The 57,367-nt window shown below is 41.3% G+C and carries 59 protein-coding genes (1 of these 59 cut by a window edge); 44 read left to right on the forward strand and 15 right to left on the reverse strand.

The genetic code is table 11. The features are described 5' to 3' along the window. The first annotated feature begins 501 nt into the window (after positions 1-501). The 6 genes from CSUNSWCD_RS08130 to CSUNSWCD_RS08155 are packed head-to-tail and all read left to right on the forward strand — an operon-like array spanning position 502 to position 2,641. The gene (locus tag CSUNSWCD_RS08130; protein WP_034964683.1) at positions 502-744 is read left to right on the forward strand and encodes a hypothetical protein; all 243 of its coding nucleotides are present in this window, start codon (positions 502-504) and stop codon (positions 742-744) included. 13 nt (positions 745-757) lie between these two features. Beyond that, complete coding sequence (locus tag CSUNSWCD_RS08135; RefSeq protein ID WP_002952508.1) at positions 758-1,000, forward strand: hypothetical protein; 243 nt, start codon at positions 758-760, stop codon at positions 998-1,000. 31 nt (positions 1,001-1,031) lie between these two features. Beyond that, on the forward strand, positions 1,032-1,271 hold the full coding sequence (locus tag CSUNSWCD_RS08140; RefSeq protein WP_009495744.1) for a hypothetical protein: 240 nt from the start codon (positions 1,032-1,034) through the stop codon (positions 1,269-1,271). Positions 1,272-1,312: 41 nt separating this feature from the next. Next, positions 1,313-1,732, forward strand: a complete 420-nt coding sequence (locus tag CSUNSWCD_RS08145) for a hypothetical protein (protein WP_009495746.1) — start codon at positions 1,313-1,315, stop codon at positions 1,730-1,732. A 17-nt stretch (positions 1,733-1,749) separates the two neighbouring features. Next, positions 1,750-2,085: a nucleotidyltransferase family protein gene (locus CSUNSWCD_RS08150; RefSeq protein WP_002952513.1), complete on the forward strand. Its 336-nt coding sequence runs from the start codon at positions 1,750-1,752 to the stop codon at positions 2,083-2,085. Further along, positions 2,078-2,641 carry a HepT-like ribonuclease domain-containing protein gene (locus tag CSUNSWCD_RS08155; RefSeq protein WP_002952515.1) on the forward strand — a complete coding sequence of 188 codons (564 nt, stop codon included), beginning with the start codon at positions 2,078-2,080 and terminating at the stop codon, positions 2,639-2,641. Before CSUNSWCD_RS08150 ends, CSUNSWCD_RS08155 begins: the two co-directional genes overlap by 8 nt. Positions 2,642-2,813: 172 nt before the next feature. Here the strand turns inward: CSUNSWCD_RS08155 and CSUNSWCD_RS08160 are convergent, their stop codons facing one another. Beyond that, on the reverse strand, positions 2,814-4,451 hold the full coding sequence (locus tag CSUNSWCD_RS08160) for a relaxase/mobilization nuclease domain-containing protein (RefSeq protein ID WP_009495749.1): 1,638 nt from the start codon (positions 4,449-4,451) through the stop codon (positions 2,814-2,816). Between the two features lie 715 nt (positions 4,452-5,166). On the opposite strand from CSUNSWCD_RS08160, the gene CSUNSWCD_RS08170 reads away from it, so the two are divergent. The 22 genes from CSUNSWCD_RS08170 to CSUNSWCD_RS08270 all read left to right on the forward strand — a co-directional run bounded on the left by CSUNSWCD_RS08170 (position 5,167) and on the right by CSUNSWCD_RS08270 (position 23,436). Next, a complete protein-coding gene (locus CSUNSWCD_RS08170; protein ID WP_002952520.1) occupies positions 5,167-5,481 on the forward strand; it encodes a hypothetical protein in 315 nt (104 codons plus the stop codon). 13 nt (positions 5,482-5,494) lie between these two features. Beyond that, positions 5,495-5,737, forward strand: a complete 243-nt coding sequence (locus CSUNSWCD_RS08175; protein ID WP_002952523.1) for a hypothetical protein — start codon at positions 5,495-5,497, stop codon at positions 5,735-5,737. An 8-nt stretch (positions 5,738-5,745) separates the two neighbouring features. Further along, entirely contained in the window at positions 5,746-8,250 is a 2,505-nt protein-coding gene (locus tag CSUNSWCD_RS08180) for a VirB4 family type IV secretion/conjugal transfer ATPase (RefSeq protein WP_009495752.1), read from the forward strand. A gap of 2 nt (positions 8,251-8,252) precedes the next feature. Beyond that, complete coding sequence (locus CSUNSWCD_RS11910) at positions 8,253-8,381, forward strand: hypothetical protein (RefSeq protein ID WP_009495754.1); 129 nt, start codon at positions 8,253-8,255, stop codon at positions 8,379-8,381. After that, positions 8,382-9,032 carry a VirB8 family type IV secretion system protein gene (locus CSUNSWCD_RS08185; protein ID WP_009495756.1) on the forward strand — a complete coding sequence of 217 codons (651 nt, stop codon included), beginning with the start codon at positions 8,382-8,384 and terminating at the stop codon, positions 9,030-9,032. Continuing rightward, positions 9,029-10,300 carry a TrbG/VirB9 family P-type conjugative transfer protein gene (locus tag CSUNSWCD_RS08190; protein ID WP_009495758.1) on the forward strand — a complete coding sequence of 424 codons (1,272 nt, stop codon included), beginning with the start codon at positions 9,029-9,031 and terminating at the stop codon, positions 10,298-10,300. Before CSUNSWCD_RS08185 ends, CSUNSWCD_RS08190 begins: the two co-directional genes overlap by 4 nt. Position 10,301: 1 nt before the next feature. Beyond that, the gene (locus tag CSUNSWCD_RS08195; protein WP_009495760.1) at positions 10,302-11,498 is read left to right on the forward strand and encodes a DNA type IV secretion system protein ComB10; all 1,197 of its coding nucleotides are present in this window, start codon (positions 10,302-10,304) and stop codon (positions 11,496-11,498) included. A gap of 11 nt (positions 11,499-11,509) precedes the next feature. After that, on the forward strand, positions 11,510-11,722 hold the full coding sequence (locus CSUNSWCD_RS08200; RefSeq protein WP_002952528.1) for a hypothetical protein: 213 nt from the start codon (positions 11,510-11,512) through the stop codon (positions 11,720-11,722). Between the two features lies 1 nt (position 11,723). Beyond that, complete coding sequence (locus tag CSUNSWCD_RS08205) at positions 11,724-12,671, forward strand: ATPase, T2SS/T4P/T4SS family (protein WP_009495762.1); 948 nt, start codon at positions 11,724-11,726, stop codon at positions 12,669-12,671. Next, positions 12,668-13,078, forward strand: a complete 411-nt coding sequence (locus CSUNSWCD_RS08210) for a plasmid mobilization relaxosome protein MobC (RefSeq protein ID WP_002952533.1) — start codon at positions 12,668-12,670, stop codon at positions 13,076-13,078. The genes CSUNSWCD_RS08205 and CSUNSWCD_RS08210 overlap by 4 nt, the downstream gene beginning before the upstream one ends. Further along, complete coding sequence (locus CSUNSWCD_RS08215) at positions 13,071-14,993, forward strand: type IV secretory system conjugative DNA transfer family protein (RefSeq protein ID WP_002952534.1); 1,923 nt, start codon at positions 13,071-13,073, stop codon at positions 14,991-14,993. The genes CSUNSWCD_RS08210 and CSUNSWCD_RS08215 overlap by 8 nt, the downstream gene beginning before the upstream one ends. Positions 14,994-15,183: 190 nt before the next feature. Beyond that, positions 15,184-15,378 (forward strand): hypothetical protein, encoded by a 195-nt coding sequence (locus CSUNSWCD_RS08220; RefSeq protein WP_002952535.1) that lies wholly within the window; start codon positions 15,184-15,186, stop codon positions 15,376-15,378. A gap of 40 nt (positions 15,379-15,418) precedes the next feature. After that, positions 15,419-16,270 carry an ArdC-like ssDNA-binding domain-containing protein gene (locus tag CSUNSWCD_RS08225; RefSeq protein WP_009495766.1) on the forward strand — a complete coding sequence of 284 codons (852 nt, stop codon included), beginning with the start codon at positions 15,419-15,421 and terminating at the stop codon, positions 16,268-16,270. A gap of 55 nt (positions 16,271-16,325) precedes the next feature. Beyond that, complete coding sequence (locus CSUNSWCD_RS08230; RefSeq protein WP_009495768.1) at positions 16,326-16,601, forward strand: hypothetical protein; 276 nt, start codon at positions 16,326-16,328, stop codon at positions 16,599-16,601. A gap of 1 nt (position 16,602) precedes the next feature. Then, on the forward strand, positions 16,603-17,814 hold the full coding sequence (locus CSUNSWCD_RS08235; protein ID WP_009495770.1) for a type IV secretion system protein: 1,212 nt from the start codon (positions 16,603-16,605) through the stop codon (positions 17,812-17,814). A gap of 37 nt (positions 17,815-17,851) precedes the next feature. Continuing rightward, entirely contained in the window at positions 17,852-18,274 is a 423-nt protein-coding gene (gene ssb, locus CSUNSWCD_RS08240) for a single-stranded DNA-binding protein (RefSeq protein WP_009495772.1), read from the forward strand. A 20-nt stretch (positions 18,275-18,294) separates the two neighbouring features. After that, positions 18,295-20,247 carry a type IA DNA topoisomerase gene (locus tag CSUNSWCD_RS08245; protein ID WP_009495774.1) on the forward strand — a complete coding sequence of 651 codons (1,953 nt, stop codon included), beginning with the start codon at positions 18,295-18,297 and terminating at the stop codon, positions 20,245-20,247. 1 nt (position 20,248) lies between these two features. Further along, positions 20,249-20,623, forward strand: a complete 375-nt coding sequence (locus tag CSUNSWCD_RS08250) for a hypothetical protein (protein WP_009495776.1) — start codon at positions 20,249-20,251, stop codon at positions 20,621-20,623. Continuing rightward, positions 20,620-21,624 carry an adenine-specific methyltransferase EcoRI family protein gene (locus tag CSUNSWCD_RS08255; protein WP_009495778.1) on the forward strand — a complete coding sequence of 335 codons (1,005 nt, stop codon included), beginning with the start codon at positions 20,620-20,622 and terminating at the stop codon, positions 21,622-21,624. Before CSUNSWCD_RS08250 ends, CSUNSWCD_RS08255 begins: the two co-directional genes overlap by 4 nt. Positions 21,625-21,695: 71 nt before the next feature. Continuing rightward, the gene (locus CSUNSWCD_RS08260; RefSeq protein ID WP_009495780.1) at positions 21,696-21,899 is read left to right on the forward strand and encodes a hypothetical protein; all 204 of its coding nucleotides are present in this window, start codon (positions 21,696-21,698) and stop codon (positions 21,897-21,899) included. A gap of 162 nt (positions 21,900-22,061) precedes the next feature. Beyond that, positions 22,062-22,715: an AAA family ATPase gene (locus tag CSUNSWCD_RS08265; RefSeq protein ID WP_009495782.1), complete on the forward strand. Its 654-nt coding sequence runs from the start codon at positions 22,062-22,064 to the stop codon at positions 22,713-22,715. Between the two features lie 154 nt (positions 22,716-22,869). Continuing rightward, entirely contained in the window at positions 22,870-23,436 is a 567-nt protein-coding gene (locus tag CSUNSWCD_RS08270; protein WP_009495784.1) for a hypothetical protein, read from the forward strand. Between the two features lie 133 nt (positions 23,437-23,569). Here the strand turns inward: CSUNSWCD_RS08270 and CSUNSWCD_RS08275 are convergent, their stop codons facing one another. Beyond that, positions 23,570-24,388, reverse strand: a complete 819-nt coding sequence (locus tag CSUNSWCD_RS08275; protein WP_009495786.1) for a replication initiation protein — start codon at positions 24,386-24,388, stop codon at positions 23,570-23,572. A gap of 151 nt (positions 24,389-24,539) precedes the next feature. On the opposite strand from CSUNSWCD_RS08275, the gene CSUNSWCD_RS08280 reads away from it, so the two are divergent. The 8 genes from CSUNSWCD_RS08280 (at position 24,540) to CSUNSWCD_RS08315 (ending at position 34,299) form a co-directional block, all read left to right on the forward strand. After that, positions 24,540-24,872: a cupin domain-containing protein gene (locus tag CSUNSWCD_RS08280; protein WP_009495788.1), complete on the forward strand. Its 333-nt coding sequence runs from the start codon at positions 24,540-24,542 to the stop codon at positions 24,870-24,872. A gap of 864 nt (positions 24,873-25,736) precedes the next feature. Next, positions 25,737-27,137, forward strand: a complete 1,401-nt coding sequence (locus CSUNSWCD_RS08285; protein ID WP_009495793.1) for an aspartate ammonia-lyase — start codon at positions 25,737-25,739, stop codon at positions 27,135-27,137. A gap of 87 nt (positions 27,138-27,224) precedes the next feature. Continuing rightward, on the forward strand, positions 27,225-28,568 hold the full coding sequence (locus tag CSUNSWCD_RS08290) for an anaerobic C4-dicarboxylate transporter (protein WP_009495795.1): 1,344 nt from the start codon (positions 27,225-27,227) through the stop codon (positions 28,566-28,568). A 64-nt stretch (positions 28,569-28,632) separates the two neighbouring features. Beyond that, entirely contained in the window at positions 28,633-29,316 is a 684-nt protein-coding gene (gene cuyB / locus CSUNSWCD_RS08295) for a cysteate racemase (protein ID WP_009495797.1), read from the forward strand. 84 nt (positions 29,317-29,400) lie between these two features. After that, a complete protein-coding gene (locus tag CSUNSWCD_RS08300) occupies positions 29,401-30,159 on the forward strand; it encodes a hypothetical protein (protein ID WP_009495799.1) in 759 nt (252 codons plus the stop codon). Positions 30,160-30,471: 312 nt separating this feature from the next. Then, positions 30,472-32,844 carry a tetratricopeptide repeat protein gene (locus tag CSUNSWCD_RS08305; RefSeq protein ID WP_009495801.1) on the forward strand — a complete coding sequence of 791 codons (2,373 nt, stop codon included), beginning with the start codon at positions 30,472-30,474 and terminating at the stop codon, positions 32,842-32,844. Positions 32,845-33,202: 358 nt separating this feature from the next. Continuing rightward, positions 33,203-33,961, forward strand: coding sequence for a hypothetical protein (locus CSUNSWCD_RS08310; RefSeq protein ID WP_009495805.1), 759 nt, complete (start codon positions 33,203-33,205; stop codon positions 33,959-33,961). Further along, entirely contained in the window at positions 33,910-34,299 is a 390-nt protein-coding gene (locus tag CSUNSWCD_RS08315) for a hypothetical protein (protein ID WP_157788747.1), read from the forward strand. The genes CSUNSWCD_RS08310 and CSUNSWCD_RS08315 overlap by 52 nt, the downstream gene beginning before the upstream one ends. Before the next feature lie 412 nt (positions 34,300-34,711). On the opposite strand, the gene CSUNSWCD_RS08320 is transcribed toward CSUNSWCD_RS08315, so the two are convergent. The 4 genes from CSUNSWCD_RS08320 to alaS all read right to left on the reverse strand — a co-directional run bounded on the left by CSUNSWCD_RS08320 (position 34,712) and on the right by alaS (position 40,486). Beyond that, positions 34,712-36,637, reverse strand: a complete 1,926-nt coding sequence (locus tag CSUNSWCD_RS08320; RefSeq protein WP_009495811.1) for a transglycosylase domain-containing protein — start codon at positions 36,635-36,637, stop codon at positions 34,712-34,714. Then, positions 36,634-37,179, reverse strand: coding sequence for a septum formation inhibitor Maf (gene maf / locus CSUNSWCD_RS08325; protein WP_009495813.1), 546 nt, complete (start codon positions 37,177-37,179; stop codon positions 36,634-36,636). Before maf ends, CSUNSWCD_RS08320 begins: the two co-directional genes overlap by 4 nt. Further along, on the reverse strand, positions 37,179-37,673 hold the full coding sequence (locus CSUNSWCD_RS08330) for a hypothetical protein (RefSeq protein WP_009495815.1): 495 nt from the start codon (positions 37,671-37,673) through the stop codon (positions 37,179-37,181). Before CSUNSWCD_RS08330 ends, maf begins: the two co-directional genes overlap by 1 nt. A gap of 263 nt (positions 37,674-37,936) precedes the next feature. Further along, positions 37,937-40,486 (reverse strand): alanine--tRNA ligase, encoded by a 2,550-nt coding sequence (gene alaS / locus CSUNSWCD_RS08335; protein WP_009495817.1) that lies wholly within the window; start codon positions 40,484-40,486, stop codon positions 37,937-37,939. A 179-nt stretch (positions 40,487-40,665) separates the two neighbouring features. Between alaS and CSUNSWCD_RS08340 the strand changes: the two genes are divergently transcribed. From CSUNSWCD_RS08340 to CSUNSWCD_RS08350, 3 genes are read left to right on the forward strand one after another with little or no spacing between them, the layout of a single operon-like run. Then, the gene (locus tag CSUNSWCD_RS08340) at positions 40,666-41,526 is read left to right on the forward strand and encodes a Gfo/Idh/MocA family protein (protein ID WP_009495819.1); all 861 of its coding nucleotides are present in this window, start codon (positions 40,666-40,668) and stop codon (positions 41,524-41,526) included. Continuing rightward, the gene (gene hemH, locus CSUNSWCD_RS08345; RefSeq protein ID WP_034964693.1) at positions 41,523-42,455 is read left to right on the forward strand and encodes a ferrochelatase; all 933 of its coding nucleotides are present in this window, start codon (positions 41,523-41,525) and stop codon (positions 42,453-42,455) included. The genes CSUNSWCD_RS08340 and hemH overlap by 4 nt, the downstream gene beginning before the upstream one ends. A 40-nt stretch (positions 42,456-42,495) precedes the next feature. Further along, positions 42,496-42,951 (forward strand): hypothetical protein, encoded by a 456-nt coding sequence (locus CSUNSWCD_RS08350; RefSeq protein WP_009495823.1) that lies wholly within the window; start codon positions 42,496-42,498, stop codon positions 42,949-42,951. Between the two features lie 358 nt (positions 42,952-43,309). Here CSUNSWCD_RS08350 and hpf read toward each other — a convergent pair whose 3' ends face one another. From hpf to fliW, 6 genes are read right to left on the reverse strand one after another with little or no spacing between them, the layout of a single operon-like run. Continuing rightward, positions 43,310-43,843, reverse strand: coding sequence for a ribosome hibernation-promoting factor, HPF/YfiA family (gene hpf, locus CSUNSWCD_RS08355; RefSeq protein WP_009495827.1), 534 nt, complete (start codon positions 43,841-43,843; stop codon positions 43,310-43,312). A 51-nt stretch (positions 43,844-43,894) separates the two neighbouring features. Next, positions 43,895-44,323, reverse strand: coding sequence for a hypothetical protein (locus CSUNSWCD_RS08360; RefSeq protein ID WP_244263920.1), 429 nt, complete (start codon positions 44,321-44,323; stop codon positions 43,895-43,897). 47 nt (positions 44,324-44,370) lie between these two features. Further along, positions 44,371-45,330 (reverse strand): prepilin-type N-terminal cleavage/methylation domain-containing protein, encoded by a 960-nt coding sequence (locus tag CSUNSWCD_RS08365; RefSeq protein WP_009495829.1) that lies wholly within the window; start codon positions 45,328-45,330, stop codon positions 44,371-44,373. 1 nt (position 45,331) lies between these two features. Continuing rightward, the gene (locus CSUNSWCD_RS08370; protein ID WP_034964726.1) at positions 45,332-45,934 is read right to left on the reverse strand and encodes a type II secretion system protein; all 603 of its coding nucleotides are present in this window, start codon (positions 45,932-45,934) and stop codon (positions 45,332-45,334) included. A gap of 2 nt (positions 45,935-45,936) precedes the next feature. Then, complete coding sequence (locus CSUNSWCD_RS08375; RefSeq protein WP_157788748.1) at positions 45,937-49,800, reverse strand: hypothetical protein; 3,864 nt, start codon at positions 49,798-49,800, stop codon at positions 45,937-45,939. Positions 49,801-49,817: 17 nt separating this feature from the next. Continuing rightward, positions 49,818-50,201: a flagellar assembly protein FliW gene (fliW, locus tag CSUNSWCD_RS08380; protein WP_009495835.1), complete on the reverse strand. Its 384-nt coding sequence runs from the start codon at positions 50,199-50,201 to the stop codon at positions 49,818-49,820. A gap of 151 nt (positions 50,202-50,352) precedes the next feature. Here fliW and CSUNSWCD_RS08385 point away from each other — a divergent pair, with 151 nt between their 5' ends. The 5 genes from CSUNSWCD_RS08385 (at position 50,353) to CSUNSWCD_RS08405 (ending at position 56,050) form a co-directional block, all read left to right on the forward strand. Further along, positions 50,353-51,000, forward strand: coding sequence for an outer membrane protein assembly factor BamD (locus tag CSUNSWCD_RS08385; RefSeq protein WP_002946404.1), 648 nt, complete (start codon positions 50,353-50,355; stop codon positions 50,998-51,000). Positions 51,001-51,009: 9 nt separating this feature from the next. Next, complete coding sequence (gene lon, locus CSUNSWCD_RS08390; RefSeq protein WP_009495838.1) at positions 51,010-53,436, forward strand: endopeptidase La; 2,427 nt, start codon at positions 51,010-51,012, stop codon at positions 53,434-53,436. 682 nt (positions 53,437-54,118) lie between these two features. Further along, positions 54,119-54,784: a hypothetical protein gene (locus CSUNSWCD_RS08395; protein WP_157788749.1), complete on the forward strand. Its 666-nt coding sequence runs from the start codon at positions 54,119-54,121 to the stop codon at positions 54,782-54,784. 332 nt (positions 54,785-55,116) lie between these two features. Continuing rightward, a complete protein-coding gene (locus tag CSUNSWCD_RS08400; RefSeq protein WP_009495842.1) occupies positions 55,117-55,734 on the forward strand; it encodes a hypothetical protein in 618 nt (205 codons plus the stop codon). Then, entirely contained in the window at positions 55,724-56,050 is a 327-nt protein-coding gene (locus tag CSUNSWCD_RS08405) for a hypothetical protein (protein ID WP_034964701.1), read from the forward strand. The genes CSUNSWCD_RS08400 and CSUNSWCD_RS08405 overlap by 11 nt, the downstream gene beginning before the upstream one ends. Positions 56,051-56,177: 127 nt before the next feature. Here the strand turns inward: CSUNSWCD_RS08405 and rpsR are convergent, their stop codons facing one another. The 3 genes in view from rpsR to rpsF are tightly spaced (at most 14 nt apart) and all read right to left on the reverse strand, a layout consistent with a single transcriptional unit that may run on beyond the window. Next, positions 56,178-56,438 (reverse strand): 30S ribosomal protein S18, encoded by a 261-nt coding sequence (gene rpsR / locus CSUNSWCD_RS08410; RefSeq protein WP_004319507.1) that lies wholly within the window; start codon positions 56,436-56,438, stop codon positions 56,178-56,180. Between the two features lie 14 nt (positions 56,439-56,452). Then, the gene (locus CSUNSWCD_RS08415; protein WP_009495845.1) at positions 56,453-57,034 is read right to left on the reverse strand and encodes a single-stranded DNA-binding protein; all 582 of its coding nucleotides are present in this window, start codon (positions 57,032-57,034) and stop codon (positions 56,453-56,455) included. Positions 57,035-57,043: 9 nt separating this feature from the next. Further along, positions 57,044-57,367, reverse strand: partial view of a 30S ribosomal protein S6 gene (rpsF, locus tag CSUNSWCD_RS08420; protein ID WP_009495847.1) — the 3' portion only. It continues 63 nt past the right edge of the window; 324 of the gene's 387 nt are visible here — the last part of the coding sequence; its start codon lies off the right edge, out of view; the stop codon is at positions 57,044-57,046.

A 57,367-nucleotide genomic window follows, 5' to 3' on the forward strand; every position in this document is an offset into this window, starting at 1 on the left:
AGGCTGTCCGGATTGGAATTGGTAGCACGGCCAGAGCGGTGAAAATTTGGCTTGCTTTTTAAAGTTTAAGGTTTGAATAAGATTTTAAAAATTACATTTTAATTCCTATTCTTGGGGGTTTGCTCGGATTTGGGATGAGTAAAATTTTTACAAAATGCCGTTCTTGTTGGCGGTCTGCACTAAGGTGCTGCCGCGCCGAAGCCGAGCCTAAGGTCTCGGCTTCTATGGGTTTAAGCGGGGGCACCCCGCAACGCCCCTCCTAAATACAGAAGCTGCCGCCAATGACGGCAGCGGGAATTAAAAAAGGGGAAAGAAAATCAAATTTAGGCTTAAATAATGCTTAGGTTTCTAATTTATTTTTAGGTTATTTTTGCTTTTTTGCTATTTTATATTTTTATATATTTTAATTATTTGATATTTTATTATTTATTATTTTATTATTTTTTAAGTTAAAAAGTGGTATAATCGTTTTATAAATTAAGAAGAAAGGAACTTAAAAAGATGAAATTAACGAATGCGATTAAACTACTTAGCCAATACGGCGAAGTTAAACAAGATGAAACCGGAGCAAGAATTGAAATAGACGGCTGGACTTACGGCGCTAGCACGAATTGGAACGAGCAAGAGGTTCTATTTTTATATTGTGAATGCGGTACAAACACGCAGGATAGGCACTTTTATTCATATAACACGCTAAAAGGACTTAAAGATTGCATGGATAGATACATCCGGGCAACGGCATAGCAAGAGGATTACAATGAAAATTTATTTAACGGAAATAGACTACGCCCGTTTAAATTCTTCGATGGATGAGGGGCGATACTCCTTAAAAAGGGATGGTGAATACACGGAGGCGATAAAGCTTAAATTTATAGGCAACGCGACGAACGTTGAAAGCTATGGCGTATTTTTTAGCCACGATCCGTTTAAAGTTTTTATTTTAGATAAGCTGGCGCAAACGTTTAGACAGACCGATGGTTGGGCGCCGCGAAACCTTTAGGGGTCAAATAGACGAAGGGCAGCATGAGTCAATGAACAAGAACTATAATAAATTTGAAAGGGCACACGATATAATGGCGGAGCTAATCAAAGCCCCACTCCCTCTTGAGCCGGTGGAGCTTGGCAACATTAGCGACAGGGAGCTTGGCTTTTTGAAGAGTAGCGTAGAGATGATGGCGGACTACTTGGACTCGCTGGGCTTTGATTTCAGAGGCCACAAAGAGGAAGTCCTGATGCCGATTTACGAGGAGTTCGAGAGGCGGCAAAAGTAAATAGCAAAATATGCTATAATTTGTAAAAATAAGGATGAAAAATGAAGAAAATTAAACTGCTGACGGCGGCTGTTATAGCCGGGCTTATGTTGGCAGGATGCGGTGAAGATGATGGGCTTGTAAAGCTAGAGAATGCAAATCCGGCAATAAAACAAGCAAATTACGATGCAATGGTCAATAAGCTAAAAGAGAGAGTTAAAAATGTAGATTTTGAATTTTATCATGCACAGACCTTATTTAATGGCGAAAATTGGAAAAATTATACATCAGAGCAGGGCTTTGCCAAATTTACAAGATGGAAAGCTCAAAACGACCTCATAAACAATGAGAAACTCGTAGTAGTAGTCGTAGATAAAAATAATAAAAAAGTAGGGTCGGCATACGAGGTCGAATGTACAAAATGGGGCAAATTTGAGTGCGATCCAGAATATATAACGGTTCTTGAAAACGGAAAAAGATAGAAAAAGGAGAATCCCCAATGAAGACGACGTTACCCGATTTAACCAAAGAATCGATACTCGCATATCTATCCGAGCTCAAGCCGGGTCTTGAAAAAGACGGCATCCAAAAGATAGGACTTTTCGGAAGCTATGCCAAAGGTTATGCGGGTGAAGACTCGGATATAGATATAGTCGTTTTGGCCGACAAAAAGGACTTTTTGGATAGACTGCACGCGTTTAAAGCGCTTGCGTATTTAAATGATTTAAAAGAGCAGATCGCGGGCAAATTTCATAAATCGGTAGATATTTGCGATTTCTATTCTGAACAAAAAATGCAAGACGACAAGATAGTGAGGGGAGCGATTTATGTCTGATAAAAAAATTATATATCGATTAGAACTGGCGGTAGAAAAAATAGATCAAGTATTTGAAATTTGTAAGCCCAAAGGCGTTACAGCAGCACTAGAAGACGAGCTGCTTGCAAAGCCAGCGATAATGAAACATATCGACGTCGTATACCAGCAATTTAAGAAGCTTGAAGAAGCGCAGGAATACCATATATTAGATAAATTTAAAAAAGAAGATATAAAAGGGATAAGAGATATCAGAAATTGGTCTTCTCACAATTATGACAATATACAAAACGAGATCATAGAAGACGTTATACGCACAGATCTTCCTAATCTCAAAGAAAATCTTCAGAAAGTCATAAAAGAAACGAAGCAAGAGCTGTGCGAAGATTTACAAAAAAAGATCGATCGCTTCGTTAAGAAGCAGAATATTTTAACCCCGCAAGCCAAGAGCGATCTTGGGGCAGATATTCAAAAAGGCTACAACGACTTACGAAAAAATGGACTTGAGCTTGATAAATCATATGCAGACAAGCTCAAGGGCATCATCAAAAGCAACTCGAACGAAAACGTAAAATAATTTTGCGTTTGAATTTTTAAAAAGGGGAAAATAAGCTTCCTTCCCTTTCTAAATTTTAATTTTTTTATACTTCTTTTTACATAAATTTAAAAAATATGATATTTCTAATTTTACTATATTTTAATGAAATATAATTTTATTTTTAAATATTTTATTATTTCTTAAATATAATCTACTCTCGACCGCCAAGTTCATTATTAAATTTATTTTGATCCGCCGGGCGAGAACCCTGAGTTTTAGTCTTACCGGATCGTTCAGCCAAGACGTCTTTATAAAGCCTCTTTTCGTTTTTGATTTTTACTAGACGATCGTCAGGCTTAACGCCCAGCACCGATACGCCTTTAAAATATTCTTTGAACAAAAAACCGTCCTTATCGATTTTATCGCTATTTAAAAGCTTTTTGCCGACGTAGTCGAAGCGTTTTTGACAAATATCCGCGATAAATTCCTTATTGCTTTTTAGCCTTTTTTCAAAAGCGGTAGCCTCTTCGCCGATTATGCCCGAGTGCTGCAAGACGTAAAGGTTTTTATCTAAAATTTCAAGCTTTGCGGTTAATTTAAAAAGACTTTCGTTACGCCCGAGCATGCGAGTAACTAGCAGGCTATCCTCGAAATACTTCCTAGCCGCATCGTCCTCGCGGCCGCGATGAATAGCGATAGCGCGTCGCACTTTTTTATAATTTTCGACATCGGCCTTGCTCGCGCCCCTATTTTTCGGATAAATTTTATTGTAGTTGTAGCTAAAATTTTCAAGTAAATTTAGCCCTGCGGAGTGGTCTTTATAGTGAGCCAATCGCATCTCGTTAAGCTGCGTAGCTTGACTGGAAATTTTATTTATTTTGTCGATTTCAGATAGCACGGCCTTGCTCTTTTCTTTGATGACTCGGTTACTTTCTTTTAACTCACGAGCGAGCTTATATACCCGTTTATTTCGCTTTTTAGTATAAAGCATAAAGAGCCGTAAGAGCTCTTCGTTATCTTTTTTAAGCGCGGCAAGCTCGTTATTCATAGCTTCAATTCGCCCTGCCGTAGCGTCATAGCTTTGCTTATTTTTATCCTGCATTTTTGAATAATAGTCGTTTATTTTATCTTTTGCCGTATAGTCGTCCGCTTCCAGCTTCACGGCGGATTTTACTTTGTTAAATTCGAGCCTTAAATCCTTTTGCAAGAAATTTTTATTCTCGTATTTTAGCCCACGAGCTCCGAGAGAGTAAGCGAAATTCGTCCGCACGTCGTCAAAAAACTCTCTGATTTCGCTTCTGCTATCAAAGTGGATTTTTTTATTGGTAAAGCTATTTCGTTTATTTAAAACCACGTGCACGTGCGGATTATTCTGATGGGTGTGTAGCACGAAAGCATACTTGTGTCCGCTAAAATTTAGACCTAATACGTTATGTACGCTCTCGCTCAAAGCTCTTAATTTTTGCTGATCGTCGCAAGGCTCGTTGATAGAAAAAATTAGATGCCACGCGTCCTTCGAGTTTGGATTATCGCCGAAATCCTTGCCCCAATCTTTTAAAACTTCATCGCTGCCTACTCTCTCCCCTTTTTCATTGATAGCTGCGCCGTCGAGAGAGTTTTTAAGAGCGTAGTCGATGCAACGCTTGATGGAAGTTTTAGGTAAATTTGAAATCATCTTTACGACTGATTGCTTGGCAAAGTTATTTTTAGGAAAAGGAATATGCGAGCGAGAAAATCCTGCGCCGCTTCCAAAAGAAACGTATTTATGCTCCGATTTTGCCGTGCGAGTATAGCCGGCTCTGATAGCTTTTAGTTCTTCGAAAAACGCATCCCAATCGCGTCTTGCCAAATTCTCTCCCTTTTAAATTCTTAAAAAGTATTCATAGCTTTTAAAGATATTTGCAAAAGATGTTAGTGTAAGTAGCTTTAAGAAAAGATAATGCCAGAAGTAAGGCAGGATAACCCCTTTTATATATCACTTTTTTAAGTTTAGCCCATTTTACGGCGATAAAACGCCTAAAAATGGGGAAACTAAACTTAAAAAAGCTGTGATTTTCGGTAATTTTGCAATTACCGAAAATAAAATAAAACGCAGAGCATTTTATTTTTGAGAAAAAGCAAGTAGGTTTTAAAAGGGAAAGCGTAAAAAAGCACAAAAATATTTGAAAAGTTAGAACTATATTCACGATGCGTAAAAATAAAACAAGAAAATTTTATTCGGATAAGCTTATGGACAAAATATAAGAAAAAATTAAAAATATCTAGCAAAAGTATTCAGAGATAAGCAAAACGAAACGGAAGAGAAAATTTTTAAAAGAATTTGTAAAATTTTTGAAAAGCGTAATTTTGTAAAAAGACTTTTTTAAAAAAATAATCGCAAAAAGCCTATAAAATAATCAATGTGAAAAAGTAAAAAAGTAAATAAATACTTATAAAATCTTTAAAAGAATTGCTTGTATATCCTTTAAATCGCTATTCACAAAATCACTTTTACAAAATCTCGCTTTTTGAAAAATAGTATAGTGCTAGAAATCGAAAATATTCTAATCAAAAAGGAGCAAACAATGAGAGAAGTCTCAAAAAAGGCGAAAAGTATTTTTTACTTTTTAATGTTCTTGCCGTTTCATTTATTCGGAGCGGGCGGCCAAAACGTTTTAAAAACTTTGGAAACAAAGGCAAACGAACAAATCACTGAAGCCGGAAGTAGTGCCGCAAGCGTTATCAATACGGTAATCACCGTATTTGGTATTATTTGGGTCGTAGTATTCTTAACGATAATGTTCGTAAATATCGAGGCTTTAAAAAATAATATAAAATTGCTACTTGGTATCGCGATTATTCTTGGTATTGCATACGGCTTATCTGCCGCAGCAATGTAAAAGGTAAAAGCGAATGATAGTGACCGACTGCTATATGGACTTAACCAAAAGAACGAAAATCATAGGTCTAACAACCACGAGTCTATTCACGATTATAATCGCTGGATTTATCTCGTGGTTTATCTTGATTTTATATTCGCTAGCAGTCGTTGCTATTTTATACTGCTTCTTCTTTATTTTAGAATTTTTTGATGAAGACATATACGACATCATCGGTTCTAAAATGAAAATATCGCAAAACAAATTTTATGCATAGGTTAGAAAATGGCTCGCGGAATAATAGGCGTAATCAAAGAGTGGAATCAAAACAAAAAGAAAGAAAAACTAAAAAGAGAGCTTGGCATTGACGTAAGCCAAGAAAAACCAAGTATTAAAAATAAAACGGAAAACGACGTTTTATCAAAAATCAATAAGATCAATAAAAAAGCGGATGAAATTTTAATGATAGCAGAACCGCAAATTTATACACTGGCAAAAGAAAACAACATCGCCTGCAAATACGGCGAGAATATAATAATCACCAAAGACGGCAACGCAAGTATAGCAGTAGAGCTAAAAGGGGTAAGCTACGCCGGAATTAGCTTAGACGACGAGACGGACTACCTTTTAAACCGCGTTATGTTTTTTACGACTTTGAAAGATGACGTAGAAATAAATTTAATCATCAAAAAAACAAAGCAAGACTACAAAGAATATACAGACAAAAATATAAATCCGTATGCGAACGAGATCATAAAAAAATGGGAAACCAATCAAGATATATACGCTATAAGATACTTTTTAATAATTTCTACGATGACGAAAAATATCACAGGACTACTGGAAAGCTTTAAAACCAAAATGACTAGCGAAGAGGGCGACGAAAGCAACGAAAGCGCAAAATTAAAGCAAAAAATCGAGCTTTTAAGCGATACGTTCTCAAACATCAAAAACTACTTTTCGATTTATCAGCCAAGACAGCTAAGCGGCGATGAGATCATAAATTTTTATGCCACGTATTCAAACGCGAAAGAGACGAACCTTGCATATACGAATGAGCTGATCACAGATAGTTACATAAGCTCATACGTCGAATTTAAAAAAGACTACATAGAGTTTTACCGCAACGACGGCACGACCAAATACGCTAGATTTATCAGCGTAAAAGCCTACGAAACTGAGCAAATCAAGTCGATCATCACCTCAAATTTAATCAAAAGCAATAACGAATTTATGGCTATGATTTATCTAAAAGCCTACGAAAAGCGCAAGGCGATCAAGAAGATAAAGGACACCAAAGCGTTTGCGGTAGAGCTAGTCCGCCAAGAGCTAGATCAGTTAATGGAGCTAATCCAAGCCGACAGAGAAAATTTAGTAGAAACGAGCTTTTCGGTATATTGCCTAGCCGATAGCCTCAAAGAGCTGGAAAACCGCTCGAACGAGCTAAAAAATATCCTAGAAAATCAAGGATTAAATGTTGTCCGAGAAACGCTAAATCAAAAAGCTCTTTATTTTAGTTTCTTTCCTAGTCGCGGAAATTTAAACGCTAGAAAGAAAACGCTAAATATCAGCAACTTAGCCACGATCGCAAATTTTGAAAACGAAGTAACCGGATTTAACCAAAACGACTGGGGCGGCGAAGCGATAACGACATTTAAGCACCTAAACGGCACGCCGTATTTATTCAATTTTCACTGGCAGCCAGACGGCGATCGCCCAGCCGGGCATACGATGATAGTGGGCGGAACCGGAAGCGGAAAGACGACGCTGGCGCAATTTTTAATGACAAATTTATTTAAATACCCGATAGATATATTTGCAATGGATAAGCTACGCGGTATGTATAACTTCACGAACTACGTAGACGGCGAATATCACGATAGTGAGAGCGATGGCTTTAAATTAAATCCGTTCAGTCTAGCTGACACGAACGAAAATAGAGACTTTTTAAAGTCATGGCTACGCTTTATGGCCGAAGTTAAAAACGACGAGCATGAAGCCATAAACGATATTAACAACACGATAGACCGTATATACGACATGAAGCAAGATGGTCAAACGCTAACGCTAAGCGATTTTATTATATCGCTTCCAAGCGACAATAACGAGAAATCAAGACTAAAAATCAGATTTGACAATTATAAGGGTTCGATATTCGACAACAAAGAAGACGCCCTAAATTTTACCAAGCAGCTATCAGTGTTAAATATGGATGGCATACTGCAAAACAAAAAAACCGCCGGACTTACGGCTATATATATTTTTCATAAACTAAAAAATAAAGCCAAAAATAGCGCGGATAAGCGCGGCTTCTTTTGCTTTATAGACGAGTTAAAGGATTATTTGCAGGATGAGACGATGCAAGAAAAAATCCTAGAAGCAATCCTAGAAGTTAGAAAAATCGGCGGAGTAATGTGTATGGGCTTTCAAAATATGAGCTTATTTAACAACATTGAGCGCGGCTCGTCTTTTTTGGACAATATCGCAAATTTTGTCATATTTCCGACCAATAGCGAAGAGACGCTGGCGGAGTTAAACGCGATGATAGGATTAACGCCGACGGAAGCCAAATTTTTAAAAGAGACAAACTCGAATGCGAGGCAAATATTGCTAAATATGAAATTAAGAAACGAGAGCGCAAAGCTGGATATAGATTTATCGAGGCTCGGAAGCTACTTGCGAGTATTCTCGTCAAGCTCGGACAACGTAATGCTTTTAAAGCAGCTTAAAAACGATAGCCCGGTTCACTGGCGAAAACATTACATAGAATTTAAGGGGAAGAGGAGTTAAAGATGAAAAAGATTGCAATCATCATGGCGGCGTCGATACTAGCGGCGCTTTTAAGCGGATGCGCGGATAAACCTAGCAAAATAGAAAGAATAAGCCCCTGCGCTTGTTACGATTTTATAAAGGTGGGTTAAATGGCGTTTGAAGAGAGAAAGATCGACCCAAATTTTATTTTTAGAGCCGAAAGAAACATTAAAGCGTATATGTTTTATACGATCATAGCCCTCGCGGTCGTAAGCGTAAGTCTGGCGGTAGCAATAGCGCTTTTAACGCCGTTAAAGGAAACAAAGCCGGTTTTACTTAAATTTTCAGATGGCGACTCCCGCTTCGTGACTATAGACGATACGAGCCTAAATGTCCGCAGCAACGAAGAGCTGCTAAAAAGCATTTTAGCTGGATACGTTAAAAACAGAGAGATGATAAATCGCATAGATGATGTCGAGCGCTACAATGAGATACGCACGCAAAGCAGCAGGCAGGTATGGGAAGCGTTTCAAAGTTTAGTAAGCGATCCCAACTCGATTTATACGACTAAAAATTACTTCCGCAACATTCAAATTTTAAACGTAGCCGTTTTAAGTCAAAACGTAGCGACGGTCGACTTCCAGGCCGAGATCACAAATCCTACGCGCACCGAAGTAAGCTATAAAAAATACAGAAGCGCGATAGAGTACGACTTTCGCAACCAAAGCGGCACATACGCCGATACGATGAAAAATCCTACCGGTTTTATCGTAAGTAAATATCAAATAACGCAAATTTTGGACGAAAAGGGCTCAAAATGAGAAATTTAATAAAACTTTCGATCGTCTCGGCACTTGCTTTAAATTTAAGCGCGGCCGAGCCTCAAGAGGGACTAAGCGAAGAACAGATGAATCAAATCCGCGCCATTATGCGCCAAACGCAAGAGCTGGTAAACGAGCAGCAGCAAAACGGCTCTATGGGTGAAGATATATTTAACGATAAAAACAAAGACGTAAACAACAATATACAATCGAATTTTAAAATAAATCCGCTCGGACTATACAAACAAAGGCAGCAGCCGCAAGGGGCAAAATTTAACGACCCTAACGGCGGGCAAATTCCCGAACAAGACGTAATAGACTTCGGCGGTGCGCCCGATGGTTCGGATAGGCAGATAGGCAAAGACGAGCTGGAGCTTATGAAAAACGCCATCCGCAATCAAGATTTAAAGGCATTGCAGCAAAAATTTCACTCAAAGAAATACAGTGGATACGAAAATACGCAAGTAGTCAAATATCAGCCCGATAAAACCATCAAAATTCGCACGCGCCATGCAATGGCCACTACGCTGATATTTGATAGCGAGATAGATAATTTCGTGCTAGGTGACCAGACTGGCTTTAAAATAGAGCAAATCCCAAGCCAGCCTAATGCTATCGCAATAATCCCGCAACTAATCGGCATCGATACTAGCCTAACGATTTTTACAGGTGATGGAAAAATCCATACCTTTTATATTTTTTCAACGGATTATAAAAATTCAAGCGACCCAAGCTTCATAGTTCGTATAAAAGACGGCGAAACGCAAAAAGCTAAGCTTGCCAAGCTTGAAGAGGACGGCAAGGAGTATTTAACAATAAAAGACGGCATAGCCGAGCTGAAAGTCAAAAAGAGCGATATTTACAGCGGATATACGCAAAAAGCCAAAAAAGAAAATGAGTGGCTGCTATCGGCTGAAATTTTTAGCGATAAGAAATTTACGTATTTTAAGTATTCCAAAGACGAAATGCCGCAAATCCCTACTATTTACGCAGTCATTGATAAACAAGATAGCCCGGTAGAAACGAGGGTAATAGGCGATTACATAATCGCAGAGACTATAAATCCGAAATTTACGATTAAAAGCGGCGATAGCTACGTATGCGTAGAACGCAAAGAAACGCAGGCTGAAAAACTAAGAAAAGAGATAAGAAAAAATTTAAACACCGATGAAGAAGCCGTAAAACAAAGACAAAAAGAGAATAGCAAAACAATAACGAAAAACCAAGAAAAATATAACGAATCCACAAAGAAAGCAAGAGGATTTTAGAATGAAAAAGGGGAAGAAAACGCTGCTTTTAAGCCTTGCGACGCTTAGTATAATTTCCTCTCCCCTTTTGGCGGAGGAAATTTTTAACGAGGCGGCCGGGCAAGAGCAGCAAGACGAGCAAATAAGAAATTTACAAAACCAAAAGAATCTGAATCATCTTTTTGAAAATTCAAAATTTCCGGTCGACGATTACATTTATAAAGCCGGAAAGAAAATGCCGAGCGAGGACGGGCAAAATTTAGGCGAAATTTTAAAGAAATTAGAAGAACTCGAAGCTAATAAAAAGCAATCCGGGCAGATCACGCCAGGAGCGCCGGCCGCTACGCCCGAAGATATGACAAAAGAGCAAGAGCAAATGGCGCAGCGCGCTAGAGATAAACAAGAAGAGCTAAAAGCCAAGCAAGAGAGTCTAAAACAAGAAATAAGAAGAGACAACCAGGCCGCCTACGAAAACAAAATGCGCGAGCTAATAAGAGCTCAAATTTTAGCTAATCGCAACAACGAGATAAAAAACGTAAATCAAAACTCATTAAAATACGGCGCCGATGGCTTCTCAAATCAAAAAAGCCTAGATGTCAGCACGAATGAACACAGACTATACCGCACTATTAGAGCCGGGCGGCTGATCCCGGCAATTCTAACAAGCGCGATAAGTTCGGATTTGAGCGGAATAGTAACGGCTCAAATAGAGCAAGACATATATGCTGCTATGGGGCGAGCGGTGCTGATCCCTCGCGGAAGTAAAGTGATAGGCTTTTACACCAACGACACCAAAATCGGGCATGAAAGGCTGGAAATCAGGTGGCGCGAGATAATCACGCCGCAAGGCATTAATATAATGCTAACAGATGCAATGGCCGCCGATAATATGGGAATGAATGGAGTCGTAGGAGCGATAAATAATAAATATTGGGAACGCTACGGCATAGCCTACTCAATTTCAACGATTACGAACGCTTTGCTTTTAGGTATAGCCTCAAAAATGGGAAATTCAAACAACTCTTACGCCACCGAAATTTACTCAAATGCTAGAAGCGACGTAAGCAGCGTAGTGCAAGACATAATCCAGCAGCAAAGCCAAATCAAGCCAACCATAGAAATCAAAAGCGGAAGCCGTATATTTTTAGTGCCTACAAATCATATGTGGTTTGCAAAACCAAAAAACGGCGAAGTGATGATGCAATATTTTAACGATTAAAGGGAAAGCCGATGCAATACGAGCAAATCAAAAGCCAAGTTAAGACTGAGCTACAAAATAAAAAAGCAAACGATAGACTACTAAAACGCATAGCAAATCAGCTAAAAATTACCGAAAAGGCTGAGGCAAACGCTGCAAAAGAAAGGCAGAAGCTAGAAAAGCTAGTGCAAGAAAAAAACGATTTGGTAAGCACGAGCACAACAGAAGCAAGCCAAGAAGAGTAAAATGAGCGAAAGCATAATTTTAAATAATATTTTAGGCGTTTTAAAGCCGTATTTGACCCTGCGGGCAAACGAACTAATATTTAATCGGCCGTGCGAAATAAACATAGACTACGGCGACCACTGGGAAATGGTGCAAGACCCAAAGCTAGATATAAAATTTCTAAATAATTTTTTGATCGAGCTGGCCACTAGAAGAAATCAGCGCTTCGACGAAACGCATTGCCACCTCTCATGCGAACTGCCCGATCCGTTTTTGCGTTACCGCGTCCAAGCGCAGCATAAATCAAGTCTGTTTAATAGCGATATCGCAATTTGTATAAGGATACCCAGCAAAGAGGCCTTTAAACTAGAAAGCTTTACATTAAGTCAAAACGTGATAAACGAGGGCTGGACTTATGAAAAAATCAAAGAGCTGATTCGGGATAAGAAAAACGTACTTTTAAGCGGCGGAACGGGAAGCGGGAAGACCAGTTTTTTAAACTCGTTAATGGGAGAAATAGACCCGGGCGAGCGAGTAGTCACCATAGAGGACAGCCAAGAGCTGAGGGTAGAAAACGTAAATAAAACGCAGCTGGCCGTACCCAAAATCGCCACCGAAATTTACAGCTATCAGGTAGCGATCGATAATGCGATGCGCTTGCGACCCGATAGGCTATTTTTAGGCGAGATAGACATCCGCAATACCTTTTCGTTTTTAAGGGTAAACAACACCGGGCATGCCGGAAATTTAAGTACCTTGCACGCAAATAATCCCAAAGACGCCATAAAAGCCATTAAAACCAATATTATTTTAGGAGGCGGCCTATCAAGCGTGGACGATCGCATGCTAGATAGCCTTATCGTTACGGCGATCGATTACATTATCCAAATAGCCAGGGTTAAAAATCAAAGAGTCGTGACGGATATCTTAAATTTAAAAGAACTGGACATTGCAAAGATCGTAGCATGAGAAAAGTAGCCGCGCATTTTATATATTTTACCGAAGCCGACGCAAGGGTACTAAAACGCATATCTCAAAGACGCAATGAAAGTAAATCGGCAGTAGTTCGAAAGCTGGTACATGTAGAAAAATACGCTGACGTGCTAGAACAGATAGAAACGAATAACGAAATAATAAGCGAATTCTTACGAGAATTCGGTCGCTTGGGAGTAAATTTAAATCAGATTGCCTATCATCTAAATGCAAACATTACCGGCCCCGAAGAAGCCAAGAATGACCTAGAAAAAAATATGCGGAGCTTCGCAGTAGCCATAAAAGAATTAAGCGCAAAAATGGAAGATTTAAAAATAAAAATAGATGTCAAACATACTAAAACGCCGAGCAATGAGGGAACAAAAGGGGAGGAAAATGGATAGTTCAAAAGAATTTACCGCTAAAAGATGGGCTTGGGCTTTCTTCGTTTCGCTCATAATGGGCGTAGTGCTATATTTGGCGGTAGTCAAGGTTATTTTTAATCCGGATTTGATAAAAGTACCCGCAGTGGCGTATAAAATTTTAATAAATATAGGCGCGCCGACGCTAAAATTAAAGGCTTACGTTGCATTATTTACACTGATCGCCCCGTTTTTGGTAGTCTTTACGTGGTGGCTATTGCCGTATTTTAGAGACGGCGAAGATTATGGCTCAGCAAGGTTCGCGACGCCCGAAGACTTCCCTAAAATGAATATAAACTATAAAAACGGCTTGGTGCTAGGATGTCACAATATAGATAGCGATAATCCGCAGTTCTTAAGGGCTACGCAGCCGCTCTCAACGCTAGTGGTAGCACCTCCTGGAAGCGGTAAAACGGCGGGTATGATCATTCCGAATTTACTAAGCGTACCGGCTTCTTGCGTAACGTTAGATATCAAAGGCGAACTATATAAAAAGACAGCCGGGTATAGGCAAAAATATTTTAACAACGAAATTCAGCTATTCTCCCCTTTTAGCTGGGATAATACGCTATTTTTTAACCCGTTCGATCGCTCAATCGTTAAAGACATGGAGTATATACATATCAAAAAATTGGCCGAGCAGATAGCTTCTACCATTTTCGTAGGCGAAAAAGGCAGCGAAAACGATCACTGGATAAAATCGGCAAGAACGATGTTTGTATTTTTCGCCGAATACTTTATGCAAAAAGACAAACACGCTACGCTAGCCCAACTTGCACAAGCTCCAAAAGCCGATTATTTCGAGTATTTGGACGAAAAATTCGGCGAAGAGGCAATGAAAGAGATAGACGAGGACGACCCGGACAAAGAAAGAGAGAGAGACTATGACGTAGATACTTTTAAAATTTGGCTAAAACAGACAAGCTTTGACGAAAGTATCGACGAAAGCACGAGAAATCAGGCTAGAGCGTATGCAAGAGCCGCAGATAATGAATTTGCAAGCATAAAATCGACATACGATACATTTATGACAGTTTTTAGCAATCCGCAAGTAGCCAACGCAACCAGCAAGATGAGCTTTACGTTCGAGGATTTAAGAGCGAAAAGAATATCGATGTACGTAGTCGTTCAAACCGAAGATATCGAAATTTTAGCTCCTTTAATTCGTATTTTCATAGAAACATTATTTAAGAAATTAATGAGCGGAGAAGAGTGCAGCGATCCCGAGAGATTTATATACTTTTTTGGGGATGAGTTCGTGCGCTTCGGCAAGATGCCATTTTTATTAGAAGCCCCCGCACTTTGCAGAAGCTATGGGCTTTTACCGGTTTTTGTTACGCAAAGCTACGAGCAGATCAAAAAATACTACGGTGAAGACGATATGAATATCGTAAAAAATAACAGCGGATATCACGTAATTTTTAACATGAATAGCGACAAAGACGCAGAGGATACGAGTAAGTTAATCGGCGACTACACAAATATCAAAATCAGCAAATCGCAAGGCAATATGGAGCTGTTTAAAAGCAATATCTCAAAGAGCAAAGAAGCCAAAAAGCTAGTAACTGCCCAAGATTTGAAAAACCAAGATAGTAGCGATATTTTAATTCTTGTTAAAGGCTTTTACAAGATGCCCATCAAGGCAAAAGTGCCTTATTGGTTCAAGATGGCACAGTGGAAAGGGGCAGATAAGCTAGAAGTTGAGGCAAAGGACGACCAAGGCGAAGCTGCCGTCAAGCAAGACGCCTATACGGCCAAAAAAGGGAGCGAAAAAGAGGCAAAAGGCGAAGTAAATACGGCACAAAACGGCTCAAGCGAGATCAAGCCTGCGGATGATAAAAGACAACAAAGAGACGAGCTGCTAAAAGCTCTAAAAATTAAAGTGGATAGGGAGTAAAATTTTATAAATTTTTATAATAAATTTAGCAAAAAATTTAAAAATATAATATTTTTATTTTTGTTAAATTTAAATTATATGTAATTTTATTTTTAGATGTTTTATTATTTTTTAAGAGCTCTAATCTAAATTTTTATAGAAGATTTAAATTAGAGCTCAAAGCTCTAAAATCTACCCTAAGGAGTAAGCAATGACCTATGCAGAAAAGCAAGAGCAAGAAAAGGCATACAAAGAGTATGAGAAAAATCTTGCCGAGCGATTTGCGACAAGCGAAGACGGTGAGTTTGAAATCAGCGACGGCGAGAGCAAGGAATGGGAATATTTAAATAAGTCCCACCAAAGCATGGAAGTCGCCGATCAAGACGAGCCCAATACCGACTCATAGCCCAAAAGCTATGAGTAAACGACAGACGTAAGGATAAAAAATGGCAACGGAACAAGAGAAAAAGAGTTGGGAGCAGATGAGTAATGCCGAGAAAAAAGAGAGCTTCGATAAATATATGAAGTATAAACTTTTTGAAGCTCATAAGACCGCAAAAGCGGATTGGCAAAGGGATATGAGCAAGGAAGAGGTGGATAACACCATGCCTTACAACGCCTTAACCGGCAAAACGTATTCAAGAGAGACCAGCATGCTTTTAAGGGCGGAGATGGCCATAAAAGGCTACGACAAGGCTCAATTCGTAACGATGGAGCAAGGCAACGCGATGGGCGGGGTGCTAAAGCTCAAACACGACGAGCAAACCGGCGAAATTTTAAAAACCAAAAACGGCCTACAAGCGAGAGTGGACGGCGTTAAAATGCTTTATATCGCAGATCACGAGCTAAGGCCGAAACTGGACAAAGACGGCAAAGAGGTTATAGCAGCAGTCAAAGACAAAGACGGCAACGTTAGACTCGATGAAAATACCGGCAAGGCGATCACGTACGTAGTCAAGGAAAAAATCCCGATAAAGCCGCGATTGGAGACGAAAACGCTCTATCACGTAAGTCAATTCGACGGGCTAAACGAAGAAAAAATCAAGGAGCGGGATCTAACTGCCATCCAAAACTACCGAGAGGCGGCCAAAAACCAAGCATACGAAGTCAGAATAGACTACAGCAAGACATTGGGGATAGGCGGAAATTTAGCGAAGCAGCTAGACAACCTAACTATGGCTCAAATCAAAGGCGTAGACTACTATAACCCGGCGCAAAGGCTTGATATGTCCAAAGAAGCCGAGAAAGCTAAAAAGCAGACTAGGCAAAAAGATAAGGGCATGGAGCAAGGCAGGTAAGCTAAACCAAACTTAGGGTAGACGGGGCGAAAGCCCCGAATTTAAAGGAATTAAAATGTTATTTGAATTTTTGAATTTTTTAGGAGTCGGCGACGGAATGACCGCCAAAAAGCAACCGATAAGCGCGGATGATGTAAGCATAAAAGAGGGAGCTGAAGAGTTTATCATCGAGATGCAAAGCCCGTATTTTCAAGAGGAGATTACGACAGAGACGATAATGAAAGACGGCAAAAAAATAGAAATCAAAAAGATAAAAATCTCAGAGCCGCTAGATAACAATAAAGCACTAATATCGATAAAAACCTATAAAAAAGATATAACGAGAGCATAAAATGGCACAGCAGCAAGTAGCAAAAACGCTTTTAACGGATAGCAACTGGATAAACAAGACTCAAGCAGTTATGCAAGAAAACGTGATGAGTTTATTTGAAAAATTTTATCAAGGAGCTCACGATTTAGTTTATTCGACCGCCACGACGACGATCGTAATCTTAATAGTCGTATTTTGGCTGTTGGATAAGCTAAAAAACGGCTATCCGACGCGAGAGGAGACATTTAACGCTATAAAATATATAATCAAGCTTTGCTTTATTTTTGCCGTTCTTAGCTCATTTGGCGCATATACCGGCGCCCTATACGTCCTAACCATACCTGAAAATATGATAACCGCGACTGTAAGCTCGATTTTTCAGAGTCAAGATTTCGGAACGATTGTAACGGAATCGGCCAATAGGGTGGATAATTTAAGAGCTTTAATGTGGGACTATGGAACAAAAACTTATTTAAAATCACAAGAATGGTCATTTTTGGGATTAAGCTTTAATGGTCCGAGTGATTATATAATGGCAGGGGTTGTAACGGCATTTTTAATGATCCCGTTTTGGATATTTTACTTAGTATTTTTCATTCTATTAATCGGCATCACGATCGTTATATTTTTTAGCAAATTCGTGGCATTTTTGATATTAAGCACGCTGCCGCTAGTGCTGCCATTTTTGATAACGCCGCGCTTTTTGCCGTATTTATGGAGCTGGTACAAGCTATACCTATCATACGCCATCATCGCTCCTTTGGCATTTATAGCCCTAAATTTAGCAATGAATCCGATCATAGAGCTTGAGAAATATCAAAACGTCATAGGCGAATTATTTATAAAGCAGTTTGAATATTTGATTACTGGAGCAATTACTTGCATAACTGCGCTTTTCATAATCAGAAAAATACCAAATTGGATAAATGCGGTACTAGGAACACAGATGGAAAGCGGAGCAGGCGGAGTAGTGGCAGGCGCAGTAGCAGGCGGCATAGCCGGAAAGACTTTGCTGGGTGGACTAGCTAGAAAAGCGACAGGCGGCAGCTTTATCGGCGGAGCGTTGCAAAGCTTCGGCAAGGCTACCGGCGGAAATGCGGTAGGACAAATCACGAAAGCCGGAATAGACGCGAGCGTAAATCTTGGAAAAGATATAGGCAAAGGCACGAAAATGCTAGGAAAAGGCGTATATGATGCTTATAAAGTATTTCGCGGCGGATACGCGGTGCCGTAAGGCTAAAATTTAGAAAATTCTTTTAAAAGGGGTAAAAATGTTCGCACAAGCTACAATCATAGGAAATTTAACCAAAGATATAGAGCTCAGATACACGGCAAGTGGTATGGCCATAGGCAATACCGCAATAGCCTCGACACACAAATTTAATGCGGCAAACGGCGAGAAGCGGGAAGAGACGTGCTTTATAGACGTAACTTTTATGGGTAAAAGTGCGGAAATAGCCAATCAGTACCTGGCTAAGGGTTCAAGGATATTTATCGAGGGACGGTTGAAATTTGACCGATGGACGGATAATAACGGACAAAACAGAAGCAAGCATAGCGTAGTCGTCGATAAGATGATAATGCTCGATACCAAAGATAGGCAAGAAATCGGGCAAAACGAGCAAACCCATTCTGCGTCGCAGATAGACAATGAATATATCGATAACGCGCAAGATGCGCCGTTTGAGCAATAAATTTAACTAAGGAGCGAAAAATGAGCAATGCCGTAATCATCATCGAAAGCCCAAACAAGTGCGATAAGATAGAGCATATAACCGGCGCAAAGGTTTATGCTACCAAAGGACATTTTAAAGAGCTTACAAAGGAGATAGTGGCCGATTATACCGGCTATGAGCCGATATTTGAGATGAAAGAGCAAAGCAAGCATAGAATGAACGAAATTTTTAACGATTGCAAAGGCAAGGACGTCATTATCGCTACCGACCCGGACAGAGAGGGATACGGCATCGGCTACATGGTTTACGAGACGATTAAAAATATCGCCAAAAGCGTAAAGCGCGCCGAGTTTCACGAAATAACCGAAAGCGGCATCAAAAAAGGGCTAGATAAAGCCGTGCCGTTTGCAAGCTCAAATTTAAAGGAATTCGATAGCTTTAAAGCACGAGCGGTAGGCGATAAGCTGGTGGGCTTTATTATGTCGCCTGCTTACATCAACAAGCTCAACGATAAAAATTTATCCGTCGGCAGGGTTCAAACGCCTGCGCTCGCCCTGATCGTAAAAAGAGAGCTTGAAATAAAAGAGTTTTTAGCGAGCCCGGCATCAAAACAGATCGACTACAAAATCAAAGCAAAGCTAAAAACGAGGAGCGGCGTAGAATTTACGGCCGTAAACGATAATATTTTTAGCTCAAAGGACGAAGCGAACGCAAAAATCGCCGAACTTGGCGGTAGCAGGGCGAAAGTATATCAAATAGATACGAAACAAAGCCAAATAAAGCCGCAAGCTCCGTTTAGAACCAGCCAAATGCAAGAGGCGGCGAATAAGAGGCTGGGGTTTAGCTCGGATAAAACCATGAGCCTAGCTCAAAAGCTATTCGAAAAAGGTCTTATAACGTATCATAGAACCGACAGCAACACTATATCGGACGAGTTTATAAACGAAGTAGAGGCTAAATTTAAAGGGGAGGAGTGGTACGAGAAAAAAATATATAAAGCCGGCAGCCAAAGTCAAGCCGAAGCCCACGAAGCGATCCGCATAAGCCACGTGCATGGTTACGGCGAGATAGATGAGATCGCCGGGCGCGAAAGCCTAAGCGATGACGAAAAATCGCTTTATGAGCTCATTTTTCTAAATTCAGTCCTAAGCCAAGCCAAAAATACCGTAAACGAGAACAAAACATACGACATAGACGTCAAGGCTCTAAGCTTTAAGGCCAAGACCGGCAAATGCATTTATAAAGGCTTTAAGGGGGCTTTGAAAGAGCAAGCGGACGATGAAGACGAGCAAGATAAAGACGTAGCCCAAATAGAGCTAAATTTAAATCAAGGCGACGAAGTCGAGGTGCTAGGCTTCGAGCTACAAGAAGTTAAAAAGCAAGCTCCGCAGCACTACAAGGAAAGCAATTTTATCTCCCTTTTAGAAAAAGAGGGCATCGGTAGGCCAAGCACGTATGCTACGTTTCTGCCTACGCTTTTAAAGCGGGAATTCGTAGTTATCGAAACCAAAGGCAAAAATCAAAACATAGTGGCCACCGGCAAAGGGATAAGTTTCATCGAAAGTGTTAAGGCGAATGACGAGTGGATCACGCAAAGCGAATTTACAAAGCAAATGGAAGGCGTGCTAGACGAAATAAGCGACGGCAAAGTAAATTATCTCGATTTTATAAAGCCGCTGCACGAGAAAATGGGCTTTAAAGAGCTAAATAGCGGCGAGACCAAACCTCCGAGCGAGGCTCAGCTAAATTTTGCGAAAAGCATAGCTTCGGATTTAAAAATAGCATTACCGGACGGCATAGAAGCAGACTGGAAAATTTGCTCAGATTTTATAAATAAAAATAAAGATAAAGCCATCCGCCCGCCGAGCGACAAACAAATCAAACTAGCGCAAGATCTAGCAAAAGATAAAAAGCTGGAGCTACCCAAAGGTTACGATACTGATCTGAAAATTTGTAAGGCGTTTATAGAAAAGGCATTGAAGAGGAAATAACATGGTTGTGGACAACACCGAAATCTTTTTTCGTGTTTGCCGTAAAACGACAATCGATAAAGAGCAAGATATAGCCGGGATTTATTTCGGTAAAAAATATAAGGATACGTTAAACCCTGTATTTTTTGACATTTTTAAAAAATACAAGAAAAACTTAGAAAGTCGTTATGAGTGTATTATCGGCAAAGATGATTTTATATGCTTTGCAACGCAAAATAAGAAAAAATTTATTAAAGAGTTTGGCAGCGTACGTTCAGAACTCACTTCATTTTTAGAGCATTATTTAAATGATCCAGAAGCTGATTATTTTGAAATTTGCTTTTTAAAATCGTATTTCGATACAAAAAGCAAAACGGGACAAAAAGGGAAAGAATGAGCCAAATTTCAACCCAAAACGAGCTGGTCGAGCAAGGCTGGATGGCAGATAAAGAAAAGAGAGCCAATGTATATTTTATGAAAGCCAAATACGAGATCGACGACGAGTTTTATACTAGCTTTGACGAGATCAGAGAAGAGCTACGAGACTACAAAGCGCACTTTAAAGGCAAAATCGTAGTCTGCCCGTGCAATGACGGCAAAAATAGCAACTTTTATAGGTATTTCGCCTTAAATTTTAAAACTTTGGAGCTAAAAAAGCTGATCACGACGACGTTTAACATCAACGAGCTAAACTCGAAAGGCACGAAAATAGAGATCACGAGTGACGGCATGAGCGAAACGCAGTTGCGCGGTCGGGGCGACTTTCGCAGCGACGAAGTAAAGGAGATAATCGCGCAGGCCGACATCGTCGTAACTAATCCACCCTTCTCCCTTTTTAGAGAGCTTATAGATATAGCCCAAAGCGGTCAAAAGAAATTTTTAATCGTAGGCGGAACGTATTCGATTACCTATAAAAAGATATTTGAGCTATACAAAAATAACCAAATTTGGCTAGGAAATCACCAAGTAAATATTTTTACTCGCCCGGACGGCAGCAAAAAGCGATTTAGCAACGTATCGTGGTTTACGAATTTAAAAAGCACAAAGCATCAAACCGGCGTAAGACTGATGAAAAAATACAAAGGCAATGAGCACGAATACCCGGAATACGATAACTACAAAATCATAGAAGTGACCAATTATAAAAACATACCGATCGACTATGATGGCGTAATCGGCGTACCCCTTACGTTCTTTTTACGGCACAACCCTGCGCAGTTTCATATATTGGGCTGCGATTTTGAGATCAAGGAAAAATACCCCGAGCTAGTAAAACAAGACTATGCACAAAGCAACACGAAATCGGCCGTCCTAAACGGACAAGAACTATTTACCAGGATAATAATTCAGCGAATCAACGGCCTTAAACCGAGAACTAGGCTAATAAATCAAATTTAGGGAGAAATTTATTTAAAATCATGAAGAAGTCAAAGAAAACAGAACTATTTAACAGCCCCGCCAAGCGATTTATGTGGGTATTTTTGGCCATAAATTTACTAGGCTTTGGCACAAATGCAGTTTTATATTTTTTCAAACTACCTAATAAGGTGGAAACGATCCTAAACGCGGACGCGTTCTTTATAACGCTGGCCGCGATCTGCTATATCGTATTTAACGCAATGCTTTATTTTATTATAAAAATGCACTTCTTACTATCGACTAGAAAAGAGTAGAAATTTATAAAATATTATTGCTATTTTTATGTAATTTTATTTAAAATATACCTTTTATCTTTGATTTTATTTTATAAGATAGTATTTTAACAATATATATTTTATTATTTATTAAGTTTAAGGCGATATAATCATTTTAAATTTTTACGCAAAGGAGAGATGATGATAGTATCGATCTGCAACGAAAAAGGCGGCAGCGGAAAAAGTACGCTTGCCACAAACATAGCCATAAATCAAGGCATGGTAAAAGGCGAGTCACTTTTGCTGCTGGATACCGATCCGCAAAAGTCGATCGCCACGTTTTTAAATATACGAAACGAAGAGGGGCATCCAAAGGCATTTGATTTTGCTTACAAATACGGCGAAAATTTAAAAGAATTTCTGCAAAACGTAGATCGCAGCAAAGACATAGTCGTAGACACGGGCGGCCGAGATAGCAGAGAGATGCGAATAGCCATCGCTCTAAGCGACATCGTGATAATCCCGACCATTCCAAGCCAGTTTGACGTAAGCGTCCTAGACAAAATGGTCAATATCGTAAAAATGGCCAAAGAGCAAAACGAAAAGCTGCAAGCCTATATCGTAATAAACCGAGCCTCGACCAACCCGTTTTTATACAAGAAAATAGACAGCCTGAAAGCATTTATCGAGGAGCTTCAAGAGGATTACATAAGGCTAGCGGGCACGATCATATTTGAGCGCGAGCGCTACAAAATAGCCACACAACTAGGCTACGGCGTAGTCGAGATGAATGACGGCAACAAGGCGGAGCAAGAAATCAAAAACTTATGCGAAGAGATATTTTTAAAAGGGTGAAAAATGAGCATTTTATCGTTTTTTTAGTATAAATTTAGGAAATTTATTATTTTTAGTTTTGCGAAAAATTAAAAATAATGCTATCTTAATTTTTAATATTTCATTTTTTATTAAGATTAAGAGATTAGAATTTTAAAAAATAAAAGGGAAGAAAATGGACTTTAAAAGAGCAAGCAACTCTACGGACAAGCTAGAGGAATTTATAACTGGGGCGGACACGCAAAAAGAAGCGCCGGCAAAAAAGAGCAAAGTGGCGATAGGGACGAAATTCTCAAAGGAACTGGCCGTAAAAATACGAAAAAAATATCCGACGTATACGCTGGCCAAATTTATAGAGCTCGCCCTAACGACGCCGATACCGCATATAAAAGACGATGTGCTGATAACAATTTATGATCAGGCCAAATGGTTCAACACCAGCATGAGCGAGTTTGTGCGGTTTAAAATGGGGCTTATCGAGGCGCCGCAGCCAAACGATCCAAAGGACGTGCAGCATATAAAAAATTATATCGTATTCGTAAGTGATTCCAAGAAAGAGAAAATAAGGCAGATCGCAGAGAGCCTAGAAGTAAGCATCCTGACGTATTCAGACGTTAAAATTTTAGCCACATACGAGCTCAAAGATATTTTTACCTTTGACGAACTGATGCAGTTTAAAGCCGAAGCGAACAACTACGACCTAGATACGGACGAATACATCGCTATGAGAATAAGAGGATAGCGCAGAACCCGGCAATTTATTTGTACCGGGAATGCGTTGTTTTAAGATAATTTTAAGTCCCTAGAAGCCCTGTAAGCGACGATAAGGATCAAAGCGATAGGGTTATGCACCTAAAGCGACAAGAGGCGCAGTTTTAAGCCCCTATTCTTTCCGTTTTTTCATTCAAAATAAATTTGAACGAGTAGCCGACCACTGCTTTTTTATTGCCGTCAGCTATTCTTTTCTCAAAAAGAAGTTTTTTGAAATAGCTTTCATTTAATTCGTTTATAGACGGATTAATTACAAAGCGATCCAAATCGGAAGCGTTATATTTAGCCGGCGCACTCATAAATCTTTCAAAGTCGTCTCTATTAAAATTTACACACTTAAAGCCGTCTTTATCGGCTTTTACGTTTTCGTATTGATGCAGGAGTCGATATAAAGTCTTGGCAAATTTGCCCTTAATCGCAACAAAGTCGTTTAAATCTATTTTCATAAATTTAAGGGTACTGAATAAAATCTCAAGAGCAACCGGGTTTAATCTAAAACTTAATGATTGCTTATTTCTAAAAATCCGAATATCCGTAAAAAATACGCCTACGGTAGTTATTTCATCATCTTCGGTAATTTCGACACTCCTATAGATGGCAGCGCCGTCTTGCCCTAGAACTTTGGCTCTAAAATTCTTTACTTCATCGTTAAATCTGGTTTTATTCAGGCCGGACGGCATAAATCTACAAATTTCAGAGTAAGGCATTTCAATAAATTTGGCATTTTCAACATAGCCCATCTGCTTTGCATACCAGCAGATCGTAAAGAAAATATCATAATCCCTAGCCGTGAAATTAACCGGGAATAACACAGAGTTCATTTTGTTTCGAAAGACAAGCGTGCCGCTCTTTTCGGCTTTAACAACTCTACTGGCTTTTAACACGAAATCACCTTCCTCAAAATAGAAAGAAATTTCACTCATGTCTATACCTCGCAGTTTAAAGATTTAACTGCTATAATAGAGTAAATTTAATGTATTGCGACTTAAATTTTAAAAACACTTAATCAGGATCAATCCTTTTATCTAAAATTAGAGTTACAATGTCATTATTATTTTATAATAAGGGTTGTAAATGGAAAAAATCGTATGGCAAAATGACGTATTTAACGGCGTTACTATAGCTAAGCTTTTTGATGGGCCGCACAGCAAGGAAATACGCATAAATTTAGAAAAAGGCGCTCAAATGAAGGAACATAAGGCTCCTGGCGCTATCATGGTGCAGGTTTTAAGCGGCAAGATAGATTTCAGCGTTGGAGAAAATAGTGTTATCTTGGATACGCTAGATATGATTACGCTCGAGCCAAGTGTCATTCATGCTTTGACTGCTTTGGAAAATAGCATCGTAAGACTTAGCTTGAGCAAAAATGACGATGTAAGTAGGGTTTTTAGAGTCTTAAAAACTTAGTATCTGTTCTTGTGGTTTTTGCTATAAAGCTACCGATAAATAATTAGTCTATAGAATAGCTGTAGTGGTGCTACGCAAGGAAATTTTTGACACCAAAACAGGACAATGAAAAGAGCTTAATATAGGCAACTCTGCTGGGGCTTTGGCGGGATTGCCTACATTATGGTAGTTCAAAATTTACCATATTGGTATCGTTTCATAAGGTGTTTTAAGCCTTTTTAATAATCGGTTTGTCTCTAAGTGGCAGCGGCGAAGTCATTAATCTCCATAAAGCCTTATGTGTATAAGGTTTAGCTTTAAATTTTATAAAATTTATATAATAGCGCATAACTAGAAGCGCTTTTGTCAAATTTACTACATGGGCCTAAAAAATAAAGTAAAAACCAGATATATAAAAATAAGCAGATTTAAATTTAATGCTCGAAAATTTCTTAAATTATAAAAAACTAAGCTTTTGTCAGTCTGCATTAAAAATACAAATTTAAAACTATATAAAATTTATAGCCGTCAAACCGCTCAAAAAATCAAAATTCAAACCATCAAACTCTTTCAAGAAAAATTAATATAACATTTTAAGTTTAAGCTCTATTTTAACTATAGAATAATAAAATAAAAAGTTAATACTTTAAAATTTAGAAACATTATCTAATTTATTTGGTGCTTGTATTTAAAAAATATATAATATTTAAAAGTTGCAATAATTGCGTTATTTTGGCTACTTTAAAGATAAATTAAGCTAGCATGAATAGATAAAAATAACAAAATAGTAATAAAAAAATAAATAGAAAATTAAACTTTTAATTTAAATATCAGTTTAATTGCGCTATAGTTTCACTATTCAATTTCATCACAAGGAGTACCAATATGGGAACCAGAAGAGAACACGACTTCATAGGTGAGCTAGAGATAGCTGATAATGTATATTACGGCGTACAAACATTTAGGGCGCTTGAGAATTTTCATATGAGCGGACGACAGCTCAAAGACTATCCATATTTTGTAAAAGCATTTGCCCAAATCAAAAAAGCCGCAGCTCTGGCAAACAAAGAAGTTGGCGTTCTAGATGCGCAAAAAGCTGACGCTATCGCAAAAGCGTGCGACGAGATAATTGCGGGTAAATATTTAGATCAATTCGTAGTAGACATGATTCAAGGCGGTGCGGGCACTAGCACCAACATGAACTCAAACGAAGTTATCACAAACATCGCGCTAGAAAGCCTAGGACATAAAAAAGGCGAGTATCAGTACCTTCATCCAAATGACCATGCTAACCTCGGTCAAAGCACCAACGACTCTTATCCAAGTTCGATTAAAGTCGCTACCTATGCGAAATTAACAGATCTTTTAAAGGCTATGGAGCTACTAAAAAGTGAGCTAGAGGCTAAAGCAAAAGATTTTAAAGACATCATCAAAATGGGTAGAACCGAGCTAGAGGATGCCGTTCCTACCACTCTTGGCAACACATTTAACGCATTTGCAAGCTACATCAAAAGCGATATCGAAAAAATCACAGCCGCAAGAGAGACTATGGCTGTGCTAAATATGGGTGCAACTGCGATCGGCACGGGCATCAACTGCCATCCTGATTACAAAGTCGCCGTTCATAAAATTTTGAGCCAAATCACCGGCGTAAACTTCAAACCTGCAGACGATTTCATCGCAGCGACTCAAGACACTGCTGATTTTGTTCACGTTAGCGGCGCACTAAAAACTGCAGCCGTTCGCCTAAGCAAGATCGCAAACGACTTAAGACTAATGAACTCAGGCCCAAGATGCGGTCTTGGCGAGATAAATTTACCACAGATGCAGCCTGGCAGCTCCATCATGCCGGGTAAAGTAAATCCGGTCATCGCAGAGGTCGTAGGCGAGGCGTGCTACGAGGTAATCGGCAACGACGTAACCATCATGCTTTGCAGCGAAAGAGGCGAATTTGAGCTAAACGCATTTGAGCCAGGTATCGCTTACGCGCTATTCAACTCGATCTTTATCCTTGAAAATGCGATGAAAACCCTAGCCGAAAAAGCTATCAGAAAACTAACCGCAAATCCTGAGGCATGCTTAAAATCAGTACTTGGCTCAGTCGGTATCGTGACTGCGTTTAACCCATACATCGGCTACGAAAAATCTGCAAGCATCGCTAAAGAAGCGTTGCAAACAGGCAAAGCCGTAGGCGATATCTGCCTAGAGAGAGGATATTTGAAAAAAGAGGAGATAGATAAGATCCTAGAGCCTAAAAATATGCTAAACCCTCACATGGGTAAATAATTTAGAATAAAGTCGTGGAGCGCCGAAGTCAAATTTGGCGCCTTTTAAATTTAGTAAGTAAAAAAATCTAATACAAGGAGTTTTCCTATGGATATAATGCTGATTTTACAGATTATAGTCCTACTTGGAGGTATCTATCTAGGCGTTAGGCTAGGTGGTATGGGCGTCGGATATGCCGGCGGTCTTGGTGTCGTTATCTTGGCGATGCTTGGTATGAAAGTGGATATGAAAGATATCCCGATGGACGTTATTTTAATCATCGCGTCCGTTATTTCGGCCATCACTGCGATGCAAGTCGCGGGCGGACTTGATTATTTGGTTCAGGTCGCATCTAAAATTTTGCGCAAGAACCCAAAACAAATCAACTACCTAGCGCCTATCGTTACCTATCTGCTTACGATCCTAGCAGGTACTGGTCACACTGCGTTTTCTATGATCCCGGTTATCGTAGAGGTTGCTAAAACGCAAAACATCAAACCTAGCGCGCCTCTTGCGCTTTCGGTCGTTTCGTCTCAAGTAGCGATCACCGCCAGCCCTATATCTGCGGCTTTCGTTGCTATGACCGGCGTTTGCGAGCCTCTTGGCGTTAGCTATCCGATGCTACTTTTCATCTGCATATCTACCACTTTCGTAGCTATGATCGTTACAGCCTTTATCGTAAATAAATTTTACGATCTTGATCTCTCAAAAGACCCTATCTATCAAGACAGACTTGCTAGAGGCGCGGTCGCCGAGATCAAAGAGGTAGAGTATCAAGCTCTAAAACCTTATGCGAAAAGATCGGTTGCGATATTTGCCGTCGGCGTTTTAGTCGTCGTTTGCTATGCGCTCGTTATTTCAAAGAGCCTTGGCATCGTGGCAAAACCTATCCTATCTAGAGACGCTGCTATCATCAGCTTTATGCTTACTATCGGCTTCCTTATCGCTACACTTTGTAAGGTCGATACTAGCAAATTGCTTTCAACCAGCACTTTCCAAAGCGGTATGAACGCGTGCATATGCGTCATCGGTATCGCATGGCTAGGCACTACTTTTGTTAACGGACACATCGACAGCATCAAAGAGGTAGCTAAAAACGTCGTTACGCAGTATCCGTTTATACTAGCCGTCGCGCTATATTTCCTAAGCTGCTTGCTATATTCCCAAGCTGCAACCACTCGCGTTATGATGCCTGCGGTCGCTGCTGCGCTAGGTATGACTACGCCTGAAAACTCAGGTCAAATTTGGATCCTAGTTGCTTCATTTGCCGCTGTTTCAGGACTATTCGTACTTCCTACGTATCCTACGACTTTGGGCGCTATCGCTATGGACGATACCGGTACGACAAGAGTCGGTAAATTTGTATTTAACCACTCATTCTTCGTGCCTGGCACCATCATGGTTGCTCTTTCGGTTGCGTTAGCATTCCTCATCGCTCCTGTTCTTATCTAAGGATTTTAGAGCTAAATTTAGCCGAGACTTCGCTCTCGGCTTTTTTAAATTTAAGGACTTTTTCATGAAACGAATCGGAATTTTAGGCGGCATGGGACCGCTAGCTACGATAGATCTATACGCTAAGATCGTAGAACTCACAAACGCCGCAAAAGACCAGGACAACATCCCCATCGTAATCGACAACCATCCGCAGATCCCCGACCGCACGGCGTATATCCTGCACGGAGGCGAGGATCCGTTTCCTTTTATGAAAGAGTCCGCGACGAGGCTCAAAAACGCGGGCTGTGAGGCTATCTGTATAGCTTGCAACACGGCTCACTATTTTGCCAAGCGTCTAACCGACGAGTGCGGCGTAAATATCCTGCACATAGCTAAAATCGCGACCGCGTCGATAAAGTCAAATTTCCCGCACGCTAAAAAGATCGCCGTCATCGCCACCACCGGCACGACCGCGGCTAAAATTTACGAAAACGAGCTGATCGCCGCGGGCCTAGAGTGCGTAAAAATCCCCGAAAATTTGATGACAAACATCATGGACTGCATCTATAAAGGCGCAAAAGCAAACAAGCTAAAAGAGTACGTGGGTCTCTTTAACGACACGATCGCGGCTATCGAGGCTGACGCATATATCGCGGCTTGCACGGAGATACCGCTATTTTTACCGTACGCGACGAAAAAAGATAAATTCGTAGACGCCACCCTCGAGCTTGCTAAAGCAGCCGTCAAATTCGGCCTAGAAAAATAACCAAATTTGCGTCTAATCGGCGCAAATTTACCCCCCCTTAAAACAAATTTTTATAAAATCCAAGCTAAATTTAAAGGATAAACGATGAAATTTGGCGAATTTAAAAATGCAAAAACTTTGAGCCTGGCAAGCCTGCTTTGCGAGCAAAACCCGCAGCTAGCGGAGCAGATAAAGCAAAATGAGTTTTTATATATCTCTTGCTTTGAGGATAAAATTTTAGGCGCCGAAAACCTCGTTCGCTGCGAGATCGGCTCGGTTAGCTACGTGCTGGCGCTGCTTTGCAAATATTCACTCGACGCGGCTAAATTTGACGAGCAAACGCGCGAATACTTTGAGGGGCTTGACGAAGGATACCTAAGCGGCGAGTGCAACGTCGGTGAGGAGGAGTTTGAGCAGATCGCGGAGTTTTTAGATGAGTGCGAAAATATCGTGATCGATAGCTCCTTTTTGGCGCATTCGGACGCGAAAAACATATTCGAGTTTTTGCAAATGCTCGGTAAAAACGTCGTTTTGGCTGACGGCGAGCAGGGCGAGTTTAAAATGGACGGCAAGCTAACGCCGTTAAAAGAGCCTGAGAGCTTTGACGGAAGCGTCGTGTTTTTTATGGATGAGGCGGGCGGTTCAAATTTGAACGGTGAAACGAAAGAACTAATCGGCTCGGCGTCGTTTGCTGCGGCTGCGAAGGTAAAAGACGGCGATACAGTGTGCGTGCAGGCTAATGGCGCCGACGTTGTGGCTAAATTTAAGCTAGAGCCGCAGATGAAGGGCACGGTCGCGCTTTGTAGGGTGAAATTTAGCGGATACGCCTTTAAGCTGGTTAAAATCGTAAAAACGGTGCAGTAGCTAGCAATTTGGCGGATGGATTTATCCGCCGAGGCTATGTAAAATTTAATCTCAAAACTCGGCGTCATAACGTCAAATTTGACTCGGCAGGTATGGTTTTTGGCTGGAGGAGCGGGTAAAATTTGACTGCCGAACTAAAAACCGTTCGCAACCGCAACGCTTTAAAATCCAAATTTTCTCTTATGCCAAAGTTAAATTTAGGCTAAATAAAATTTAATTCAGATGCGTGAAATTTAGTAAAAAAATCGCCTCAAAAGCGCGTGATATTCGCTTTTATAGCGCTTTTTAAACGAAAAAGGGTATAATGGCCGCATGAGAAAATATTTTTTGATTTTTTTACCGATTTTGGCGTTTTCTTTTAGCCTGAGCGTAAATTCGGGCGCAGAGGACGGCAGGCCCTACACAGTGATAAACATCAGCGACGAGAAGGAATTCGTCTGCAAAGAGGAGATCCTCGCCTACGACCGCAAGCTGTATTTTTGCGATGTAGCTAGCGGTGCGCTGCCGAAAGTCGACGATAAAATTTTAGCCCTAGCTGAAGTTAGATTTCGCGAGGAAAAGGACGGTATGCGTATCTACGTCGTGCCGCGTGCGAGCTCCCGCCTGATCTCGTCTAACGAGCCTCTTTATGGCGCGCCCACAGTGCTGTTTAGTAAAAACGGCGGCGCAGCCAAACGCCACGCCATCGTGATAGATCAAAATTTAAGCGAATTTAAAAAGCAAACAAACGCGGGGATAAATTTCGCCCCGATATTTGAGCAGATGACCGCTCCTAGCGTCGGACCGCTCGATCTAAACAAAGCCCCGATAGAAAGCAGCGATAGCAACGACATAAATATGTACCTGGATGTGAAAAAAAGCTATGATGCCAAACGCTACGACGACACGATAGCCACGATCCAGACGGCGCTAAGGCGCTACCCAAACAGCATTTTTGCCAGCGAGTTTTTGCTATACAGACTGCGCGCTTTGGATAAAATTTTAGACTCGCAAAATAGCTTTGAAGGCCTTGGCGCGGCGGATGTCGCAAGCGAGGGTCGCGCGTGGATGAGGCGGTTCGTGTCGGACGAAAACTATCCCGAGGTGCTCTATCTAGTGACCAAAGCCTACCTCAGACAGGAGCTCGTTAGCGACGCGAACTACACGCTAGATATCCTCATGAACGAGCATCCAAACTCAAATTTTACCAAGCTAGCCGTCCTTGAGTTTGCCGACAGGCTCTACGTCACGGGCAGGCAGGACGAGGCGGTAAAGATGTACGAGGATGTGCTATACTCGGCGCAGACGCTAGATGTCGCTAGCCGTGCGGCTCTGAGCCTCGTGCAAGGCAGCATCGACAAGGCCAAATTTGACCGCGCCAAGGACTTTATGCTTAAAATCTTAAACAGAAATCAAGAGTACCTGCTAAACGACGCGTCCAAGCTAACGACGCTGGCTGGGGTATTTCACGAGAAAAATATGGACGATATCGCCGCGAGGATATATGAAATTTTACTCGCGCGCCTAAATAAAAACGACGATGAGTATGAAACCGTGCTAAAAAATCTAGGTATCGCACTAACGGGCACGCCAGACACGCAAAAAGCATACGAATATCTAAAAAGATACCAAAGCGAGTTTGCGGACGGACAGTATGCCGCTATCGTGCAAAATGCGCTAGATAAGCTATTTTTCGCTAGAAACGACGAGAACAACGCGACCAAGCTGCACGAGCACTACGACGCGCTCATCGAAAAATACGGTAAAACGGACGTCGGCGCCAAGGCGCTAAAAGAGCAGGTCGCGCTCTATCTAAAAGAGCGTAAATTTGACTCCGTCCTACGCTATACCCAGGCCGTGCGCGATCTAAACGATACGGACGCTAGTGCGGTATTGGATCAGGCGGCGTTAAATTTGGCAAATGAAGCCATCCGTCAAAACGACTGCGTTACGGCTGTAAATTTGACCGAAAACTACGGCGTGGGCGAGAAAATCGGAGCTAAATTTAAGCTCTTTGACTGCTATATGCGCCTTTCTCGCTTCGCCGCCGCGCACGAGCTCGCCTCGCAAAATATCCTTGCGCCAGACATGCTCGACCGCGTGGAGTGGCTCATCAAACTAGCCTCCGTTTTGATAAAGACGCAGAAGTATAACGACGCCTTGCGCGTAGCCGACGAGGCGCTGGCTATCGCGTCTAGGCAGGAGTATGCCGACGTCTCGCCCGTGCTTTTTTATAGATTTGAGGCGCTGATGGGGCTAGGCAGGCTCACAGATGCCGTCGCGACGATAACGGCCGTCGAGACGCTACGCAAAAACGACTTTAAAGTCATCGAGCTCTACGACCGCATGGCCGAGGCGACGTACGGCGCGAACGACTTTTTAAACGCGTCGGTTTACGCCAAAAAGGCGATCGACCTACAAAAACGCCTGCATATCGCCACCTTTAGCCCGAAAATCGACTTTGAGTACATCGGCTCACTAAGCAAGCTAGATAGGCTGGACGAGGCTTTGCAAGCCGCGCAAGATCTCGTAGATACGCGCCTAGATCCCGAAAATAGACTACGCGCGCTAGCTCAGATCTCGGAAATCTACATCAAACTAAAACGCGAAAACGAAGCAAAGCCGTATCTGCAGGAGTGCGTCAGCTCAAATTTGCAAAGCTCATGGAAGGCCATCTGCGCCGAGCAGATGAAGCTCGTGGAGTAAATTTATCCTTATTTTACTTTTAAGCCCGCTCAAATTTAGCCTGAAAACTCGGCTAAATTTGAGTCTGATCGCCGTAAATAGGCGGCGCGCTTCTAACCATTGCACTAGGGCTTGGCTTGTGCAGGACGCGGCGCTATCTTTTTATCCGTAGATATCTTACGGAAAACGGGTCAAATTTAAAGTGATTTGACATTAAATTTGACTTTTTGTCTGATTAAATTTGCCAAGCGGCGGCAAAACGTAAAATTTTCAAAACGTAGCTACGTTTTTGCTATCAAATTTAATCCCCAAATTTAGGCGCTTTACTACGTCAAATTTGGTTTAATTTCTAAAATAAGCGCTTGTAAAGGAGCTGGCCGTGAACGCAAAATTTCAAGCCGAGATGAAAGAGCTGGACGAGAAATTTGCCGCAATCTCTGAGGATGATAAAAGGCAGTATGATAGGCATAGATTTATCAGGCGGGCGGTTATGATGTACTGGTCGTCGACGTTTGCCTTTTTTTATCTTTTTTCGATCCTAGCGTCGTATATGGAGTCTTTTTTTATAAGCAACGGCATAGAATTGCCGCCTGAAGTTTTTAGCTACATTTGGGGTGCCGTGATGATAGTTGCGCCTATTTTCTGGACGATTTATGTTTTAAAACGAGATCAAACCAAACGATACAGCTATCTTTTTGTGAGGGATCAGTGGGATAGTTTTCTAGCCTTTAGGATAGAAAATTTTGCCAGCATAGTTTTGATTTTATATCCGGTTTTGCTTATTATCGGGTCGTTTTTCGTGAAGGATAGCGGCGGCGAATACGGCGATTATGCGTTTTTATATGGCCTTGTCGTAGCTCCGATTTGCTTGCTTGTTTTTGCGATATGCTACTCTCGCAACAAAAGCTCATATGAGCCCGCACCCGAAGCTGCAGATCTTCGCAGGGGGTCTGGCTTAGTAGCTCAAAGCGCGAAATCAGTAGAGGAAAGACTCGGCGAGCTAAACGACCTGGACGTGGAATTTGATCAAATACCTTGGGACCAAAAAACCGTTACGACGTGCATAGACTTATCAGGCGCGCTAGTATGGCGTTTATCGGGTTTGTGCTTATGGTTTCGTGGTTTGCGAGCTTTATAGGAAACATCTTAGGAGCTGCATACCTTGGTGTTGTGTTGATTTTGCCGTATTTTTTCACGAAAATTTACCTAAAAAGCCACCCAACTAAAAAATACAGCAAATTTTTTATAAAAAATCAGCGACTTTGCTTGGTGATTTTTACGGTTGGAAATTTAGCTAGTATTGCTTTGATCTTGTACCCGCTTGTGCTCATAGTAGCGGCTCTGATCGCTAGAAATGACGAAAAGACGGTGAGTTTGCTTTTGGATGGCTCAAACGTATTGTCGGCTTGTCTGGTTGTCTTTGCGGCATGCTATCTGTCTAACCGAAGTACGTATATACCAAAAGACGAAGCGTAATTTTGCAAATTTGAGGGGCGTTTGATACGGTTTTTGTGCTTGGTGCGGCGGTAAATTTAAGCGGCACGGACACGGCTTGTTTTTTGGGGCTTGGTCAAATTTGCGGCGCATGATAAATTTGATAGGTTTTGTAAAATTTAGACTGTTTAAATTTGGCTTTAAATTTTACTGCGTCTTTTATTTTGGATTTGCGAGCAAGCTTAAATTTGATGAGACTAGAATTAACAAGCAAATTTAAAACCGCTTTAAAATTTGGATTAAACTGCAAACAAGATCAAATTTGACCGTAAAAACCGAGCATAAATTTGAAGTAAGAGTAAAAAGGTGCTTTGCAAATGGGTTTAAATTTGACGAAGCGGCAGCTAAATTTAAGCAGTAAATCGCTCAAATTTAGCCGGCTTTTGGGTCAAATTTAAAAAATCAGCCTCTCGTCGTCTTGTTTAATTAGCGTATCTTGCGCGTCTTGTTTCGGTACCGGCGAGATCTTCGTATAGACTTCGATCAGGCCCTCGTACGCGGTATGAAAGACGCCCTCTGGCTCGATGAAGGTTTTTTGTTTTAGCGGATACTCCTTCATATAGCTTTCCATAAATTTCTTAAACACCGGAGCCACCGTGCGTCCGCCGCCCTCGACCTTTCTCATCGGCGTGTTGTCGTCGTTGCCGTACCATACTACTACCTCGACCTCGGGCGTAAATCCGCAAAACCACGCGTCGATGTTGTTGTTCGTCGTGCCGGTCTTGCCGGCGACCTGCACGCCGTTTAGCCTGGCGCTTTGTCCCGTGCCGCGCTCCACGACCGTTTTCATCATATCTGTCATCAGATAGGCCTGCTCGGGCTCGGTGACGAACGTCCGCTCAGGCTCAAAAACCGCTTCTAAATTTTGATAGTTTATGATGCGTTTGATGAGGCTTGGTTCCACGATCTCGCCGCCGTTTGGAAACATCGAGTAAAATTTAGCAAACTCCAATGGCGAGATGCCAAAGCTGCCAAGCGCGATGGAAAGGTTTTTAGGGATGTTTTTAAAGCCCATCTCGGATAGCTTTTTATAAGCCGTATCAAGCCCGATCTCGTCGAGTAAATTTATCGTGGCGAGGTTGCGCGACTGACGCAAGGCCTCGCGCAGCGTGATATAGCCCTGAAAGCCTCCGCTATAGTTTTTCGGACGCCACTCGTACTGGCTACCTTCGTTAAAGACTCTTGAAATGTCCGCGGCCTTGCTCATCGGCGAGTAGCCCATATCTAGGGCGATCTGGTAGATAAAAGGCTTAAAGCTAGAGCCTGGCTGGCGCATACTCTGCGTGGCGCGGTTGTAGCTGCTTTTGGCGTAGTCTACGCCACCTACTAGCGCGAGGATCTCGCCGGTTTTTGGTAGCGTAACGACGATAGCGCCGTTTAGGATACTGGCGTTTGCGTCCTTGTTACGTTTTAGTATCTCGTTGTAGCCGTATTTTAGCGCCTCGGACGCCATATCTTGCACCTTTAAATCGACACTGGTTTCGATGACGTAGCCGCCGGTTTTTATATCCTCAAAGCGCTTTGAGGCCTCTTTTAGCACCTCGTCCACGATGTACGGGGCTTTGTTTTGCGTGAGCGTATCGTCAAAGACTACGGGCTGCTCGACTAGCGCGGCCTTGTACTCGGCGTCGCTGATCCAGCCTAGCGCGTTCATCCTTGATATAACGTTGTTTGCGCGGCTTAGCGATAGATCTAGGTGGCGAGTCGGGTCGTAAGTGCTGGGCGCTTTTGGTAAGCCCACTAGGATAGCAATCTCTTTTAGCGTGAGCTCGTTAAGCTCCTTTCTAAAGTATCCCTTTGCTGCGGTTTTTATGCCGTGATAGCCGTGCCCTAGATAGACGTGATTTAGATAGCGCTCTAAAATTTGCTCTTTGGTTAGCTCGTTTTCCAGCTTCATCGAGATGATCATCTCTTTTAGCTTACGGGTTAGCTTTTTTTCTCTGGTTAATACCATGTTTTTAACGAGTTGTTGCGTGAGCGTGCTAGCGCCCTCGACTAGTTTGCCCGCCTTTATGTCCTTAACGATAGCTCGCGTGATGGCCTCGGGATTTACGCCGCCGTGCTCGAAAAAGCTCGTATCCTCGATAGCTACCAGTGCCTCGATGACGCGCGGTGGGATGTCCTCGTACTTGACGTAGATCCTGTTTTCGTCAAAGATATTTGCGATGAGCTCGCCGTTTCTATCGTAAATTTGAGTCGTGAGCTTTGGCTTGAAGTTGATGATATTTGACGCGTCAAAGGTGACTTGCGAATAAAGATAAACAAATGCCGCGCTCAGCGAAACAAAGATAATAAATAAAATCGAAGCTAGAATTCTCATAAAAAGGCCTTTAAAATTTTCACGTTTAGCCCCATTGCGGTGCTAGTTTCGCCGTTTTGGCTTAGGATGTATTTTTTGTTGAAATTTTCTATCGTCATGGCTCCGGCCTTGCCCTGCCATAGATCTCCCGATAGGTAGTTTTGTAGGTCGGCTTCGTCAAATTTAGCAAATTTATACTCGGCAAAGCTGACGTTAAAAAGCTCGAATTTCTCGCCCAAAAATATCATCGCGGTTACGATCCTAGCAGTGCTCCCGCTTTGCATTTGTAGCATTTTTAGCGCCTCTTGCTTGTCTTTAGCTTTGCCTAAAATTTTACCGCCACATACTACGACGCTATCGGCAAAAACGACGTTTTTTACGTTTTCGTTCGCCTTTAAAAATTGCTCTTTTTTTGCCGCAACGATCTTTTGGACGTAGACGTGCGGTGGTAAATTTTTATCTACGCCGCCCTCGTCATAGTCGAAAAAAACCTGCTCAAATTTAACGCCGTGATCTCGCAAAACCTTAGCTCTAGTAGCCGAGCTCGAAGCCAAAATAATCATCAAAACTCCCTATATGCTATGCCAAGATACGCCGCCAGCAGCGCAAACGCGACGTTTAGCGGGATGAAATAATAAATCGTAACGATGAGGTTTTCGTGAAGCTCGATGTATTCGCTATTTTGCAGGGATTTTGAGGCTTTGTTTAGGCGGTACGTGACGTAAATGACGTTTAAAAATAAAAATCCCCAGATCGCCCATTTCGTCGTTAAGATCGTGTTTAGCATAGGATCGGCATTTTTGATCGCATTTTGTTTAGCTAGTATCGCGCCTGTTATCCCCATAACTATGATAGAGCTATAAACGGCATAGCCCAAGCGCTTTAACATAGAGATCATCATTTGATATTTTTGCGTATCGCCCTCGATATTTTTCATAAAAAATTTAGCGATGAGTAAAAAATTTGCTTGAAATCCGATAAAAACTACCACTGAGAGAATATGGATAAAGGGTAGGGCGTTGCTAATCTTTGCAAAGGCTATGTTAAATTCGGGCATTCGTCCCCTTTGATCTAAAATTTTCTCGCGCTAAAGCAAATTTGACGGCGGTAAAACTCGGCGCCAAAATACGCGAATAAAATAAACTCATAAACTTATATTTTCCTTTAAATTTTATCTCGGCTCACAAAATGCAAATTTTGAATTTGCTTTGCGGCGTCAAATTTGATCTTGCCACAACCAGCTCAAATTCGCTTTTAAATTTCATGCCGCAAAACTGCGGTCAAATTTAAGCAGTTTTCTTAAATTTGACCTATGCGAGCTTATTTTTCAAGCCTCGTTTTAGCAAACTCAAACGCCTGCCTGATCGCGTCTTCGATCGCAAGCACGTTTTTACCGCCTGCAGTGGCGAAATCATCCTTGCCGCCGCCATTTCCGCCTAAAATTTGAGCTGTAAATTTGACCCATTCGCCCGCTTTCAAATCCGCGTTTTTCACGCCTGCAGCTAGCGCGATTTTGCCCTCTTCGTTTACTTGTACGAGCAGGATCGCGGCCTTTTCGTTCTCGTTTTTAAACTCGTCTATCGTTGTCTTTATATCGCCGCCGTCAATCACCGCGACGCAAAGCTTTGTCTCGTTTACGTTCACCACGGCTAGCGCGTGTGCGTCTTTTGCCTGCCTAGATTTATCTTTTAGGCTTTTTATCTCGGCTTTTAGTTTTTTTACCGCGTTCATAGGCTCGGCGCTTTTTAGCTCGGTTTTTAGCTCTTCGATCTCGCCGCGCCAGGCTTTTGCGAGATTTAGCGCGGCTTTAGAGCATACGGCCTCGATCCTGCGTACGCCCGCACTCACGCCGCCTTCTTTTGTGATGAAAAACGCGCCGATCTGGCTTAAATTTCCCACGTGAGTACCGCCGCAAAGCTCCTTGCTAACCTCGCCGAAGCTTAGCACGCGCACTTTATCGGCGTATTTTTCGCCAAATAGTGCGATTGCGCCGCTATTTTTGGCGTCCTCGATGTCCATTATCTCGGTTTTCGCCTCTATATTTTCGCTAATCGCGGCATTGACAAAATTTTCGATCTTCGTTAGCTCCTCTGCCGTTACGGCTTTTGGATGCGAGAAGTCAAATCTGAGTCTGTTTGCTTCGACGCTAGATCCGGCCTGCGCGATATGTGTTCCTAGAATGCTTCTAAGCGCAGAGTGGAGCAAGTGCGTGGCACTGTGATGGCGCGCGATCTCGGCTCTTTGCTCGCTTACTTTTAGCTTCACGGAGTCGCCGACTTTAAGCTCTTTTTTAACCGCGACGTTTGATAAATTTAGCCCAAAAAACTTCTGCGTATCTAGTACGTCGGCTGCGCCCGCGATCTCGCCGCTATCGCCCGCTTGTCCGCCGCTTTGCGCGTAAAAAGGCGTCACATCAAACATCGCCCAGCCTTGCTCGCCTGCTTTTAAAATTTGGGTTTCTTTAAAGTCCTCGTCAAGCAGCGCTAAAACCTTGCTCGTGCGCTCAAGCTCCTCGTAGCCGCTAAATTTATTTTCGCCGAATTTCTCTAAAAGCGCCTTAAAATCGCCCTTTGCGCTCTTGTCGCCGCTGCCTTTCCAAGCAGCCTTAGCGCGCGCTTTTTGCTCGCTCATTAGCTCGTCAAATTTAGCTTCATCGACTTTGAGTCCTTTTTCGCGTAGCATGTCGGCCGTGAGGTCTAGCGGGAAGCCGAATGTATCGTAAAGCTTAAACGCTGCCTCGCCGCTAAAAATATCTTTCGTGCGCGCTAGCTCGCTCTCAAAAAGCTCGAGTCCGCTCGCTATCGTGGCTAAAAACCTCTCTTCTTCGAGTCTGATTTGCTCTTTTACCGCCGCTTTTTTCTCATTTAGGTAGGCGTAGTGGCCGCCCATTAGCTCGCAGACTTTATCGACGAGGCGGTACATAAAGGGCTCTTTTATACCTAGCAAATATCCGTGTCTGATCGCGCGGCGCAGGATACGGCGAAGCACATATCCGCGACCCTCTTTGTCAAATGTAGTGCCCTGAGCCAGTAGGAAAGTCACCGAGCGGATGTGATCGCTGATGACGCGGTAGCTAGCGCCGCTCTCGTAAGCGTACGGCTTGCCACAAAGCGCGGCTACTTCGTTTATAAGTGGCATAAAAAGCGAGCTGTCGTAGTTGCTAAATTTGCCTTCCATTATCGCCGTGACGCGCTCAAGCCCCATGCCTGTGTCGATGCTAGGTTTTGGTAGCGGGGTTAGCTTGCCGTCACTACTGCGCTCGTACTGCATGAAAACCAGGTTCCAAATTTCAAGAAATCTGTCGCCGTCGCCGCCCATGTAGTCCTCAGGCGTGTTAAAATGCTCGCCGCCTTGGTCGTAGAATATCTCCGAGCACGGTCCGCATGGCCCCGTATCGCCCATCTGCCAGAAGTTATCGTGATCGCCAAATCTATAAATGCGCTCCTTTGCGATGTGCTGTTCCCATAGCGCAAACGCCTCGTCGTCGCTCTCGTGAACCGTGACATACAAGCGGTCTTTGGGTAGTTTTAGCACCTGCGTGACGAATTCCCATGCATACGCGATCGCGTCTTTTTTAAAGTACTCGCCAAAGCTAAAATTTCCGAGCATCTCAAAAAACGTGTGGTGGCGTGCGGTGTAGCCGACGTTGTCTAGGTCGTTGTGCTTGCCGCCTGCGCGGATGCAGGTCTGACAGCTCGTGCGGATCGGCGGGGTAGGGCGCGGTACTTCGCCGGTGAAAATACTCTTAAACGGCACCATGCCGGCGTTTGTAAAAAGTAGCGTAGCGTCGTTTGGCACTAGCGGCGCTGACGGGATGACCTCATGACCTTTGCTTGCGAAAAAATTTAAATAAGCTTCTCTAATATCCATCGTTTTATTCCTGATTAAAGTTTTAAAATAGGGCTGATTTTAGCATAAATTTGATAAAACTTGTTTGAGGCCTGCTATAAAAAGGCGTTGGTAAAATTTAAAAATCGCTCGCATTATCCGTTTAATTACTATTTTTTACTATAATTGCCTAAAAAACATTAAATTTTGGAAAAAATATTATGAAAAAACGAGTTGCGATAATAGGATTTGGAAACGACGCGAAGCACTACTATAACGAGCTTCGTCGCTCCGAGCACTTCGAGATGGCGGCGATTTTTGACGGCGTTAAAAATAGCGAAATTTGCGGACGGATTCCTTTTTACGATAATATAAACGACCTTTTGGACTCCGTACGGATCGACGCTATTATCGTCACTGATACGCATAAATATCTAAATTTGATACCAAAATGCCTAAATTTTATAAAATTTATTATGCTTGATCCTTGGCTTTGCAAATCAGGCGAGATAAGGGAGCTAAAATACTGCTTTAAATCCCAAAATATAGGCGCTTATGTGGCTTTTACTGATAGATTTAATCCCGTTATCGCCTCTATAAAAAAAGAACTCGCCAAAGAAAAAGATATTTTTTCGATAAATATCGCTCGAGGGTTTAGTAGGGGTGTAAATTTGCAGCTTGAAATTTTACAAAACATCGATGTCGCAAGATTTATAACCGGTAGCGAGATAGTCTTTAGCAATAAAGTTTCAATCCAAAACGACGACAAAAGAAGCGAAACAGACTCGCTTTTCCAGCTTAAATTTAAAAACCAGACGCTAGCTAGTATCCACAACTCAAAGCGCTTTAAAGCAGAACGCTTTACGATCGAATTTGCCGCGAACGGGGGCGTGTATTTTGGTGATATGCTGGGCCTTAAGCTAAACAAATACACACTCGACGGGCAGCAAAATTTGAAAGTTTACGGCGACGTTTCGCCGATTAAAGCGTTGCTTAACGAGTTTTATCAGGCATGTTGCGGCGCAAAAAGCGATCTAAGTACGCTCGAAGACGCACTAAAGGCTCAGGAGGTTTGCGAATGAGGCTAATTTTACTACTAAATATGGGCGGACCAAACGACCTTAGCGAGGTTGAGGTGTTTTTAAAAAATATGTTTAACGATCCGTATATCTTGGGGATAAAAAGCCCGCTTTTGCGCAAATTCGTAGCGTTTATGATAACCAAATCTCGCCTAAAAACCGCGCAAAATAACTACCGCCAAATCGGCAGCAAATCGCCTATCTGCGAGCTTACGGCTAGGCTTTGCGGTAAAATTTCGCATTTTTTAGAGGACGACGAGACGGCGACATTTGCGATGAACTATACGCCGCCTTTTGCAAAGGACGTTTTGGCTGAGTTTACGGAGGCTTCGGAGGTCGTCGTTTTCCCTCTCTATCCGCACCATTCGTTTACGACCGTAACGTCTAGTATAAGCGACTTTGAAAAGGCGCGAGCCGAGCTAAATTTAAAGGCGAAAGTAAAAATCGTCGAGCCGTTTTTTGAGGATGAGAGATATAACGAGGTTGTCGCGGATGACATCGAAAAAGCTGCAAGTAATCTAAACTCGGGCGAGATAACGCTGGTATTTTCGGCTCACTCTTTGCCGCAAAAGATGGTCGATGCGGGCGATATATATGAGGAGCACGTCAAGCGTCATGTTCAAATTTTAACCGAAATTTTGGAGAAGCGAGGGGTTAAATTTAAGCAAACGATGCTGGCATATCAATCAAGACTCGGTCCCGTAAAATGGCTCGAACCCTCGCTAAATCAGGTCTTAGCCGAGCTAAAAGATAAAAAAGCGCTCATCTATCCGATCTCGTTTTGTATCGACAACTCTGAAACCGTTTTTGAGCTTTCAAATGAATTTCGTCATATCGCCAGTGAGTTAAATTTTGATTTTTATGACGTCGTGGGCTGTCCAAACGATAGTGAAAAATTTGCTAAATTTATAGCAGACAAAGCTAAGGAATAAAATTTGCTTGCTATAGCATATCTTTTATAAAGGATGCGAAATGACGATCGAAGAGCAAAAATTTATCCAAAAGATTTTGGCCGAGCTTGCGCAAAAAGCCATAGAAAAGACTGCAAAGGCGGCAAAAGGCGCCGACTTTGAAAAAGAGCTTAAAAAAGCCGTTGAGCCGATAAAAACCGCCAAAGAGCCTGATGTGGAAGGTTTTAAAAATACTCTTACGCAGCTTGGCGCGGCAGGATTTTTATCACAGATGAACGAACAAAAAATCCAGGAAAAGCTAAGTATCAAAAAAGAGGAGCTGTTGGAGGCTCTAGGGCTAAATACCGATATGAAAAAAAGCCTAAGAGATGAGCTTGAAACCGTGCTAGACGAGCTTTTGACTAAATACGAAAAGGAGCTACGAGCCAGCTTGCAAAGCAACTCCTTGCTAGAAAAACAGCAATCTTTACAAAATAAAAATCCGTCGATGTTAAGTACGGTTTTGGGCATCGTGTAAATTTGGTGTAGTTTTAAGTCGCGGCGAGAATCGGCATGAAATTTGAATTTAATTAAGAATCAAAGCCTTAAAAGCTCGCCGAGGCTAAATTTGCATGTTTTGAGTGTGGTTGCCTATGGAGTTTTTGGTTGATGAAAAAATTTCACATAAAATGGCTATTTTCTCTTACAATCATCAAAATTAAAAATAGCTTTTCAAACTTATATTTAAAACTACCTATCGGTGTTACACAAATTTGCATATCATTAAAATTTAAGCAATGCGTCGCAAAGTCGGTAATAAATGATTGAAATTTGATTAGTAGTTTTTGTATATTTGAAAAAGTAAAAAGGCGAGAGTTTATCTCGCCTAAATTTGATTAATAAAGTCCGAATTTGCCGTCAGAGCGCTTGTAGATCACGCGCATTTTGGCGTCCATATCGTTAAATACGTAAAACTGCGCATCGCTATCTTTTAGCTTTTGCATAGCTTCCTCGATCTCTAGGGGTTTATACAGCTCAAGCTCCATAGGGATTATCTCATCTACTTCGCTGTCACTCGTATGCTCGTCTGCGATCGAAGCTCTAACAGCTTTGCCATCGTCTTTGTTTTTGACGGTGGTGTTTTTGTCGTGCTCGCGACGAAGTACTTTTGATGCGCGCTCAAGCGCAAGATCGACTGCAGCGTATAGATCTTTATCTTTGTGGCGGATTACGATCGTATCTTTTTTTGCCAAATTTAGCGCAAATTCTACGCTAAAGCCTTTTTTGCCGTTTTTTTCGTCCGCAGAAACTACGCAACGACCCGAAATAATATCCAGTCCGTATTTGTTAAGCGCATCAAATGCGTTTTCTATGTGTTGTTTGATTGAGTCTGTTAGGTCAAATTGTTTACCTACGATGCTTAGATTCATCATCTCTCCTTTACGTTAAAGTGCTAGCATTATAGCATATAAAGTATTATTTTAGAGTTTTTGAATCGTTCGTCTAGTATATCTTACCGGAAAGACGTTTGGTTTTGTTGAGGTTACCGTAACGTCCAGTATTATCGTTCCTATAGATGCAGATGTACCGACTGGAATTACTGCTGTGCCTCTACCGGCAGTGCCGTCGCAAAGCCCGATAGCTCCGAATACTTTGTTGATGGTTACGGTTACGGCAAATAAAGACGTTGCTACGTTGTTGGTTGGAAAAGTCGTTTGCATTATATTGGTATTTGTGTCTAACAATGTGCAGTTTGCTGCTTGTGTAAAATTTGTGTTTAGGAGATTAAAAATGGCTATCTCGGTAGCGCCCTGAGCTAAGAGTTCGGCTTGTTCTCGCAAGAATACGTCTGATGTTTGTTTTGCGGTAGTTGCCGAAGTGTTTATCGAAAACATAGCCAATGTAGCCACTAAAACTACAAATATGATTGCTGTTATTAAACTAAACCCTTTTCTCATTAGTAGATTGCCTTTGTTTTGCATACCGTAGTTTCTGCTTCGGCTTGGCTAAGAGACCTACCGGCATCTCTTATGCATAATTTTAACGCCATAACTCCGTTTGCTTCGGTAAAGTTAAATCTAGTGACGTTTGTAGCTAGCAAGCTTGATGGAGTATTGGCGTCATCATACTCTTCACCGATCCATGGTCTAAAGTTGTAGTAAAGCAACAAATCAAAGTCTCCGTTTGGATTTGTAGCGCCCGGTGCAACGGCATATGCAGTATGTAGTAGATAATATTGTTCAGATATAAAATTCGAGCGGTAATTTCTAAAAGCTATTGCATTGTTGTTGGTGGTTAAATTTGTAACTACGCCTACTGATTGAGCTTGGGTTTTGTTATATCCGAAAGATCTAAGAGGGTTTATGTTTACTCCTTTAAACATTATGCCTATATTTTGATTTGCTATGCTTGCCCTTCCAGCTGCTAGATTGTTAGAGGTGATTGTTAGGTCGCTTATATTTTGATTTGCAGTACTTTGTTCATTTGACACTGGCGTAACCAGCCTACTTCCTGGAGTTGCTATTGTGCCACTATTATCTGCGGCATTTCTAGTAGATGTAAGTGGACTGTCTAGGTCGGCCATGCCGCTCCAGCCTCCATCCTGAAAGCTTTCGTAGCTATAGCTAACCCATTCTAAGATAGTATATGTAGCATCTAGTCCCACAGCTGATGTCGGGATAATAGTTCCGTCGGGTTTTTTGCCTATTGTAGAGCCTCTGACTCGTATAGAAAGCCTTTTTGAAATTTGCTCTAAAACTAGCTCAGTTTGCGTTTCGAGCGTATTTATAGCTCTACTTTGCAAATAGTTTTTGTAGATATTTAGTGTAGCTTGAATGCCTGCATAAGCTAGTAATCCAGTAATTACTAGTACCACTGTAAGTTCTATTAGAGTAAATCCTTTTCTTGTATTTTTCATTTTACCATGACCTAGTATAGATATCAGGACTTGTACCGATATTCGCCGAATATGCTCTAAGGGTTATGGTGTGACTGGCTCCCTGACCCGCAGTATTTTGAGTAGTTGCCGTTACGCCAATTCGCCTTATGTCGGGATTGTTTGCTCCAGACATATCCTCGGATAAGCCAATGCTACTAACCAAATTTGCTGTTATTATACTATCTCTATCGTATCCGGCAGTACTCCTTATCTGTGTTGTTATATTGTTAAACGATGCTAAATCTCTAGTACTATTTTCCCATGTTGCGCATGCTACTCCTGTTCTTGCGATAGTGGAAAATATTCTTCTGCCTTCTTGCGGTATATTGTTTGTGGTATAAAAATTATTTAAACCTCCAAATATAGGAGTCGAAAGTCGCTCATAGTTAGCGTCTCCAGTGCAACTCCATGATGCCGTAGATATGATGGCGAGTCTTGTTTTGGAGTCCATAACCGTCTCTTGTATTACAGCCATTTTGTTGTTATCTGATACTGTAGAAAATATTTTCGGCAAGGCAGCCATCGTCAAGCCTATAATGACGATGGCTACTATGAGCTCTAGTAAAGAAAAGCCTTTTTTCATATTTACCACTCTAGTCTCTTGCTTGGTTTATTGACGATATTGTTCAACTTGCCTTGGCCGTCCGCACCTACTACGTTGCCCACTCCTACGTCATTACCTTTTTCATTAAGTGCTCGTCCGCCCCAAGATGAGTTGTTTGAGGTGAAGTTAACGATAAATCGATTTGCGGTAGCCGCTGCGTTAGAAGGATCGAATATTAACCAACTTGAACCATTCATTAATACGATATCGGCTCCGGCTATGGTGCTTGATAGCCTTACGCTTTCCACGCCATTTACTATGGCGTTGGTTGCGGCTACTGTTGTGGTAGCGGCATTTGTAAATACACCGTGCGTTCCTTGAATAACATTATTGTGAGCCGTATTTTTAAACCAATGATTCGCTTGAGGCAGTGCGTTGTTTGTTGCTATCAAAGGATATTTTGTTGTACTGCATCCATTGCAGTAGATGCCATAGTATATATCCGCATTAAAACCAGTTGCCGGTCCGGTATATGTCGGTGCATATACTTGACCGTAGTAAAAGGTGGTGTTTGTTATTTTTGTGCCCGCAGGTTTAACGTATGTAGCTCCGGTAGCGCTAGCCATAGTAGGAGAAGCCGTAGATGAGATGTTGCTAAATGTAAATACGTCGCTAGAAACTGTAAATGGGTTTTTAGCCAAATTTGTAGCTCTAGCGAAGTTAAATCTTATACTTACTTTTGCTGTAGCATCGCTATCGGCAAATGCATTTGCTAGGACTCTATATTTACCATCATTAGCTGTGCTAGGAGTCACTTTTGTTGCATTGGTGCCGGCGTTATTGTCAAAAAATACTACTTCGTTTCTTACGCTCGCAAGGTTTCTTGCTAAAACAGCAGTATTAGTGGTTGCTGAGTTTGTCGTTTCGCCGTTATTATCGGTATAACCGGGAATGATTTGATCTATATCCATCTTAAAATTAACATTTTGTGCGTAGCAACTTTTTGTATATAATTTTGCAACACTACTAGCGCTATCTCCTAAACGCGCTTGTATATCAAATGTAGCGGCAGAACTCATGGCTCTATCGTTTGAAAGGTAAGTCATATCGTTGGAGAAATTTGAGACTACTAGATTGGAAATAGCTATTGAATCTGGCGCAAAGCTTAAAAACATTTCGCCTTTGATGTCGCAGCCGACTTTTCCATTTGCGTCTTTTGTTATGGCATCGCTATGTTTTACACAGTCGTCTTCAACGCTATCTACAGACGTAAAGCTTGCATCCTTTATATACAGCTTGGTCAAGCCTATATCAGGATATGAAAAATTCGTACTACTATTGCTATTTAGCACGCCTTTACCTTGACTAAATACGGCTTTTGCATTAATGTTTTTTAAATTTGACACCACGGTAGCAGGTAGCGCATTTTCACAAGTAGTAGATAGTATCGGTGTAAATCTTACTATTTGTTTTTTATCTTTATCATCACTTTGCGACATATCGGTTATTAGGGTTTGAGCATAACCGTCTGCGATATTGTTGGTGCCATAAACTGCAGCCATGCCCACGTTTGTATATGGGGTGCCACCGACTAGTAGCAATGGGGAGCCTTCTGAAGTGGTTACGATCGATCCGTTGTTTTGAGCGACAAATTTCTCCGGCCTGACCGCAAAGACGTCAGAATAACCGCATTGGGATTCCCAAGCGTTTTTTTCTTTATCGAAAACGGAAATATTAAAAAATAGCTTACTATAGGCATTATTTATCAAAAGTCCTTGCACTTTTACTATCCCAAGATTTTCGTCAAGTTCTACTGCAGGTTTAGGGCCGTTTAAGACTGAAACTCCAGTAGCATCACAACTAGTTACTACATCTAGTCTGACTTTTTGCGTTTCACTAGGGCCTGTTGGTGTTTGACCTGCTGTTAAGCTATTAGATAAGAAAGCAATATTGATATCAAATGGCTTTCCTGCAATTTGAGTAAATAAATTTTCATTATCGCCTTTTTTTGCGAATTTTTCATTTACGACTTTGTATTTACCTGGATCCATGATGGCTAGGTAGTATTTTTTATTACCTTGACACGGGTTAAGTACGCCGCCATATTTAAGTTTCAAAAGATCATTTTTAAATTTTACTTCATAATTCACTAATTTAAATTCTTTATTTAGCGTCATATCGTATTGGATATAAGCATTGTCGTTTTTCTTAATCGTTCCACCTTGAGATCTTGTTGCGCCTTGTCCTATGTTAAAAGCTATACCTTTATCTAGTGGCAATACGCTTTGTAGGCCTGTTGGACTATTGTCGGTTTGTAAAGTGCCGATCGTAAAACTTGAGTTTGTGGTGTATGGATTTACATAGGTAGTATTTTCCTTGTACTTTGCGCTTTTTTCGTCTATTAAAGCTGATACTTCTATGAAGTGTGCATCCTCGTTGCCTTCGTTGGTGACTTTAAGTTTGGATCTTAGTATGCTGCCCTTGCTGACAACTGTTTTGGCACCAGGATCAGTGCTTACTTCGGCAAAGCTAGTGCCGTTGTTTGAACTCACAAAAAGCTCTTCCACATAGCAAACCTCTGGTATATAAGCGTCGGTAGAAAAAGCAACCATGCCAAGAGTGGCCTCGTCACCAGAATTTCCTTTTATTTGTGCGGTTAGTCGTACTTCGGCCTTAGATTGACCGTTTCCTAGTTTATCTGTTATATCATAGGTGTCAAGATCCATACTAGCATTGTATTTTTTACTTGAATTTAGATGCTTTCCAAATCTTGATATAGTAGAGTTAAATTGCTCTCCCGCTTTATTTAATCCCCCATCATCTACAGATTTAAAAGGCTTTGTGCTATCCTCTCTTATTTCTATTTTTTCCGCACTGATTTCTTTGGCGGCGCCAAAAGATAAAGCCGTAAAGCTAGAGACGATATTGCCGTTTAATGGAGTAAAAAAGCCGTCAAATTTAACAGTGGCGCTTCTTTCTAGTCCCAAGCTTCTATTTATAGGAGTTAATACGCTTATGCCTTCATATATATTTACGCCTTTTGGTTTTATTCTTTGTACGCTTGATGGACCGAAGTCGTAAACTATTGCCAAAGCCCATCCGCCATAACGAGGAGTATATACGTTTCTAAACGATCCATCTACGTTTATAACGGCCAAAATAGGTTTTTCTACAGTAGTCTTTATGTCGCCAGCGCTAAATGTTCTACTAGCCGCAGTATTTCCTAGTGAGTCTTTAACTAATTGTGTTACGTCTACGCTAGCTTGATACTGAAAGCTAAAAGATCTGTCATGCGAGCTATATGAACCATCCCAGTAGGTGTTTTCTTCTAGGGCGGTTAAATCGTATATGCCTTTGGGGGTTTTGAATCTTATCTTATTAAAATCCTTTATTATATTAAAATACCCATCTCTCGTCATTTGGTATTGACTGCGACCAACAATACGTCCGGCCCAAAATAGCCTTGCAAATACTATTTTTTTCCCGGTTATTTCATTGTCTATACTGCCCCCATTTCGATCTTTTATGTCGGAAAAGTTAAAGGTAGCTTTCGCGGAGTTTGTCGTGTATCCAAAGTCTTCATTTTCGTATACTACCTCTGAGATAGAGGTTTGCCATGGTGTAGGCTCAAAATTATATCCTCCGTTTTTCATCTTGAGGATACTAGCGCCGATGATCTCTACGTCGCCGTATATTGTTTTAGCCTCAGATTTTTCACCGCTTACTATCGTATAAATTGGTAGCTTTTTAAAATCAGGCGTTTGCTTATTGTCTATACCGCGCTCTCTACCGTGGCTAACCATTGTGCTCATTGTATGAGTGAGTCCATTTTTGTCGGTATATGTTTCACTCCAGCAACATGTAGCTATCAGTAAAGGAATCGTAAAGATTCTTAAAAAATTCATTTTTTCTCCATTAATTGTTACTTCTCTATAAAATCCGAAATTTTTTCAGCCTGTTTGTACATCGGATATGTCCATGCGTCAAGCACTATCTGCGATAGCGTCATATTTGTCATATTGCAAACGATAGGAGCGATGAAATTTACCGTCGATGTCTCGATCGGAGTGCTCACGACCATGATGTTGTAAATCCTTAGCTCGCTTTTGTCGTTTATGTCCATCAGCTCCTGATAGTACGTTGGTATCTCAAATTCGTAATTTCTCAAGGCGTATGGATTTATCGCGGTAAAAGACGTATCGTCGTCCTTGCTTTGAAGCTTTATGAAAAATTGATCTAGCTCTTTTAATTCATAACTTTTAATATGCTCAAAGCCTAAAATCGGACTTTTGACTTGAAAAATCATATATATCTCCTTAATTAAATATTTACTTTTTACGCGAATTGTATCCAAAATTTCCTATTTTTAAGCATAAAATGAAATCAAATTTACCGAAAAGCAATAAAAACAATGGTAAAATAGTCTGTTTTAAAAAATTTAAAATTTAAGGGAACGTATGAAAAATTTGATCAAATTTTTATCTGCGGTGTTTTTTGTTTGTTTAATCGGCGGTTGTGCCGACAAATACACCGAGCTTTATAATCTAACGCCCGATCAGTGGTACTCTGAGATCATCGGCGATATCAAAAATCGCGATCTAGAAAGCGCCGACAAACACTACACGGCGATGTCTAGCGAGCACGTAGCTAGCCCGCTTTTGGAGCAAATTTTACTGATATTAGCTCAGGCTCACGCTAACGACGAAGAGTATCTGATGGCGAATTTTTATCTCGATGAATACCTCAAAAGATACGGCGACGGCGGCCCTAGGAGCGAATTTGCGCAGTATTTAAAAATAAAAGCGAATTTTGACTCGTTCTCGCAACCCAATCGAAACCAAAAGCTAATGCAAGACAGTATTGCCGAGATAGAAAAATTTCTCTACATCTACCCAAACACGCAGTATCGCCCGCTGATCGAAACTATGCTGGTTAAATTTAAGCTCGCGATCTACAACCTAGACGTGCAGATAGCTGATCTATATGAGCGTACCGGCAGAGACGAGTCGGCGCAAATTTATAAAGAAAAGGTGCAAGCCTCGCCGCTAAATGACGCAAACATCGTGCTTCCGCAGCTTCCTTGGTATAGAAAAATGTTTGAATAGGAGCTGAATTTGCAAATTTACGAATCAAAAATGTTCCCGACACAACTACCCGTCATCGTCGAGGACGAGCTGTTTTTATATCCATTTATGATCACGCCGCTTTTTTTGAGTGATGATGAAAATATCGAAGCACTAAATTTAGCCCTCGAGTCGCAGAGTCCAATCCTCGTCGTGCCGACGAAAGCGCAAAACGAAGGCGCACGAGAATTTGACTCCATCTACGACGCAGGCGTAATAGGCACCGTGATGAGGCGGGTGCCGCTACCTGATGGTAGGGTAAAAATTTTATTTCAAGGCACGAGTAAGGGTCGCATAGTCTCAAAAGTATCCTCAAAACCGCTGCAAGCCGTCGTAGACGTACTGCACGAAAAAAGACCCGAAAATACCAAAAGCGACGCGCTACTAACCGTACTTCGCGAAAAGGTGCGAGATCTGGCCGCGCTTAGCCACTTTTTTCCGCCGGATCTTTTAAAAACGATAGAGGAGAGCGCCGAGCCTAGCCGCGTTTGCGATCTTATCTTAAGCTCGCTAAGGCTAAAGAAAAAGACGGCGTACGAGTTTTTTATTGAGGAAAATTTGGAGCAAAAGCTACTAAAACTCATCGACTACGTCATCGAGGAGATCGAGGCGAACAAACTTCAACGCGAGATAAAAAACAAAGTCCACTCAAGGATCGATAAGGTAAATAAGGAGTATTTTCTAAAAGAGCAGCTAAAGCAGATCCAGCAAGAGCTCGGCTCCGACACGAGCCGCGAGGAGGAGATCGAGGAGTACCGCAAAAAACTAGAAGCTAAGAAAAAATTTATGGGCGAGGACGCGTATAAGGAGATAAAAAAGCAAATCGACAAACTATCGCGCATGCATCCTGACTCCGCCGACGCCAACACGACGCAAAGCTACCTCGACTGGGTCGTAGAGGTGCCGTTTGAAAACCTGGCGAACAAAAAACTAAGCGTGCAAGAGGTCACAAAGCAGCTAAACGCCGATCACTACGGGCTTGAGAGGCCAAAAGATAGGATAGAGGAGTATTTTGCTCTGCGCGAGCTTTTGCAGCTACGAGGCGTAGCTGGCAAGGTAAATAACGGCGCGATATTGTGCTTTGCGGGGCCTCCTGGCGTCGGTAAAACGAGCCTAGCAAACTCTATCGCAAAGGCTCTAAAACGCGAGCTAGTGCGCGTGGCGCTGGGCGGACTGGAGGACGTAAACGAGCTGCGCGGACACCGCCGTACCTACATCGGCGCGATGCCGGGACGTATCGTGCAGGGGCTAATCGAAGCAAAGCAAATGAATCCCGTCGTAGTGTTAGACGAGATCGACAAGGTCGGCAGGAGCTTTCGCGGCGATCCGACGGCAGTGTTGCTAGAGATCCTGGACCCTGAGCAAAATAACAAATTTAGAGATTATTACTTAAATTTTAATATCGACCTAAGCAAGGTTGTTTTCGTTGCGACGGCAAACGACGTGAGCGCCATACCGCCCGCACTGCGCGATAGGATGGAGTTTATCGAGCTTAGCTCTTACACCCCGCAGGAAAAATTTGAGATCGCTAAAAAATATCTAATCCCTCAAGAGCTCAAAAAACACGGCCTAAAGCCTGGCGAAGTGACTCTAGGCAAAGAAGTGTTAAGCCTCATCATCTCGGACTACACGCGCGAAAGCGGGGTGCGAAATCTTCGCCGCCGCCTAGCAGATATCTTTAGAAAAGCGGCGAAAAGACTACTCGAGGGCGAAGCACAAAAGATAACCGTGACGACTAAAAATTTGAACGAATTTTTAGAAAAGAAGGTCTTTGAGATCGAGCATGCCGATAAAAAGCCGCAGATCGGCCAGGTAAACGGGCTGGCGTGGACGAGCGTGGGTGGCGACGTGCTAAAGATCGAAGCCATCCGCATACAGGGCAAGGGCGGTCTGCAGATCACCGGCTCTTTGGGCGACGTGATGAAAGAGAGCGCGTATATCGCATTTAGCCTCGTTAAAGTGCTAATCGATGCTAAAAAGATAAAAGTGCCTGCCAAAATCATTCCGAGCCTGCCTGACGACGTCAAAGACGGTGTGAAAAAAGAGCCGAGCGCTAGCGAAGTGTATCGTCGCTACGATCTGCATATCCACGTACCCGAGGGCGCCACGCCAAAAGACGGCCCGAGTGCCGGTATCACGATGGTGACGGCGATCGCCTCGATCCTAACGGATACCAAAGTGCGAAGCGACGTAGCAATGACGGGCGAGATCACGCTGAGCGGCCGCGTGCTACCTATCGGCGGACTAAAAGAAAAGCTCATCGCAGCGCATAAGGCTGGTATCAAAACCGCTCTGATACCGCGCAAAAACTATGAGCGCGATCTGGGCGACATACCGCAAGACGTCAAAAAAGACATGCAAATCATCCCGGTGGACGTCATCGAAGACGTGCTAAAAAATGCGTTCGTCACAAAGTGACTACTAAATTTGATTAAATTTGGCCTCGATAGCGGGGCTAAATTTCTACTTTAATATTATCAATTGATGATTAAAAATTTTACTTAGGCTCAAGATAAGTTAAAATTTTTGTATGGCACAGATACCATGATTTTACTGATATTTTTCAAAGTAACGAGCATGATGAAATAGAGTTTAGATGCAATAACTGTAAAGTTAGAAAAAGATTATATTGCATTTTACTAAAATCGATAAAATGCTTTGCAGACAATAAAACCAAGCCGCGCTAAAATTTACTTAAGTTTTATTGAGCGCGCGTATTTCTTAGTATTTGCTATTTGTGCTTAGGCTAAGTCTGGGATATATGCTTGATCTTATTTCTTCGTTTGCTAGCATAGTTTGAAGCTTAGAAGATAGGATGGATGGGCTAGTGGATTCTAGGGATTTAGCAAGGGAGGAGAAGGATACGGATTTGGCGGATAAAGAGACGCCAAACAAGTAAACGATAAAAAACAAAAAAGATATCCTTTGCAAACTCTACTTTCCTAACTACTCTGAAATTTAGGTCTAAATTTAATCATAATGACTCTTAATAAAGCATTAAAAATACCTAACAATCAATAATATTTTAAAAATAAATACCGATTATAACTTAAATGCAGTTTAAGAGGATTGTGGGTAAAATGCATAAATTTGAATTTTGGTGAGTAAAATACAGAGAGATTATGATAAAGAGCCTATAATAATAAGAGACTTAAGTAGGTTTTATAGATATTTTACGCTTACCCTAGTGATGCTTCCGCTATTGTTTTATTGTTTGGCGTATTCTTACAACAGTGATGTTTTTACTAAAACCATCATACTTGCTACAATGTCTATTGGTTTGCTATTTTATAGCATACATAAAAATATCCAATATTATAAAAATGGCAAACAGATTTTTGAGATAAATAACCAAAATATCAAATATTCAACTTTCGATTTAAAGGCTGATTTTGCGGTTGATAATATAGAAAATGTAGAATTTGTTTTGGCAGCAAATCACGAATATGGAAAAGATGCTTATAAAGATAAATCACTATTCAATCTTGTTTTCAAAACTGATATTTTGGAGCTTTTCTTTTATGTATCTACTAAAATTTTAATAGTTTTGATATATGCTTTTTTTATTTTGCCTTTTAAATTTATTTCTCGCAAATCCATAAAAACCTTTTTAGTATTTTTTAAAGACGGTGGTTATTTAAATATTGTTCCAAACAATAAGGTTGAATTTAATGAGCTTTTGTCATTTTTTAAAAGTAAAAATATAGCCGTAAAAAATAAATCAAATTTAATATATACTTCGCACGAAGAAACCAAAATAGGATAATAATTGCGCTATGATTTTTAAAAAGATTAATTAAAATTTGCACTCAAGGAGTTTTGAATGGAATCAAAAGATTTTATGGATGAGATATTAAATGTTGCAGACACTATGTTGGCCGTTGGGGCTAGCGCTGTGCCATGAGGCCCAACTGGGAAAAATGCATTACAATATTGGTATGTAAATTCTCATTCTGTTGGCTTGAATTATACAAGAAATATTCTTAAAGGTAAGAATTCTTATCAAGCATGGGGAAAAGTGGTTGGTGACACAATATCATTAGTTGTTGGGGGGGCAAAGGAATAGATAAAATATTCAAACCGGGAACGGCCTTAAACTTGTTATCAAATGGCGGACTTTCATATACTGTAAATCACTTCAGTCCGCTTGGCGATTATATGTCTGATGTTTTTGATACTTATGTGAGGAATGCAGACGAATTTTATACAAGACTACATAATGATAAAGAATATAGAGATAAAATTTTAGAAACTACTAAATCTTTACTTCCAAATTTTAGTGAAATAGGTAAATATTATTCAGAAGTTACCTTGGGGCAATTTTGGGAGGATTTAAAATACGTCTTTGGAAGGCCGCCATCAAGCAATGAAGGAAGTTTGGTTTATAATATGTCATACAGCCCTCAAACAAGCAATATAGCTGTAAGAGATATCAATAAGACGCATAGTGGTGAAATAGAAAAATCAATAGTCCAAGAAATAACTAAATATGACTTTATAAAATCCGTAACCCTCAACTCCCACACCTACGACATAAGAAACCTTTCAAATTTAGAGATAAGAAACGCAATCGATAAGATACCTCAGGTATCTTTCCTGCTTTCCGATATCATGATAAGAACGGGCGAAGAGCTGGATCTGGGAAGCAAGGGAATATACAAAGTAAAAAGCGGAGATACTCTATTAGCCATAGCCAAAAAACGGTATGATTACTAAAGACTTATTAAAACTAAATACTTGGCTGGTAGATGAAGGCAGTGTATCTTTCCTGCAAAACAAAGTATTGGTAGAATCAAACATACTGGCTCTAAACGAGATAGATCACGTCCTAACAGGCGATAGAAATGCCGAAAATATACTCATAGGCGCAAATGGAGGAGATGATACTCTGGCGGGAGGTAATAAGGCAATAAAGATGATTATACTAAAGATTACACTAAAAGGCGGAAAGAGTTTAGGTGTAACAGTGGCAAAGAAACAAAAGATTTCTATCATATTTTATTCAAGACAACAAGAGGTCTTAGGATGGTAACGAAAGTAGCAACCAAAAGTCTACTGAAGTTACATATCGTTGTTTTTTGTCTTATCAATCTTAGAAAAGTGATGTAGGGGTTCGGAAATAAAATTTAAAAAATTAAGCCCTAAAAAGGGCTTAAAAATTATAGTCCCTCAAAAGGATTGGTTACTACGTCGTCGCGATCGACTACGTAAGGTATCAAAGCTGCTTGGCGAGCGCGTTTGATAGCTTTTTCGACCATCTCTTGGTATTTTTTAGACGTTCCTGTTAGTCGTCTTGGCATGATTTTAAATCTCTCTGACAAGCAGTACTTTAAAAGCGAAGTATCCTTGTAGTCGATAAATTCTATTTTTGCCTCTGTAAATTTGCAGTATTTGCGTGAATATTTTCTTTTTTCAGCCATTGTTTTTTCCTTAATTAAAATGGTATCGTTTCGTCGCCGTCATCGTATTTGTCGGCATCTATATCTATTTCTCGGACGTTATCACCGTAGTAATCGTCTTTTGGCTGTTGCTTTTGCTGCTGCGGTTTATTAAAATTTTGCCTTTGCGTACTGTTTTGAGGATAGCTATTTTGTTGATTTTGTCCACCTAGATAGCTGCCGCTGTAGCTGTTATTTTGGTAACCGCCTTGTTGATAGCCTTGATTACTATTTTGATTGTATCCGCCTTGCTGTTGTCCTCCGCCTAGCATCTCCATATTTTCCACACTGATCGTGTGTTTGCTTCTGTTTTGTCCGTTGTTGTCCGTCCATTGGTCAAATTTTAAGCGACCTTCTACTAGAAGCTTTGAGCCTTTGGAAAGATATTGGTTTGCTATTTCCGCTTGTTTTCCAAAAAATGTTATGTCTATAAAGCACGTTTCTTCGCGTTTCTCGCCGTTCACGTTAAATTTTCTCGTTACGGCGATAGCGCTGTTGCCTATGGCTGCGCCCGCGGTCGTATATCTAAGCTCGATATCTCGTGTTAAATTTCCTACCAAAACGACTCTATTAAACATTTTTTGTCCTTATTCTTGCGCTGCCGGAGCTTCTTCTGCTTTGACTTTAGGTTCTTTTCTGTTTAGTTTGATGCCCTTGCTCATCTTTTCCCAAGCGGCGATCTCTTTTTTGTTTTCAAATTTGACCGTTAAGAATTTGATGATCTCTTCGGTGATTCTGATGATACGCTCGACTTCTGCGATAGCTTGTGTCGGAGCTTCGAAATACACGACGAAATAAGTTCCGCGCTCGTATTTTTTCACGGTATAGGCTAGTTTTCTAGTGCCCATAGACTGAACAGACGCGATGTTTGCGCCGTTTTTGGTTAGGATTTCTTTAACGAAATCAACTTT

It is taken from the genome of Campylobacter showae CSUNSWCD (assembly GCF_000313615.1).
GTDB lineage: Bacteria > Campylobacterota > Campylobacteria > Campylobacterales > Campylobacteraceae > Campylobacter_A > Campylobacter_A showae_A.

Bases quoted from the DNA above. Each gene is read 5' to 3' on its own strand.
- CSUNSWCD_RS08275 (WP_009495786.1), bottom strand. From the start codon at position 24,388: ATGAGTGAAATTTCTTTCTATTTTGAGGAAGGTGATTTCGTGTTAAAA.
- CSUNSWCD_RS08150 (WP_002952513.1), top strand. From the start codon at position 1,750: ATGAAGACGACGTTACCCGATTTAACCAAAGAATCGATACTCGCATAT.
- CSUNSWCD_RS08385 (WP_002946404.1), top strand. From the start codon at position 50,353: ATGAAAAATTTGATCAAATTTTTATCTGCGGTGTTTTTTGTTTGTTTA.
- hpf (WP_009495827.1), bottom strand. From the start codon at position 43,843: ATGAATCTAAGCATCGTAGGTAAACAATTTGACCTAACAGACTCAATC.
- CSUNSWCD_RS08185 (WP_009495756.1), top strand. From the start codon at position 8,382: ATGGCGTTTGAAGAGAGAAAGATCGACCCAAATTTTATTTTTAGAGCC.
- CSUNSWCD_RS08340 (WP_009495819.1), top strand. From the start codon at position 40,666: ATGAAAAAACGAGTTGCGATAATAGGATTTGGAAACGACGCGAAGCAC.
- CSUNSWCD_RS08235 (WP_009495770.1), top strand. From the start codon at position 16,603: ATGGCACAGCAGCAAGTAGCAAAAACGCTTTTAACGGATAGCAACTGG.
- CSUNSWCD_RS08130 (WP_034964683.1), top strand. From the start codon at position 502: ATGAAATTAACGAATGCGATTAAACTACTTAGCCAATACGGCGAAGTT.
- CSUNSWCD_RS08290 (WP_009495795.1), top strand. From the start codon at position 27,225: ATGGATATAATGCTGATTTTACAGATTATAGTCCTACTTGGAGGTATC.
- CSUNSWCD_RS08270 (WP_009495784.1), top strand. From the start codon at position 22,870: ATGGACTTTAAAAGAGCAAGCAACTCTACGGACAAGCTAGAGGAATTT.
- maf (WP_009495813.1), bottom strand. From the start codon at position 37,179: ATGATTATTTTGGCTTCGAGCTCGGCTACTAGAGCTAAGGTTTTGCGA.
- CSUNSWCD_RS08140 (WP_009495744.1), top strand. From the start codon at position 1,032: ATGAACAAGAACTATAATAAATTTGAAAGGGCACACGATATAATGGCG.
- CSUNSWCD_RS08315 (WP_157788747.1), top strand. From the start codon at position 33,910: ATGGCGTTTATCGGGTTTGTGCTTATGGTTTCGTGGTTTGCGAGCTTT.
- CSUNSWCD_RS08375 (WP_157788748.1), bottom strand. From the start codon at position 49,800: ATGAATTTTTTAAGAATCTTTACGATTCCTTTACTGATAGCTACATGT.
- CSUNSWCD_RS08350 (WP_009495823.1), top strand. From the start codon at position 42,496: ATGACGATCGAAGAGCAAAAATTTATCCAAAAGATTTTGGCCGAGCTT.
- CSUNSWCD_RS08285 (WP_009495793.1), top strand. From the start codon at position 25,737: ATGGGAACCAGAAGAGAACACGACTTCATAGGTGAGCTAGAGATAGCT.
- CSUNSWCD_RS08260 (WP_009495780.1), top strand. From the start codon at position 21,696: ATGTGGGTATTTTTGGCCATAAATTTACTAGGCTTTGGCACAAATGCA.
- CSUNSWCD_RS08415 (WP_009495845.1), bottom strand. From the start codon at position 57,034: ATGTTTAATAGAGTCGTTTTGGTAGGAAATTTAACACGAGATATCGAG.
- CSUNSWCD_RS08255 (WP_009495778.1), top strand. From the start codon at position 20,620: ATGAGCCAAATTTCAACCCAAAACGAGCTGGTCGAGCAAGGCTGGATG.
- CSUNSWCD_RS08225 (WP_009495766.1), top strand. From the start codon at position 15,419: ATGGCAACGGAACAAGAGAAAAAGAGTTGGGAGCAGATGAGTAATGCC.
- CSUNSWCD_RS08180 (WP_009495752.1), top strand. From the start codon at position 5,746: ATGGCTCGCGGAATAATAGGCGTAATCAAAGAGTGGAATCAAAACAAA.
- CSUNSWCD_RS11910 (WP_009495754.1), top strand. From the start codon at position 8,253: ATGAAAAAGATTGCAATCATCATGGCGGCGTCGATACTAGCGGCGCTT.
- CSUNSWCD_RS08220 (WP_002952535.1), top strand. From the start codon at position 15,184: ATGACCTATGCAGAAAAGCAAGAGCAAGAAAAGGCATACAAAGAGTAT.
- CSUNSWCD_RS08300 (WP_009495799.1), top strand. From the start codon at position 29,401: ATGAAATTTGGCGAATTTAAAAATGCAAAAACTTTGAGCCTGGCAAGC.
- CSUNSWCD_RS08135 (WP_002952508.1), top strand. From the start codon at position 758: ATGAAAATTTATTTAACGGAAATAGACTACGCCCGTTTAAATTCTTCG.
- alaS (WP_009495817.1), bottom strand. From the start codon at position 40,486: ATGGATATTAGAGAAGCTTATTTAAATTTTTTCGCAAGCAAAGGTCAT.
- CSUNSWCD_RS08205 (WP_009495762.1), top strand. From the start codon at position 11,724: ATGAGCGAAAGCATAATTTTAAATAATATTTTAGGCGTTTTAAAGCCG.
- rpsR (WP_004319507.1), bottom strand. From the start codon at position 56,438: ATGGCTGAAAAAAGAAAATATTCACGCAAATACTGCAAATTTACAGAG.
- CSUNSWCD_RS08230 (WP_009495768.1), top strand. From the start codon at position 16,326: ATGTTATTTGAATTTTTGAATTTTTTAGGAGTCGGCGACGGAATGACC.
- CSUNSWCD_RS08200 (WP_002952528.1), top strand. From the start codon at position 11,510: ATGCAATACGAGCAAATCAAAAGCCAAGTTAAGACTGAGCTACAAAAT.
- CSUNSWCD_RS08405 (WP_034964701.1), top strand. From the start codon at position 55,724: ATGATTACTAAAGACTTATTAAAACTAAATACTTGGCTGGTAGATGAA.
- CSUNSWCD_RS08245 (WP_009495774.1), top strand. From the start codon at position 18,295: ATGAGCAATGCCGTAATCATCATCGAAAGCCCAAACAAGTGCGATAAG.
- CSUNSWCD_RS08370 (WP_034964726.1), bottom strand. From the start codon at position 45,934: ATGAAAAAAGGCTTTTCTTTACTAGAGCTCATAGTAGCCATCGTCATT.
- CSUNSWCD_RS08145 (WP_009495746.1), top strand. From the start codon at position 1,313: ATGAAGAAAATTAAACTGCTGACGGCGGCTGTTATAGCCGGGCTTATG.
- cuyB (WP_009495797.1), top strand. From the start codon at position 28,633: ATGAAACGAATCGGAATTTTAGGCGGCATGGGACCGCTAGCTACGATA.
- hemH (WP_034964693.1), top strand. From the start codon at position 41,523: ATGAGGCTAATTTTACTACTAAATATGGGCGGACCAAACGACCTTAGC.
- CSUNSWCD_RS08155 (WP_002952515.1), top strand. From the start codon at position 2,078: ATGTCTGATAAAAAAATTATATATCGATTAGAACTGGCGGTAGAAAAA.
- CSUNSWCD_RS08190 (WP_009495758.1), top strand. From the start codon at position 9,029: ATGAGAAATTTAATAAAACTTTCGATCGTCTCGGCACTTGCTTTAAAT.
- CSUNSWCD_RS08330 (WP_009495815.1), bottom strand. From the start codon at position 37,673: ATGCCCGAATTTAACATAGCCTTTGCAAAGATTAGCAACGCCCTACCC.
- ssb (WP_009495772.1), top strand. From the start codon at position 17,852: ATGTTCGCACAAGCTACAATCATAGGAAATTTAACCAAAGATATAGAG.
- CSUNSWCD_RS08265 (WP_009495782.1), top strand. From the start codon at position 22,062: ATGATAGTATCGATCTGCAACGAAAAAGGCGGCAGCGGAAAAAGTACG.
- CSUNSWCD_RS08365 (WP_009495829.1), bottom strand. From the start codon at position 45,330: ATGAAAAATACAAGAAAAGGATTTACTCTAATAGAACTTACAGTGGTA.
- CSUNSWCD_RS08170 (WP_002952520.1), top strand. From the start codon at position 5,167: ATGAGAGAAGTCTCAAAAAAGGCGAAAAGTATTTTTTACTTTTTAATG.
- fliW (WP_009495835.1), bottom strand. From the start codon at position 50,201: ATGATTTTTCAAGTCAAAAGTCCGATTTTAGGCTTTGAGCATATTAAA.
- CSUNSWCD_RS08215 (WP_002952534.1), top strand. From the start codon at position 13,071: ATGGATAGTTCAAAAGAATTTACCGCTAAAAGATGGGCTTGGGCTTTC.
- CSUNSWCD_RS08250 (WP_009495776.1), top strand. From the start codon at position 20,249: ATGGTTGTGGACAACACCGAAATCTTTTTTCGTGTTTGCCGTAAAACG.
- CSUNSWCD_RS08280 (WP_009495788.1), top strand. From the start codon at position 24,540: ATGGAAAAAATCGTATGGCAAAATGACGTATTTAACGGCGTTACTATA.
- CSUNSWCD_RS08305 (WP_009495801.1), top strand. From the start codon at position 30,472: ATGAGAAAATATTTTTTGATTTTTTTACCGATTTTGGCGTTTTCTTTT.
- CSUNSWCD_RS08195 (WP_009495760.1), top strand. From the start codon at position 10,302: ATGAAAAAGGGGAAGAAAACGCTGCTTTTAAGCCTTGCGACGCTTAGT.
- CSUNSWCD_RS08175 (WP_002952523.1), top strand. From the start codon at position 5,495: ATGATAGTGACCGACTGCTATATGGACTTAACCAAAAGAACGAAAATC.
- CSUNSWCD_RS08210 (WP_002952533.1), top strand. From the start codon at position 12,668: ATGAGAAAAGTAGCCGCGCATTTTATATATTTTACCGAAGCCGACGCA.
- CSUNSWCD_RS08320 (WP_009495811.1), bottom strand. From the start codon at position 36,637: ATGAGAATTCTAGCTTCGATTTTATTTATTATCTTTGTTTCGCTGAGC.